The 49,740-nt window shown below is 61.8% G+C and carries 55 protein-coding genes and 1 tRNA gene (1 of these 56 cut by a window edge); 12 read left to right on the top strand and 44 right to left on the bottom strand.

Annotated elements, in window-relative coordinates; genetic code table 11:
- Positions 1–13: 13 nt before the first annotated feature.
- From G505_RS0107285 to fliD, 20 genes are all read right to left on the bottom strand, one after another.
- A tRNA-Lys gene (locus G505_RS0107285) sits at positions 14–89 on the bottom strand.
- A gap of 155 nt (positions 90–244) precedes the next feature.
- Positions 245–1,021, bottom strand: a complete 777-nt coding sequence (gene ybgF / locus G505_RS0107280) for a tol-pal system protein YbgF (RefSeq protein WP_028108978.1) — start codon at positions 1,019–1,021, stop codon at positions 245–247.
- Positions 1,022–1,037: 16 nt separating this feature from the next.
- On the bottom strand, positions 1,038–1,568 hold the full coding sequence (gene pal / locus G505_RS0107275; protein ID WP_028108977.1) for a peptidoglycan-associated lipoprotein Pal: 531 nt from the start codon (positions 1,566–1,568) through the stop codon (positions 1,038–1,040).
- Positions 1,569–1,601: 33 nt separating this feature from the next.
- Positions 1,602–2,933 carry a Tol-Pal system beta propeller repeat protein TolB gene (gene tolB / locus G505_RS0107270; protein WP_425402171.1) on the bottom strand — a complete coding sequence of 444 codons (1,332 nt, stop codon included), beginning with the start codon at positions 2,931–2,933 and terminating at the stop codon, positions 1,602–1,604.
- Between the two features lie 34 nt (positions 2,934–2,967).
- Positions 2,968–3,900, bottom strand: a complete 933-nt coding sequence (gene tolA / locus G505_RS0107265) for a cell envelope integrity protein TolA (RefSeq protein ID WP_028108975.1) — start codon at positions 3,898–3,900, stop codon at positions 2,968–2,970.
- A 3-nt stretch (positions 3,901–3,903) separates the two neighbouring features.
- Positions 3,904–4,338, bottom strand: coding sequence for a protein TolR (gene tolR, locus G505_RS0107260; protein ID WP_028108974.1), 435 nt, complete (start codon positions 4,336–4,338; stop codon positions 3,904–3,906).
- Positions 4,335–5,021 carry a protein TolQ gene (gene tolQ, locus G505_RS0107255; protein ID WP_028108973.1) on the bottom strand — a complete coding sequence of 229 codons (687 nt, stop codon included), beginning with the start codon at positions 5,019–5,021 and terminating at the stop codon, positions 4,335–4,337. Before tolQ ends, tolR begins: the two co-directional genes overlap by 4 nt.
- On the bottom strand, positions 5,011–5,412 hold the full coding sequence (gene ybgC / locus G505_RS0107250; protein ID WP_035385155.1) for a tol-pal system-associated acyl-CoA thioesterase: 402 nt from the start codon (positions 5,410–5,412) through the stop codon (positions 5,011–5,013). Before ybgC ends, tolQ begins: the two co-directional genes overlap by 11 nt.
- A gap of 161 nt (positions 5,413–5,573) precedes the next feature.
- Entirely contained in the window at positions 5,574–7,706 is a 2,133-nt protein-coding gene (locus tag G505_RS0107245; RefSeq protein ID WP_051215956.1) for a prolyl oligopeptidase family serine peptidase, read from the bottom strand.
- Positions 7,707–8,202: 496 nt separating this feature from the next.
- The gene (locus G505_RS0107240; RefSeq protein ID WP_028108970.1) at positions 8,203–8,868 is read right to left on the bottom strand and encodes a TorF family putative porin; all 666 of its coding nucleotides are present in this window, start codon (positions 8,866–8,868) and stop codon (positions 8,203–8,205) included.
- A 19-nt stretch (positions 8,869–8,887) separates the two neighbouring features.
- Positions 8,888–10,252 (bottom strand): hypothetical protein, encoded by a 1,365-nt coding sequence (locus G505_RS0107235; protein ID WP_028108969.1) that lies wholly within the window; start codon positions 10,250–10,252, stop codon positions 8,888–8,890.
- A 375-nt stretch (positions 10,253–10,627) separates the two neighbouring features.
- Entirely contained in the window at positions 10,628–10,936 is a 309-nt protein-coding gene (locus G505_RS0107230) for a hypothetical protein (protein ID WP_028108968.1), read from the bottom strand.
- A complete protein-coding gene (locus G505_RS0107225) occupies positions 10,929–11,882 on the bottom strand; it encodes a flagellar motor protein MotB (protein ID WP_245568342.1) in 954 nt (317 codons plus the stop codon). The genes G505_RS0107230 and G505_RS0107225 overlap by 8 nt, the downstream gene beginning before the upstream one ends.
- 20 nt (positions 11,883–11,902) lie before the next feature.
- A complete protein-coding gene (gene motA, locus G505_RS0107220; RefSeq protein WP_028108966.1) occupies positions 11,903–12,760 on the bottom strand; it encodes a flagellar motor stator protein MotA in 858 nt (285 codons plus the stop codon).
- Positions 12,757–13,485, bottom strand: coding sequence for an RNA polymerase sigma factor FliA (locus G505_RS20810; protein ID WP_035385153.1), 729 nt, complete (start codon positions 13,483–13,485; stop codon positions 12,757–12,759). Before G505_RS20810 ends, motA begins: the two co-directional genes overlap by 4 nt.
- Positions 13,486–13,493: 8 nt before the next feature.
- Positions 13,494–13,949 carry a flagellar basal body-associated FliL family protein gene (locus G505_RS0107210; protein WP_169628194.1) on the bottom strand — a complete coding sequence of 152 codons (456 nt, stop codon included), beginning with the start codon at positions 13,947–13,949 and terminating at the stop codon, positions 13,494–13,496.
- Positions 13,950–13,971: 22 nt separating this feature from the next.
- A complete protein-coding gene (locus G505_RS22370; RefSeq protein WP_157509093.1) occupies positions 13,972–15,147 on the bottom strand; it encodes a flagellar hook-length control protein FliK in 1,176 nt (391 codons plus the stop codon).
- The gene (locus G505_RS0107200; protein WP_035385152.1) at positions 15,128–15,448 is read right to left on the bottom strand and encodes a hypothetical protein; all 321 of its coding nucleotides are present in this window, start codon (positions 15,446–15,448) and stop codon (positions 15,128–15,130) included. Before G505_RS0107200 ends, G505_RS22370 begins: the two co-directional genes overlap by 20 nt.
- A complete protein-coding gene (fliS, locus tag G505_RS0107195; protein WP_028108963.1) occupies positions 15,423–15,803 on the bottom strand; it encodes a flagellar export chaperone FliS in 381 nt (126 codons plus the stop codon). The genes G505_RS0107200 and fliS overlap by 26 nt, the downstream gene beginning before the upstream one ends.
- 11 nt (positions 15,804–15,814) lie before the next feature.
- Complete coding sequence (fliD, locus tag G505_RS0107190) at positions 15,815–17,167, bottom strand: flagellar filament capping protein FliD (protein WP_028108962.1); 1,353 nt, start codon at positions 17,165–17,167, stop codon at positions 15,815–15,817.
- Between the two features lie 383 nt (positions 17,168–17,550).
- Between fliD and G505_RS0107185 the strand changes: the two genes are divergently transcribed.
- Positions 17,551–17,745, top strand: coding sequence for a hypothetical protein (locus G505_RS0107185; protein WP_028108961.1), 195 nt, complete (start codon positions 17,551–17,553; stop codon positions 17,743–17,745).
- Here G505_RS0107185 and G505_RS0107180 read toward each other — a convergent pair.
- Genes G505_RS0107180 through G505_RS0107125 form a run of 12 tightly spaced genes read right to left on the bottom strand, consistent with a single transcriptional unit; the run spans position 17,739 to position 27,434 of the window.
- On the bottom strand, positions 17,739–18,758 hold the full coding sequence (locus G505_RS0107180; RefSeq protein WP_028108960.1) for a hypothetical protein: 1,020 nt from the start codon (positions 18,756–18,758) through the stop codon (positions 17,739–17,741). The two genes, G505_RS0107185 and G505_RS0107180, sit on opposite strands and share 7 nt — an antisense overlap.
- Before the next feature lie 3 nt (positions 18,759–18,761).
- Positions 18,762–19,679, bottom strand: coding sequence for a flagellar hook-associated protein FlgL (gene flgL / locus G505_RS0107175; RefSeq protein WP_028108959.1), 918 nt, complete (start codon positions 19,677–19,679; stop codon positions 18,762–18,764).
- A gap of 9 nt (positions 19,680–19,688) precedes the next feature.
- Complete coding sequence (gene flgK / locus G505_RS0107170) at positions 19,689–21,059, bottom strand: flagellar hook-associated protein FlgK (protein ID WP_028108958.1); 1,371 nt, start codon at positions 21,057–21,059, stop codon at positions 19,689–19,691.
- Positions 21,056–21,460, bottom strand: coding sequence for a rod-binding protein (locus G505_RS0107165; protein ID WP_028108957.1), 405 nt, complete (start codon positions 21,458–21,460; stop codon positions 21,056–21,058). Before G505_RS0107165 ends, flgK begins: the two co-directional genes overlap by 4 nt.
- Positions 21,460–22,566 (bottom strand): flagellar basal body P-ring protein FlgI, encoded by a 1,107-nt coding sequence (locus tag G505_RS0107160; protein ID WP_035385151.1) that lies wholly within the window; start codon positions 22,564–22,566, stop codon positions 21,460–21,462. Before G505_RS0107160 ends, G505_RS0107165 begins: the two co-directional genes overlap by 1 nt.
- Before the next feature lie 8 nt (positions 22,567–22,574).
- Entirely contained in the window at positions 22,575–23,240 is a 666-nt protein-coding gene (gene flgH / locus G505_RS0107155) for a flagellar basal body L-ring protein FlgH (RefSeq protein WP_028108955.1), read from the bottom strand.
- A gap of 10 nt (positions 23,241–23,250) precedes the next feature.
- Positions 23,251–24,036, bottom strand: a complete 786-nt coding sequence (gene flgG, locus G505_RS0107150) for a flagellar basal-body rod protein FlgG (RefSeq protein ID WP_028108954.1) — start codon at positions 24,034–24,036, stop codon at positions 23,251–23,253.
- Between the two features lie 14 nt (positions 24,037–24,050).
- The gene (locus G505_RS0107145) at positions 24,051–24,767 is read right to left on the bottom strand and encodes a flagellar basal body rod protein FlgF (protein ID WP_028108953.1); all 717 of its coding nucleotides are present in this window, start codon (positions 24,765–24,767) and stop codon (positions 24,051–24,053) included.
- Positions 24,768–24,774: 7 nt separating this feature from the next.
- The gene (gene flgE / locus G505_RS0107140) at positions 24,775–25,968 is read right to left on the bottom strand and encodes a flagellar hook protein FlgE (RefSeq protein ID WP_028108952.1); all 1,194 of its coding nucleotides are present in this window, start codon (positions 25,966–25,968) and stop codon (positions 24,775–24,777) included.
- Positions 25,969–25,984: 16 nt separating this feature from the next.
- A complete protein-coding gene (locus G505_RS0107135) occupies positions 25,985–26,665 on the bottom strand; it encodes a flagellar hook assembly protein FlgD (RefSeq protein WP_035385150.1) in 681 nt (226 codons plus the stop codon).
- A gap of 2 nt (positions 26,666–26,667) precedes the next feature.
- Positions 26,668–27,081: a flagellar basal body rod protein FlgC gene (gene flgC, locus G505_RS0107130; RefSeq protein WP_028108950.1), complete on the bottom strand. Its 414-nt coding sequence runs from the start codon at positions 27,079–27,081 to the stop codon at positions 26,668–26,670.
- Positions 27,082–27,083: 2 nt separating this feature from the next.
- Positions 27,084–27,434, bottom strand: a complete 351-nt coding sequence (locus G505_RS0107125) for a flagellar basal body protein (protein WP_028108949.1) — start codon at positions 27,432–27,434, stop codon at positions 27,084–27,086.
- A gap of 94 nt (positions 27,435–27,528) precedes the next feature.
- Here G505_RS0107125 and flgA point away from each other — a divergent pair, with 94 nt between their 5' ends.
- From flgA to G505_RS0107110, 3 genes are read left to right on the top strand one after another with little or no spacing between them, the layout of a single operon-like run.
- Positions 27,529–28,257, top strand: coding sequence for a flagellar basal body P-ring formation chaperone FlgA (gene flgA / locus G505_RS0107120; RefSeq protein ID WP_028108948.1), 729 nt, complete (start codon positions 27,529–27,531; stop codon positions 28,255–28,257).
- A gap of 59 nt (positions 28,258–28,316) precedes the next feature.
- Positions 28,317–28,598 carry a flagellar biosynthesis anti-sigma factor FlgM gene (gene flgM / locus G505_RS0107115; RefSeq protein ID WP_028108947.1) on the top strand — a complete coding sequence of 94 codons (282 nt, stop codon included), beginning with the start codon at positions 28,317–28,319 and terminating at the stop codon, positions 28,596–28,598.
- Positions 28,595–29,041: a flagellar protein FlgN gene (locus tag G505_RS0107110; protein WP_028108946.1), complete on the top strand. Its 447-nt coding sequence runs from the start codon at positions 28,595–28,597 to the stop codon at positions 29,039–29,041. The genes flgM and G505_RS0107110 overlap by 4 nt, the downstream gene beginning before the upstream one ends.
- Positions 29,042–29,108: 67 nt before the next feature.
- Here the strand turns inward: G505_RS0107110 and G505_RS20800 are convergent, their stop codons facing one another.
- From G505_RS20800 to G505_RS20795, 8 genes are read right to left on the bottom strand one after another with little or no spacing between them, the layout of a single operon-like run.
- Entirely contained in the window at positions 29,109–29,540 is a 432-nt protein-coding gene (locus tag G505_RS20800; protein ID WP_051215953.1) for a flagellar FliJ family protein, read from the bottom strand.
- Entirely contained in the window at positions 29,530–30,858 is a 1,329-nt protein-coding gene (locus G505_RS0107100) for a FliI/YscN family ATPase (RefSeq protein WP_028108945.1), read from the bottom strand. Before G505_RS0107100 ends, G505_RS20800 begins: the two co-directional genes overlap by 11 nt.
- A complete protein-coding gene (gene fliH, locus G505_RS0107095; protein ID WP_028108944.1) occupies positions 30,842–31,546 on the bottom strand; it encodes a flagellar assembly protein FliH in 705 nt (234 codons plus the stop codon). Before fliH ends, G505_RS0107100 begins: the two co-directional genes overlap by 17 nt.
- Positions 31,546–32,532 carry a flagellar motor switch protein FliG gene (locus tag G505_RS0107090; protein ID WP_051215958.1) on the bottom strand — a complete coding sequence of 329 codons (987 nt, stop codon included), beginning with the start codon at positions 32,530–32,532 and terminating at the stop codon, positions 31,546–31,548. Before G505_RS0107090 ends, fliH begins: the two co-directional genes overlap by 1 nt.
- Before the next feature lie 19 nt (positions 32,533–32,551).
- Positions 32,552–34,195 (bottom strand): flagellar basal-body MS-ring/collar protein FliF, encoded by a 1,644-nt coding sequence (gene fliF, locus G505_RS0107085; protein ID WP_028108942.1) that lies wholly within the window; start codon positions 34,193–34,195, stop codon positions 32,552–32,554.
- A gap of 9 nt (positions 34,196–34,204) precedes the next feature.
- Positions 34,205–34,522, bottom strand: coding sequence for a flagellar hook-basal body complex protein FliE (gene fliE / locus G505_RS0107080; protein WP_028108941.1), 318 nt, complete (start codon positions 34,520–34,522; stop codon positions 34,205–34,207).
- A gap of 16 nt (positions 34,523–34,538) precedes the next feature.
- Positions 34,539–35,846, bottom strand: a complete 1,308-nt coding sequence (locus G505_RS0107075; protein ID WP_028108940.1) for a sigma-54 interaction domain-containing protein — start codon at positions 35,844–35,846, stop codon at positions 34,539–34,541.
- Entirely contained in the window at positions 35,843–36,757 is a 915-nt protein-coding gene (locus G505_RS20795) for a MotY family protein (protein ID WP_051215952.1), read from the bottom strand. Before G505_RS20795 ends, G505_RS0107075 begins: the two co-directional genes overlap by 4 nt.
- Positions 36,758–37,225: 468 nt before the next feature.
- Between G505_RS20795 and G505_RS0107065 the strand changes: the two genes are divergently transcribed.
- From G505_RS0107065 to G505_RS0107030, 8 genes are all read left to right on the top strand, one after another.
- A complete protein-coding gene (locus tag G505_RS0107065) occupies positions 37,226–38,032 on the top strand; it encodes a FliM/FliN family flagellar motor switch protein (protein WP_051215951.1) in 807 nt (268 codons plus the stop codon).
- 1 nt (position 38,033) lies between these two features.
- Positions 38,034–38,396 carry a FliM/FliN family flagellar motor switch protein gene (locus G505_RS0107060; RefSeq protein WP_028108938.1) on the top strand — a complete coding sequence of 121 codons (363 nt, stop codon included), beginning with the start codon at positions 38,034–38,036 and terminating at the stop codon, positions 38,394–38,396.
- Positions 38,389–39,123: a flagellar type III secretion system pore protein FliP gene (gene fliP, locus G505_RS0107055; protein WP_028108937.1), complete on the top strand. Its 735-nt coding sequence runs from the start codon at positions 38,389–38,391 to the stop codon at positions 39,121–39,123. Before G505_RS0107060 ends, fliP begins: the two co-directional genes overlap by 8 nt.
- Before the next feature lie 4 nt (positions 39,124–39,127).
- The gene (locus G505_RS0107050; RefSeq protein ID WP_028108936.1) at positions 39,128–39,397 is read left to right on the top strand and encodes a flagellar biosynthetic protein FliQ; all 270 of its coding nucleotides are present in this window, start codon (positions 39,128–39,130) and stop codon (positions 39,395–39,397) included.
- Positions 39,398–39,400: 3 nt separating this feature from the next.
- Positions 39,401–40,180, top strand: coding sequence for a flagellar biosynthetic protein FliR (gene fliR, locus G505_RS0107045; protein WP_028108935.1), 780 nt, complete (start codon positions 39,401–39,403; stop codon positions 40,178–40,180).
- Positions 40,177–41,307 carry a flagellar type III secretion system protein FlhB gene (gene flhB, locus G505_RS0107040; RefSeq protein WP_028108934.1) on the top strand — a complete coding sequence of 377 codons (1,131 nt, stop codon included), beginning with the start codon at positions 40,177–40,179 and terminating at the stop codon, positions 41,305–41,307. The genes fliR and flhB overlap by 4 nt, the downstream gene beginning before the upstream one ends.
- Before the next feature lie 9 nt (positions 41,308–41,316).
- A complete protein-coding gene (gene flhA / locus G505_RS0107035; RefSeq protein ID WP_028108933.1) occupies positions 41,317–43,401 on the top strand; it encodes a flagellar biosynthesis protein FlhA in 2,085 nt (694 codons plus the stop codon).
- Positions 43,402–43,508: 107 nt separating this feature from the next.
- Positions 43,509–44,042, top strand: a complete 534-nt coding sequence (locus G505_RS0107030; RefSeq protein ID WP_028108932.1) for an NUDIX hydrolase — start codon at positions 43,509–43,511, stop codon at positions 44,040–44,042.
- 48 nt (positions 44,043–44,090) lie between these two features.
- Here the strand turns inward: G505_RS0107030 and G505_RS0107025 are convergent, their stop codons facing one another.
- The 4 genes in view from G505_RS0107025 to G505_RS0107010 are tightly spaced (at most 27 nt apart) and all read right to left on the bottom strand, a layout consistent with a single transcriptional unit that may run on beyond the window.
- Positions 44,091–45,260, bottom strand: a complete 1,170-nt coding sequence (locus tag G505_RS0107025; protein ID WP_028108931.1) for a CaiB/BaiF CoA transferase family protein — start codon at positions 45,258–45,260, stop codon at positions 44,091–44,093.
- Positions 45,257–46,405, bottom strand: coding sequence for an acyl-CoA dehydrogenase family protein (locus G505_RS0107020; protein ID WP_028108930.1), 1,149 nt, complete (start codon positions 46,403–46,405; stop codon positions 45,257–45,259). Before G505_RS0107020 ends, G505_RS0107025 begins: the two co-directional genes overlap by 4 nt.
- A 27-nt stretch (positions 46,406–46,432) precedes the next feature.
- Positions 46,433–48,565 carry a 3-hydroxyacyl-CoA dehydrogenase NAD-binding domain-containing protein gene (locus G505_RS0107015; RefSeq protein WP_028108929.1) on the bottom strand — a complete coding sequence of 711 codons (2,133 nt, stop codon included), beginning with the start codon at positions 48,563–48,565 and terminating at the stop codon, positions 46,433–46,435.
- 11 nt (positions 48,566–48,576) lie between these two features.
- Positions 48,577–49,740: the 3' portion of an acetyl-CoA C-acetyltransferase gene (locus G505_RS0107010; protein ID WP_028108928.1), read on the bottom strand. It continues 45 nt past the right edge of the window; only the last 1,164 of its 1,209 coding nucleotides appear in the window; its start codon lies off the right edge, out of view — the gene reads right to left on this strand; the stop codon is at positions 48,577–48,579.

Below are 49,740 nucleotides of genomic sequence, written 5' to 3'. Positions count from 1 at the left end.
ACGGAGAAGAAAGTGGTGGGTCGTGAAGGATTCGAACCTTCGACCAATTGGTTAAAAGCCAACTGCTCTACCAGCTGAGCTAACGACCCACTTTTGTCTTCCGAGGACTCCCTCATCCGACGGGCGGCTATAATACCAATTTCGCCTTGGTGTGCAACTGGAAATCTGTCTTTTTTGGCCTTTTGCGCACAAAAGCAACTAAGCGGACAAAAAAGCGATTCCAGGGCCGGACAAAACGGCTAACTTAGCCTTTTGACAACTCTTTTTTCGCCAGCTGAGCGGCGTTGGAGTTGCCATATTCTTTCACTACCCGGTTGAAGAAACCTTTGGCCCCCGCCGTGTCGCCGGCGTCTGACGCGATCATCCCCAGCTTCAGCAGAGAATCGGCCCGCTTGGCGGAATCGGGGTAGCTGTTCACCACAGTCTCAAACGCGGTTTTGGCCTGGGCCATCTCACCCTTGTTATACAGCAACTGACCCAACCAGTAGTGGGAGTTGGCAGTATAGGTGGACTGAGGGTAGTTTTCGATGAACTGGCGGAACGCGGGGATCGCTTCATCGTACTTGCGCTGCTTCAGCACCAGGTCCACCGCCTGCTGGTAGGCATCGGCCTCAGACAGAGAGAGGTTGGGCACCACAGCAGGCGTCTGGCTGCCCGCTTGAGGCGCAGCGGTCTGCGGCTGAGCGAGAGCACCGTTTTTGAACTGTTCCTCGATTCGGCTCAGTTCCTGGTACATCTGACGCTGACGCTCCACCATCTGCTGTACTTGGTACTGCTGACTCTCCACCTGACCACGCAGCTGGGACACTTCCATCTGCAGTTGATCAAACATCTGCTGCATGTGCAGCTGAGCCTGGTTGCGCGCCTTCATCAGCCGCTCCAGGCGGGTGACTCGGGAGTTGATATCGTCCCCGGAGAGGGACTGGGGGGCATTTTCAGCTGCTTCTATAACGGGAGCGGGCGCAGCCTGAAGCTGCGCCCCCATGAATAGAAGAGCTGTTGCAATAACAGCTTTCTTCATAGATTAACCGTTTCGCTTAGTAAACCAGTACGGCACGACGGTTCTTGGCGTGAGCCGCGTCGGTGGCGGAGCCGTCCAGAGGCTTCTCTTCACCGTAGGACACTACGGAGATTTGAGAGGACAGCACACCCAGGCCCTGCAGGTAACGGGATACGGCCTTGGCACGACGCTCGCCCAGGGCGATGTTGTACTCAGGGGTACCGCGCTCATCGGCGTGACCTTCGATCAGCACCTTAACACCTGGGTTTTCGATCAGGTAGTTGGCGTGGGCTTCCAGCAGCTCGCCGTACTTGCCTTGGATGTCGCTGCGGTCAAATTCGAAGTACAGGATGTGCTCTTTACGCAGTTCCTGGTACTTCAGACGCTGCTGCTCGGCAGGAGTCAGTACGGGCTCAACGGCACCGGTCTGAACGCCGCTTTGCGCTTGTTCGTTGGTGGTGTTGCCGGTCTGGGACTGGCTGTCGCTGTCGGAGGTACTGGAACAGGCTGTCAGCGCCAGAGCGGGTACAGCAATCAGCATACCTTTGAGGAGGCTATTGAGCTTCATCTATCTTTTCCTTTTAATTCGTTACTTTTCCAATCAAAGATAAGGCGACCAAGAAGGCGCTTTCACACTGCCCACCTGAGTCGGAATTCGGGCCTTAAAGCGGCCATCCACCGAAACGGCTGCCAACACCTGGCGGCCATTGTGGCTTGTCCCATAAATGATCATTGTGCCATTCGGGGCGACACTTGGTGATTCATCCAGGTAGGTTTCCGTCAACACATCCATAAAGCCGGTGTCCAGCTCCATGCGCGCGATGTGGAACCTGTTGTTGGTCCTGTTAACCATCACCAAGTAACGACCATCCGGAGTCACGGAACCGCCGAGGTTCCACTCACCCTGGAAGGTCAGACGCTGGATCCTTCCGGAGTCCAAATATACTCGATAAATCTGCGGTCTACCACCCCGCTCCGAAGTGAAAACCAGGGATTTGCCATCAGGATGCCAGCTGGGCTCAGTATCGATGGCGTAGTGATTGGTGATGCGCTTCATCTGCTTGGTGGCGATGTCCATCACGTAGATCTCTGGGTTGCCGTCTTTAGAGAGGCTCATGGCCATCTTGGTGCCGTCGGGCGACCAGTTGGGCGATCCGTTGATCCCTTCGAAGCTGGTGAGTCTGTCGCGCTTCTGGGTGTAGAGGTCCTGAATGTAGATCTCGGAACGACCATTCTCGAAGGAGACGTAAGCCAGCTTACGGCCATCGGGCGACCAGGAGGGCGACATCAGCGGCTCTTTGGAGCGCAGCAGCACCTTCTCGTTGTAACCATCATAGTCGGCCACACGCAGCTGAAACTTGAATGGGTCATTGTCTGCCACGGTCACATAGGCGATGCGGGTCAGGAAGGCCCCCTTAATGCCAGTCAGGGCCTCGTACACCAGATCGGAGATGCGATGGCCGTACTGACGGAACTGGCTGCCGCGAATCACGGTATCCCGACCATCCAGGATGTGATCCTGGGTCTGCACCAGCTCACCATTCTGCAGGCCACGGCTCTCGCCGCCGGTCATCTGAGCGCGCACCAGATCCACCAGCTCGAAGCTGACCTGATACTGGTCTGGGCCAAACTCGCTGACCTTGCCCACCACCACGGCTTCGGCGCCGGTGGCGATCCAGGCCTTAAGATCCAGCTCGGAGGCCTTGGCCACCTGACCGGGCATCATGCCCCGGGCAATGGGGTTGAAGGTACCGGAACGGCGCAGGTCGGAAGAGACCACATCGGCGATCTGGGCGGGCATCTCGCCCTGCCCTTGCCAAACAAAGGGCACCACGGCGATGGGCCGGGCGGCGTCGATCCCCTCAGTAATCACGATCTCCAGGGTGGCTTTCGCCGGCATGCTTACCATGGCCATCAGGGCCAGCCATGCCATTGTCAGTGTTTTTATCAGTCTCATCAGCCTGTCACTATTGCTCTGGTTGTACTGTTAGGTTGATATCTTTCAGCTTGGCGTAGACATCCGGCTCTTTGGATACGGGCAACTTACCCGCGGCGTTGATGGCCGCCTGGGTTACCCGACACAGGTTGGCGTCCCCACCCAGTGTCTTACTGGAGATGACAAAGCCATCCGGCGCCAGTCGAATGTTCACCCGGCACTCCTTGCCGCGCATGCTGGTGTCGGTGCGCAAGTTACGTTGAATCGTCTGACGAATCAACACGGTGTACCTGTCCACCTCGGAGAGCACCTTCTTGCTGCGTGCGGCCTCAATCTGGGCCTGCTCCGCCGCCAACTGCTCCGCCAGGTCCGCCTCGCGGGCTTTACGTGCGGCCTCCTCGGCGGCCTTACGCTTGCGCTCCTCCTCCTTGCGCTTACGCTCCGCTTCCTCCTTACGCTTGCGCTCATCCTCTTTGCGTTTGCGCTCGGCGGCTTCGGCCTTGGCTTTATCCTCGGCAGCTTTGCGTTCCCGCTCCGCCTTGGCCTTGGCCTGCTCCTCTTTTTTGCGCTGGTCAGCCAGCTTGCGGGCCTGATCCTGCTCCTGCTTCTGTTTGAGCTTGGCCTGCTTCGCCGCCTCTTCCGCCTTCTTGATCTCGGCCTCTTTGCGCTTGCGCTCCAGTTCCAGCTTTTTCAGCTTCTCCTGGGCGGCCCTGGCTTTCTTGTCCTCCTCGGCGCGTCGCTTGCGCTCCGCTTCCGCCTCGGCGGCTTTGGCCTGTTTGATCCGCTCCACCTGCTCCTGCACCTTGGCCTGATCCACCACCACAGCCTGCACCACAGGGGCGGAGGGCTGAGGGGCAACCGGTTTGGGCTTGCTGGAGAAGTCCACACCAAGGGCCAACAGGGCAACCAGGCCAACGTGCGCCAGCAGAGAAACCACAAAGGGGAGTGTCATTTTCTGCTGCATCAATTACTGCTCCGGCGTCTCGGTCATCAGCCCCACAGAGGGCACACCAGCCCGCTGCAGACTCACCATGAGTTGAATCACTTCGTCATAGGAAACGCTTCTGTCCCCTTTGACCACCACCGGACGTTGCGGGTCCAGTTGCAGTTCGGCCGCCACCAGGGCAGCCAGTTCATCGAGCATCAGCGGCCGGTCATCCTGAACACTGCCATTGTCGAGGAAGTACTGGCCTTCGCTGGTGACCGAGGCCACCAGCGGCGGCCGCGAGTCCTTCTTCAGCGGCTCGGCCTCACCCTGAGGCAAGTCCACCTTCACCCCCTGGGAGATGATCGGGGCGGTCGCCATAAAGATGATCAGCAGCACCAGCATCACGTCGATGTAGGGCACCACGTTGATCTCCGCCACCTTGCGGCGTCGTTTACGCTGGTACCCCTGCATCAGCGCGCTTCCTTATCGTGGAACGCCTGACGGTGCAGGATGCTGGAGAACTCCTCAATGAAGTTGATGTAGGTGTTCTCCAGCTTCTCCACCTTGGTGGAGTAGCGGTTGAAGAACAGCACCGCGGGAATCGCGGCAAACAGACCCATGGCGGTAGCGATCAGCGCCTCGGCGATGCCCGGGGCCACCATGTTGAGGGTGGCATTCTGCACCTGGCCCAGGGCGATAAAGGCGTTCATGATCCCCCATACGGTACCAAACAGACCGATGTAAGGGCTGGTGGAACCGATGGAGGCCAGCAGCGAGAGGTTGGACTCCAGCTTATCCACTTCCCGGGACAGTGCCACTCGCATCGCCCTGTGGGTGCCGTCCATGATGGCGCCGCCGCTGCTGGCGGTCTGGGACAGGCGCATGTACTCCTTGAAGCCGGCGCTGAACAGCAGCTCCATGCCGGAGTTGCGGTCGCCGCGGGTGCTGAGTTCCTGATAGAGGCGGGTCAGATCCACCCCGGACCAGAATCGGTCCTCGAACTTACGCGCGTGGGTCGAGGCCTGCTTGATGACGTTATGACGTTGCAGGATCACCGCCCACCCGGTCACGGAGAGCATCAGTAGCAGCAGCATCACCAGCTTGACCAACAAACTGGCTTCAAGGAAAAGATTGATAAAGGACATCTCAGCTGACACGCGCTAACTCCTGCTTAATGTGTGACGGGATCGGCCTGGGTTTGAAGGCCTCACTGTCGATGCAAACCACGGTGACCTGGGCCCGGCAGTAGCAACTGCCTTCATCATCTTCGAGGGACTGACTAAACACCATGGAGGCGCCGGCCAGCTTGGTTACCTCGGTCACCACGGTCAGGGCCTGATTAAATCTGGCGGGGCGGACAAAGTCGATACTCATGTTACGCACCACGAACAGTACGCCGGACTGGGCCAGCTCATCCTGCTCGAAGCCTTTTTCCCGCAACATCTCAGACCGGGCATGCTCGAAGAAGTTCAGGTAATTGGCGTGGTAGACCACCCCGCCAGCGTCAGTATCGGAATAGTAAACCCGAACGGGCCAGTGAAACGCCATCTCCCTGCCTGTGCCTTGCATCTGGTAATTGGAATGACTGGCTACTATACCCCATGGCCCCTGGGGATGGGAGGGTGAAGGGTTGAAGATTGGGTTTCAAAATGCGTCTTGGCGCAAAAAAGGGGAGCCAAGCTCCCCTTTTGATTAGATATCAGTCAGGGTTACTGAATCTTCTCGGGCAGTTCCAGACCGAAGTTATGCCACAGGAAGGCATAGATGTCGCGGAACTCGGCGATGCGCATGGCGGTCGGCTTACCGGCACCGTGACCCGCCTTGGTTTCGATGCGGGCGATCACCGGGGCGTCCCCGGTCTGCTGGTGCTGCACCTCGGCGGCAAACTTGAAGCTGTGGGAGGGCACCACACGATCATCGTGGTCGGCGGTCATCACCATGGTGGCGGGATAGTCCCCCTTGGCCACGTTGTGCAGCGGCGAGTAGGCCAGCAGGTAAGGGAAGTCCTCGGCGTTGTCGGCACTGCCGTACTCTGAGGTCCAGGCCCAACCGATGGTGAACTTCTGGAAGCGCAGCATATCCAGCACACCCACCGCAGGCAGGATGGCGGCGAACAGATCGGGACGCTGAGTCAGGGCGGCGCCCATCAGCAAGCCGCCGTTACTGCGGCCATAGGCGCCCATCTTGCTGGCGTTGGTGTAGTTCTGGGCAATCAGGTACTCACCGGCGGCGTAGTAGTCATCAAACACATTCTGCTTGCGCTCTTTCATGCCGCCCTGGTGCCAGTCTTCGCCATACTCGGCGCCACCACGCAGGTTGGGCACGGCATAGATGCCGCCCATGTCCATCCAGGCGATGTTGGCGGGGGAGAAGCGCGGTGTCAGGGAGATGTTGAACCCGCCGTAGGCGTACAGCAGGGTCGGGTTGTTGCCATCCTTTTTCAGCCCCTGCTTGTAGGAGATGATCATCGGCACCCGGGTGCCATCCTTGCTGGTGTAGAACACCTGCTCAGACACGTAGTCCTCTGGGTTGAACGCCACCTTGGGCACCTGGTGGGCGGCGACTTTGCCGCCATCGAAGTCATAACGATAGACGCCGGTGGGGTGGATGTAGGAGTTGAACAGGAAGTAGAACTGCTTATCCTTGCGACCACCGCTGATGCCGGTAACGCGGCCGGCGCCGGGCAAGTCCAGGGTCGCCTGCTCCTGGCCATCCAAACCATAAACCTTGACCTCGGCCAGCACATCCTTGAGGTAGCTCACCACAAAGGTGTTGTTGACGATGGAGGCGCTGTAGATGGTGTTGTCGGTTTCCGCCACCAGCTCCTTCCAGTTGGCCTTGGCGGGCTTGTTCAGGTCAACCGCAATGATGCGGCCCTTGGGTGCCTGGTAGTCGGTCTTGAAGTAGAAGGTGTCGCCGTCGTTGCCCAGGAACAGGTACTCCGCTTCCAGCTCAGGCATCAGCTCCACGGTCTTGCCGGTGGCCATCTCCTGATAGAAGAAGCGATTGCGCGGATCCGTGCCCTGGGACACGGTGATCGCCAGGTAGTGACCCTCATCGGACAGTTCGGCGGAGAAGCCCCAGTCCTTCTGATCAGGACGGTGGTAGACCAATGTGTCCTGTGACTGGTCGGTGCCCAGCTTGTGGTAATAGACCTTCTGGAAGTAGTTGGCCTGCTCCATCTTATCGGCGCCGGCCTCTGGGGCGTCATAACGGGAGTACCAGACCCCCTGCCCCTGCTTATCCCAGGCGGCGGAGGAGAACTTGATCCACTCCAGCTTGTCGGTCAGTGCCTTGCCGGTCTCAATATCGACAAACTGCCACTGTTGCCAGTCGGAGCCGGATTGGGAGGTGCCGTAGGCCAGCATCTTGCCATCTTTGCTGATGCTGACGCCGGACAGGGCCACGGTGCCATCACTGGAGAAGCCATTGGGATCCAGCAGTACTTGAGGGTTTTTGCCCTGCTTGTCCGCCCGGTAGAGCACGGACTGGCTCTGCAGGCCGTCGTTGCGATAGAAGAACTGATTGTCACCCTTGATGGAGGGGGCGGACAGCTTTTCGTAGTTCCACAGTTCGGTGATGCGCGCCTCTACGGACTGACGATTGGGGATGGCGGCCAGGTAGTCGTCGCCATAGGCCTTCTGGTTCATCACCCAGTCGTGGGTCTCCTGGCTGTCCAGATCTTCCAGCCAGCGATAGGGGTCGGCCACCTGGGTACCGTGGATCTCCTCAATCAGATCCATGCGGCGGGTATCCGGGGCCTGAGCCTGCTCCTTGCTATCAAAGGACTGGCAGCCGCCAACAAGTGACAAGGCAACCAGTGAAAATGCCAAATTACGCATTGTTATTCCTTTTTCATGTTTTTGTATCCGGACACACTATATCTGCCGGCGAGGGGGAAGACCAAGAGACGGGACAGGTAAGATTAATTTTGCTTACAGTTTCGCAACGTTGTGACCGAGCGCACAACTTTGGTGCACACCTCGGCCAAACCCGTTACTGCACGGGGATTTTCCCGAAGTGGCCGGATAAAAAGCGACGTATATACGAGGATTGTTAAATTAGATTTTTTTATGCGAAAAAGCAATTTTTCTTGGTTGTGGTAAGTTTTGGTGCACCATAGAATAGCAACCATTGAGGAGATAGAGACTCTCCGAGTCAAGATTTCCGGTCGTTGTGGCTCTAAGCAGGCCAGAGCGATTTAAAGGTTCTTTTGCTTAACTTCCTTCTTTTTTGTTGATTGCTATTCTGCCCGCTGAATCTCAGCGGGCTTTTTTTTGCCTGCATACAAAAAAAGCTCCGGAACCAACGCTCCGGAGCCCTGTACATCAAGCCCGGTTAGAACCAGTAAGCGACACCGACCATGTAGTGGTCCTTGTCATACTCCTGATAGCTGGCCTCGAGCAGCAGGCTGAGGTTCTCCAGCACCGGGTAGTCGTAACGCAGCGCCACATCATAGAAGCTGTCATCGGGATTGTTCTCATCGCCATAGCCGTAGTTTTCGGCATCGAAGAACATGCCGGCATGCAGCTCCAGGGTGGAGTCGTGGAACAACCCCAGGCCGTAGTTAAGATCGGTGTACCAGGCTTTAACGTCTTCATCGTAATTGACGGTCATTCCCAGGCTCTGGTAGTCCAGCGACAGGGTGTACTCCACGGTGTCACCGCCATCGCCATAAGTGTATTTCATCGCCATCAGGCCAATTCCCAGATCATCGGTGAGCATCTGGTAGTAACCGCCGTAGTAGTCGATCTCGTAATCCTTGACCTCTTCACCGACCTCCCCTTCATAGCGGTAGGTCTCATAAGAGACCCCGGCATAGAAGCCGCTGTCGTGCTCCACCATCAGGTCCGACTGCAGAGAGGGGTTGTCCAGGCTGATGGTCTGGCCACGCCACAGGTAGTTGCTCAGTCCCATGGTGTATCCGGAGAAGGATACCGGGGCGTCGTTGGCCAGGGCCTGGCTGCTGATCAGGGCCAGGGCAAGTGCTGTCATCTTTTTCATGTTGTTTTACTCCAGGGGGTTAATGCTTGGGCAGACGCGACTGGGGAACGATCCACTGCTTCTCGGAAACAGGGTCGGTAACGCCCAGCTGTACGTCGCTCTCTTTGAGGAAGATGTCGTTGTCTGTGTTGTGGCAGTTTTCACACATCCGTTTACTGGTGCGCGCTTCCGGGGTGGCCAGGGGGTTCTTGGCCACGAAGTGAGCGGCAAAGGGCACCCAGAAGGACTTGGTGTCAGGGTTGTTCAGGTCCACCACCGCCTTGCTGTCGGAACTGACGCCACCGGAGTGGCTCAGGGGAACCAGCTTGCTGTGGGGATCGCCGGCAATGCTCAGGCCAAGCTTGATGTTCTCATCCTCACCAACCTGGCCCAGGGCCCCCTTGGCCACCCGCTTCAGTTGCTCCCAGGTACCTACCGACTCCGGAGCATCCTCATGACAGCCAAAGCAGTTGGTGTAGGGCTGGGTATGACAGGCGGTGCACTTGAGGCTGGCGTTGTGGTTCACCAGAGCCTTCTTGCCACTGAGAAGTTCGGTATGATCCGCCAATTTATCCTGATGGCAGTCCTCACATTTCACCTGAACAATCTCTTTTTTCTGAGTCTGTTCAAACGGACCAGTTTTGGACACCTTGGGGCCATCACCGAAATAACGCCCTTGGGGAATATCATTAATATCCCGCCCGTGGAATTCCACTAGATCGGTATGGCAATCCAGACAGGTCATGCCATATTTTGTTGCGTGCGCATCGACCTCTTTATGGGTTTCTGCATTTTCGTAGTGACAGGTCTCACAGGTTTTTTCAGTCTGTGGTTCTTTTTGGAACTGGTGGTTATTCAACAGACCGCCACCGGCATAATTGGGCTGGCTGACATGGCACTGACCACAGGTGGCGTGGCAGGCGGCACACCCCTCACCGGTGTCGGTGTGCATCTCTTCAAACAGCTCCTGGGCATTGGGCGTCTGGGCCAGGCGCTCGGTCAGCCCCTTGGCGATGCCATTGACGGTATAGTGAAGGGAGTGGCGGAAGTTGGTCACCATCTCCTCCCCGTGACAGTCGCCGCAGACGCTGCCGCCATCGGCGGAGGGATCCAGCTGCACCGCCGGGTGCCAGCCTGTGTGTCCGTCCGCCAGGGGCGCATGACAATCTGCGCACGCCATCTCTCCATGGCTGCCCATGGCGTCAAGGTTGACCTCAAGCTGGGCGACGCGCTCAGAGACAGAGAGCTCGCCCAGCTCCACCTGCTTCTTCACCAGCATCCGCTCCAGCATCTTGGGCTTGGCGTGGCAACTGACGCATCCCCCCTGGGCCTGGGCCAGGCCGGGCAGAAGCGCCCCCGCCATCAGGGCGACACTCACCCCACGGCATAGGTTGGTTAATTTCATCATCTTTTCCCTAATTATTCTGATTTGAAAGCGTACTCATCATTGCTTCAAACCAAATATTCAGCCCTCGGAAGAGGCTTTTGAGAAAAGCGAGGGGCAGCTCCTTCTGCCTATCCATTATTCCCCGCAAATAAACACTCAGAAGATAAAGTAATAAATCGCACCATTACTTATCTGGGTTTATTTTTGCTTTAGCCGCTCTGAGGCAACAGTGACAGTGGTCACAGGTGAGAAAGGGGAAATCAACAAACTGTTAGCTGAAGCTGAATATGAACAATCCGCAAAATGCGTTTTTCATCTTTCAGAAATGGGAGAAAGAGTAAGTCGAAAGAAAAAAATGACCCGGCACCCAAAAGACGTTGTGCCGGGCCAGTCTCAGTAAAGGAAGAAAAACCCGATAAGCAGCGTTACGATCAGCAGGGTACTGATCACCACCGGATAGAGGAGATAGCCGTCACCGGCACGGCGAGCCCGCATCAGGGAGAGCTTGAGCAGCAGGAACTGCAGCATCACAATGCCACTGCCCGCCAGCATCCCGGCCAGGAAGCTGAGCTCCTCCAACTTGAGCAGCAGCAATCCCGCCACCAGCCAGTTCACCAGAATCAGGTAGAGGAACACCTTCTGCAGCCGGTCCGGACCATGGCGGACAAACCCCGCCTGTTGGGTGTCGAGAGGATCAGTCATTGTATCTCAGCCTGGGTTGATTCTGCTCGGCACGGAACCTGGCCTGCTGCAAACTGGCTTCACTCAGGCCATGCTGCTGCTCCAGCTCCTCGGTGCCCTGCTCACTCAAGATGAACAGCTCGATGCGGCGATTGGAAGCGGACATGGGGTCATCGGGCACCAGGGGCATCTGATCGGCGTATCCGGCCACCTGCAACACCCGCTCGGGTGCCACCCCCCCTATGGTCAGTGCCCGCCGAGCCTCCAGTGCCCGCAACGCCGACAGCTCCCAGTTGGTGGTGCGGCTGCCGGCAAAGGGAGCCGCATCGGTATGACCACTGATGATGAATCGGTTCTTCACCGGCGCCAGCAGTTCGGCCATCGCCAGCATCAGATCCTCGAAATAGGGCTCCATCTGGGTGCGTCCCCGCTTGAACATGAAGCGGTCCGAGGCGTCTCGGATCAGGATGCGCAACCCATCCGGAGTCATCTCCACGTCCACATGGCGGGACAGATCCCCCTGCTTGAGCAGCTGCTTGACCTGCAGGGCCAGGGTTTCCAGGGGCACCTGGGCATTGGTCTCTCCGGGGATCATGGCATTGAGCTCCTTGCCCTGACCCGCCTCGGCGTCCTCCTGCCCTTCGGGGATGTTGTTGAACATTGCCAGCCCGGCCTGTTCCGGCCCGGTACCTGTGGCGGGGATGCCCGCCTGATCGATGCTGGGACGCCCCTCAAAATCGATGATGGAACTGTTGATGCTGGTGGCCAGGGGATTGGCCCCCTGCTCGATGGGGGGGCCATTCAGCTGCTGCACGATGGCGCGGCGCTCGTTGACGTCGGCCACCTGCATCAGCCACATCACCATGAAAAAGCACATCATCGCCAAAGTGAAGTCCGCAAAGGCCACCTTCCAGGCGCCTCCGTGACTCCCCCCATGTTTGTGTTTCTTTCCCTTCTTGATGATCACCGGCGATCTCCCATGCTGACTCACAGCTGTTGGGCCTCCAGCCAACGCTCCACCTCGATGAAGCTGGGCCGGTTCTCCTGCTGAATCTTACGACGGCCTGCATCGATGGCCAGCAACGGCGGTTTGCCCTTGGCGTGCATCACCAGGATCGCCGCCATGCAGCGCAGCCTGGCGGTCTGTCTGTCCACCTGATGCTCCAGGGCGGTGGCCAGGGGGTCGAACATGCAGTAGCAGGCGAAGATACCGATAAAGGTCCCCACCAACGCGGCCGCCACCTTGACCCCAATCATGGTCAGCGGACCGTCGATGCTGCCCATGGTGATGATGATCCCCATCACCGCCGCCAGAATGCCAAAGCCTGGCATCGCCTCTGCCACCTTGGACAGCGCTTCAGAGGGTCGCAGATGATCCTCGTGGAGCCTCTCTATCTCCTCCTCCAGCAACGCCTCGAGATCGTGGGGCGCCACCTTGGCCATGGACTGCATCCGCAGGTTATCCACGGTGAATTGCAGCAGCTCGGGCTGTTTGAGCACCGCGGGGTACATCAGGAACATGGAGCTCTCATGGGGCGCTTCGATGTGCTCATCCAGTACCTTCATCCCCTGGGACTGCAGCTGACTCAGGAGCACATGCATCAGGCCGAATAGCTGAGGATAGAGCTCAGGATCCTCCTTCTCCTGATTCCACATCTCCTTGAGCTGGTGAATCATGTCGCGGATCACATCGGTGGGGTTGGCGATAAACAGGGCACCGAAGCCGGCACCGAAGATGATCACCATCTCTGCGGGTTGCCACAGGTTGCCCAGGTTACCGCCGTGGGAGGCGTATCCACCAAACACGGCCAGGAGCAGGCCGACAAAACCGATCATCTTCTTCATGGGCGCTGCCTCTCCATCTGAGTCTGCCAGGTCATCAAAACTTCCCGGAGCTGTTTGACTGCGGCCTTATGCAACTGGCACACCCGGGATTCGGTCAGGTTGAGAGTCAGGGCGATCTCCTTGAGGTTGAGTTCATGCTGGTAGTAGAGGCCCAGCACCAGCTGCTCCCTCTTGTTCAATTTGCCCAGGGCTTTCACCAGGGTGCGTTTGTCGATAAAGCGCTTCTGTCCATCCGGGCTGCCATCGGGCTCCACCCCGTTCTGGAACAGCTCATCCAGGCTCTGCATCGACTCTGCCTGACTGGCGTAGAGCCGCTCTCTGAGCTGGGCCGGCGTCAGCTCCATCGCTTCGGCCACTTCGCTGTCCCTGGGGGGGCGCCCCAGCTCCCGGGAGAGGCGACGAACCACATCGTTAAACTCATGGGCCTGCTGACGAACCGGGCGCGGGCGCCAGTCCAGCCGCCTGAGTTCATCCAGGATGGCGCCGCGAATCCGCTTGGAGGCAAAGTTGATGAAACCGCCGTCCAGCTCCCCCGGATAGCGGCGCAGGGAGTCCAGCAGCGCCATCATCCCTATCTGTTCCATGTCCTGAGGTTCCAGCTGGCTGCCACAATGGCTGCGCAGCTGGTTGACCGCCCGCTTAACCAGGGGCAGGAACTGGCTGAGCTGGGCCGATTCGCTGCCTTCTCGGGCGTCGGTCTGATAACTGTGCGCTTGTGCCAACATACCCCCTCCTACTGAACCACCAGACGGGTAAAGAGCACCGCATCCAGCTGAATGTCGAAACCGTGGTTGGTCAGCACCTCCTGCAGCGCCACCTTGGCTTCACCTTGCAGCTTCTCCATGTTGGAGGTGCTGTTCAGTTCATCCAGTTTCTTGTTGCCCATCAGCTTGATCATGGTGTTCTTGAGCAGCGGATCGCTGGCGATCAGCTTGCTCTCAATCTCCTGGCTGGGGCTTTGCAACGCCATCTCCAGCAGCAGGTACCTGGGGTAGCGCTCCCCGGGCAGGGAGATCACCAGCTTGTCCAGGGGATAGAACTTATCCGGCTCCGGCGCCGCCACGCCCAGGCCAAAGGGCAGTTCGAGATCGTCGGTTTTGCCGATCCCCACTACACCCACGATGACCATGGCCCCGGACCACACCAGCAGCACGCACACTTGAAGTAACCGTTTAACTCCGGTCGACATCGCCATTACGTTACCCCTACCTTTAAGCCAACATATCGATGAGATCCCGCTCGGTAGCGGGTTGCTCCACCGCCGGGTCCAGGGCGGCCATCATGGGCGCACTCCTTCCCGGATACTCTGGTTGTTGTTTCTCTTGCGGGGCGCCCTGCCCCACATCCACCTGAACCTCTCCCCCCAGCCCCTGGGCCATCTCGCTGCGCAGGCGCTCCGCGCCCAGGGCGAGGGCCTCTCGCACTGCCGGGTTGGCGGCGGTCAGCTGGACGGTCACTCGGTCTCCTTCGTGGCGCACGCTGAGGTCGATGCGCCCCAGCTCAGGCGGGTCAAGCCTGACTTCGGCCTTGGTGATGCCATGGTCCACGCTGAATCGCAGTTGCTCCTTCAACGGGGCCAGCATCTGCCTGCCCAGGCTGTCGGTGCCTGCCGAGACATCCAGAGAGACCGGCCCCCACTGGCTGCCTCTGCCGCTGGACACCTGTGCGAAGGCCGGGGCGGGAACCTCAGCCGTTCGCTTCTCCCCTTCGGCAAGCGGAAAAGCCAGCTCGGTGGCCGACACCTGGGTAACGGCACGGCCGGTGAGAGGCCGCCAGGCCCCCAGGTTGTCCTCCAAAGAGGCGCCCACCGAGGCTGTGGCGGCCTGCCCCTGCACCGCTGCTGTGTTCATCTTTTGGGCCGGAAAAGAGACGGGCTCCGGCGCGAACGTCGGCGCCGACTGAGGAACTGCCTGCCCCAAGGATTGGCTGTTATGACCGGACGGCCCCGGCCGAATCGCAGCAGTCAGAGTGCTGACCAGGGGGGCTGAGCCGTCCTGCTGACCATCGCCAGGCCAGGTTTGGGTGGCGTAGAGCTGCCACTTTGCGCTCGCGCCCGGCTGGGGCAGCGCCCGATGGCCAGCCAGCGCACCCTGACTCTGGCTGGCCTGCGCGGCCGCCAACGGGTCGACGTCGGTGGCCTCCTCGGTGTCCGGGCCGTCCCCCTGACGCTGCTGGTCAGGCGAAAACGGGCTCGCCTCCACCCGCTGACCGTAGAGGGTGGCCACTGCTCCGGTTTGGCCATCGCCGGGCGCGCCGAGCTGAGACCCCGGCTCTGCATAGGCAGGCCACAAGGTGGCAAAGCTGGGGAGGTCGCCGACGCCACCGCCCTGGGAGGGAGCCCCCAGGGCTGGTGAGATGCCCGGCAAGCTAGTGATTATCGGGTTCAACACTTAACTCCGTTCTGCGGTAGGCATTGATGCCCTCCCGCTGCTGTTGAAATCTGTCCATCTCCTCGGCCAGGAGATCCCTGGCGGAGATCAGCTGCCCCAGTACCTGATGGTGAATCTGAGCCAGCGCCTTGCGAGCCTGGAGCTCCTCCTCATCGGAGGGCTTGCCCTGGGCTCTGAGCCGTTGCTGCATCTTGCTGTCTATCTGAGCCACACGGGCCCAGTCCTGCTCTGCGGCGAACTTCTGCAGGGCCAGACCAAAGCGATGCCACTGCTCAGTTGAGGTTTTCCCAGCCTTCACGTATCTCTCCAACCACCTTCACCACAGGTACCAGCAGCTCTGCGTCGTTGCGGATGCTGGTGGTCAGCAGCTGCCTGCTGCAGAAGTCATAGAGCTGATGCAGGTTCATGGCCACCTCACCCCCGCTCTCCAGATCCAGCATGGAGTCCAGCCCCTGGACGATGTTGATGCATCGCTGCACCGAGTGACCCTTCTTCTCGATCTGACGGGCGTGGATGTGGCCTTCGGCCCGGGAGAGCTCCTCCAGCAGGCCATCGAGCAGCATACGCACCATCTCGTGCTGATTGGCGGCCGCTGCCCGGGCATCTAGGGAGGTCTGCTTGTAGGCGTTGAATGGGTCCTGTTCCTGTAACATGTGATCTTCCGTTAGTAGAACAATCCGGCGCTGGCGTTCATGGAGTTGATGTACTGCTCCATGGCGGTGAACTGCGCCAGATAACGTTGATAGGCTTGCTGCATCTGATAATCGTGCCGCGTCATGTCGTCTTCGAGCCGCTCCACCCGCGAGTCCAGGTTGTCCTGTTTGGTGTCGATGAAACCGTTGCGTTCGGTGAAGGGATCGATGATGCCGTCCAGTCGGTTTACGTAACCGTTGTTGGAGGTGAACATCTCCTGCACCTTGGCGGAGTCGCCCTTGAGCGCCTGCTCCAGCTTCTCCTCGTCCAGCTTCATCTTGCCGTTACGGTCCAGTTCGATGCCGATGTCGGAGAGGCGCATGCCGTTGTCTGTCGCGGGAAACAGCGCGTTGTTGAGGCGGTTTTTCAGCATGCGGATGCTGGAATCGCCCTTGAGCACCCCCAGCTGGTCCTCCTCAAGTCTCTTGACCTCCTCCTTGTCCTCCTCATCGTCCTTGCCGATGTCGGATTCCACCTCGGAGCCGGCCCCCAGGCTCTGGGTCAGTCCGGTGATCTCGCTCATCAGCTTGTTGTAGGAGGAGACAAACTCCTTCACAGAGTCCAGGGTCTTGTCGGTGTCATACCCCACACTGATGGTGCTGGACTCACCGGCCTTATGGGCCTCGGTCAATTCGAGGTCAACGCCGTCTATCACCTCCTCCACGTAATTGGTGGAACTGGTGATGGCCACGCCATTGAGTTCGAACTGGGCATCCTGGGCGGCCACCAGGTCGTTGAAGCCGAAACCACCATCGTCCTGGTTGATCTGTATCTGGTTGGCGGTGCCGCTCTCCTTGGAGGTCAGCAGCAGTTCGACGCTGCCATCCCCTTTGCGCATCAGGGACGCCTGTACACCGAGGCTGGCCGCGTTGTCGTTGATGTAATCCCTCAGGCCGGACACGGTGCCGGTACCGGAGGGGTTGATCACCGAAAAATCGATGGTCAGCACCTCGCCATCCACCTCGATCTCGAAAATCCCGGTGGTGGGGATCAATGCCTCCTCTGAGGCAAAACTGGCGGATTTCTGGTTGGCCTGGGCCAACTGGTTGACCTTGAGGTTGTAATTTCCCGCCGGGGCATCGGGCGCCACGGTCACCTTGGCGATGCTCTCATCACTGATGGTTCCGCTCTTGGCGTTAAAGGCATCATCGCTCAGGGCATCCAGATCGGCCGTCATCTGCTTCAGCGACGACTCCAGCAGCTTGTAGGCATCAAGCTCGGCCTGGTAGTCGCTCTTTCTGGTGCTGTAGAGCTGATCTTTGCCGCTGCGCTCCACGGCCACCAACTGCTCGGCCCACTGTGCCGCCGACATTCCGGAAATCATGCGCGTCTCCTCAAGATTGAACCCACTGGCATGCTAGTTTCATGCCACTGCATATTTTCCCTACGTTTCTGACAGTTATGTTAATAGCGGCGGAAATTCTCTCCCCGCTGCCCTCAGGGACGACGGCGGAAGGGAAGCGACTCTTCCGCCCTGCCTCCTGCCGGGTCTGCCTGATTCAAAGGGCGACCCGGACACCGGCAAACTTAAACCGTCACAGGGGAAAATCCTGGATGATCCCGGATCCTCCCCAGGGATCAGAAATGATCATCGAGATCGAGCTTAGGCAATGAATTTAAAGAGTTTTTTGATTGATTTACTGGGGGGCAACGTGAGAGAATGCGCAAAGTTTCGACGCCGTAGAACCGCTAAAGAGAGTGACACCCATGACCACCATAGTGATACTGCTGTTGGCTGCCCTTGGGGGCGGACTGCTCTATCGTCATCTCAAACTGGGCAAGGGGCTGGCCCCACTGACCGAAGAGCATCTGCACAGGCTGGAGAGCCACCTCGAGCAACTGAAAAGCAGTGGCATGGTCAGTCAACAGGAGTGCGACGAGTTTCGCCGCCAGTTTCAGTAAAGCAGTGCCTGAGTCTGGTTACGGCTGGTGTTGGCCTGAGCCATCAGGTTCTGCATTCTGCGGCCAAATCCCTGGGGCTGAAGCAGTTGGCTCAGGGAGTCCAGTTGCTCGGACAACTCCTGAAGCTGCAAGCCGCCCCTCTCCCCCAACAGCCGTTCTGACGCCAGCTCCAGAGCATGGCGCATCTGCTTAAGCAGACGAGCCAGTTTGGCCACCACCCCCTGAACCCTGGGAAGAGAGTCCTTTATCCCCTGCAGGTCATTGAGTATCCACCCTCGGGGATCCTGCCAATGGTGTAACTCCACCAGCTTGATTCCACGCAGCTCACCCGCGGGCAGCCTCTGCCCCTGGCCTCGCATCCACCAGTGACCGTCGAGGCGCTGCCAGAGTACGTCTGGCAGGGCAAACTGCAACTGCCCCTCCACTGAGCTGGCTTCGATGCCGCACTGGGACAACGCTCGCTGTACCACCGCCAACTGCTTCTGCGGCGTGCCATCCGCAGGCAGTGGCAACTGCAACCAGAGGTCACCGATGCGAAGATCAATGGCCTCGGCCCTGTCCTTGGCGCTGAGCAGGTCCACAGATTTGAGCTGACACAACCTGGGTGAGGAGGCCCCCCGTTCGGCCACCGGCTCCAGCCTGTGGTCCAGAAGCGCTTTGCCGGCAAAACTGCCCCGGCGACCCAGCATCTGCCGCCTGAGCCGCTCCATCTCCGCGGCCTGAGCCAGGGAGCCCTGTGACAGGGCCTGGCTCATCATCTGCTGCAGCTTACGGCCTCGGCGCCACTGCTGCATCAGGGTCTCCTCCGCCGCCTGGGCGTAGAGCACCTGATGATGGCCGCGGCTGATCCGCTCCCAACGGTCGTAGCACAGCAACCTGTGTTTGGAGAGCGGCGTGGCGGGCACCGGCCGGCTCTGGGCACTGGCATTGACCGTCGGCGCACTGCCCAGGCCATTGAGCCTGGGCTGGTGAGACAGGGGGGAGATCTGGGTATCGCGGATGGCAGAGAGCATGGGTTACATCTCGTTGAACAGGGAAAGCTGGCTGATCTTGACGAAGCTCTCCTGGGTCACCTGCAACGCCACCAGGGAACTCTGGTAACGGCTCTGGGCCTCGGCATAGTCCAGCCCCTCCACCTCGCCCACCAGTTGTTTGTTGAACAGCATCATGTCCTGATGAGAGGTTTCGATCAGGCTGAGGCTGTTCTGACGCCCGCCTATGGTGGTCACCGCGGCACTGATGCTGGTCAGGGCCTGATCCAGAGATCCCATGATGGCGTCCTGCTCCCCGTCAAATCCCGGATTCCCCGGGGAGAGCGTGGGATCCCTGAGCACCTCGACGTAATCGTCCAGGGCGTTGAAGATATCCTTGCCGCCGCCGGAAAAGAACAGGTCCTCCCCATGGTTGTTGGCGGTGACCCAGGTGGAGTCCGACACCTGCACCTCACGGGTCTTGTTATCGCCCCTGTAGACATAATCTCCGGCGCCATCGAGCTGAATCGGCGCGGTAGTGGTGCTGTTGCCGGCAAACAGGAAGTTGCCCTTGTCATCCTTGGCGTTGGCCAGGTCCACCAAGGCGTCTTTCAGGGTCTCCAGCTCATCGGCATAGGCCTCCCTGTCCTCGGGGGAGAGGGTGCCGTTACCGGCGGCGGTGACGATCTGCCGCATGCGGTTTTGCAGATCGATCATCGACGTCAGATAACTTTCGTTGCGGTCCAGGCTGTCGCTCAGGGCACCGATGTTGTCGACAAACTGGCTGGTGGCGGCCTGGTCCCGCTGCACCGTCAGCACCTGGACCGCGCCAATGGGATCATCGGAGGGGCGCTGAATGCGCTTGCCGTTGGACATCTTCTGCAGAAGGTCCCCCAGCTCGGCGGCCCCGTTCTGCATGCTGTGCAGGTTGTTGTTGTACAGCAGTTGGGTGGAGATGCGCATCAGGGCTCCTTAGAAGGCTTGCAGCACGGTCTGAAACAGTTGATCGGCGGTGGAGATCACCTTGGCATTGGCCTGGTAGGCCTGCTGATAGAGGATGAGGTTCGCCCCCTCCTCATCCAGGTTGACGCCGCTGACCCCGGCCCACTCCCCCTGAGCGCGGCGCTGAGCCTGCAAGGAGGAGTCGGCATCCAGCTTGGCCTGCTGACTGCGGGAACCCAGCTCCCCCAGCTTGGAGGCAAATGCGTCTCCCAGGGTCGCGTCCATCCCCAGGGAACCGAAGGTGAGGGTTTTGTCTGCCAGGGCCACCAGCTCCTTGAGGTTGCTGTTGTCCCCCGGCGTACCATCCTGGCCGAACGCCAGCTTGTCGGCGGTAAACCCCGGGGTCACCCGCAGGGTACCGGCCGGGTTCAGGGGGTCGTAGCTGAACAGATCCTGGGTCGGCGCGGCGCCATTCAGGTCGGTGCCCGCCGAGAGCACCGTATTCATCTCATCGGCCACCTGGGCGGCCAGATCATCGATAAACGCCTTGGAGTCCACCAGGCTGTTGTCCCGGTAATCCAGCAAACCGCCGATGCTGCCGCCCACGGACTCGTCGATGGCGAACTCTGCCCCCTCCAGCGCCACGCTCAAACGGCCAAACTCCGGCTTGGCCGGGTCCGGAGCCATGGACAGCTTGGCGGCATGGCTGCCCACCACCAGCGGCTGGCCCTGGGTGAGGGCCAGATTCAGGGTGCCATCGTGGTTCTCGGACACCGTCAGGTCCAGCTGCTTGGCCAGTTCGGCGATCACCGCATCACGCTCATCCAACAGCTCCGGCGGCGCCTCGGCGATGCCGCCATGGCCTTTCACCTCGGCATTGAGGCGGGCCACCTCATGGAGCTGCACATTCGACTGCTCCACCGACGCGCGCAACTGACTCTCCACCTGATCGAACTGGCTCTGCAGGCCGTCGTTGATGGCGTTGAATCTCAGGGAGAGTCCCTTGGCCTCATTGACTACGGATTGGCGGGTCGCCAGGTCATTGGGGGAGAGCAGGTTGGCGTTCAGGGCGGCAAACAGCTGGTCCAGCCCGGTGGAGATGTTGGACCCTTCGGAGCCGAACACCTGCTCGACCTGGCTGAAGTAGCTGGACTGGGTCTGCTGGAAACTGGCGCTGGTGGTGGTGTTCCACACCTGGTCCACCAGGTACTGGTCGGCGATGCGTCGCACCCCCTCTACCGCCACTCCGCGGCCATAGACGCCGCCCTCGACGGTGCCCAGCATCACCTGCTGGCGGGAGTAGCCGGCCACCGTGGCATTGGCGATATTGTTGGAGGTCACGGACAGGGCCGCCTGGCTGGCAATCAGCCCGGACAGGCCGGTGTTTAACATGGTTGTCATCGGGCTTCCTTAGCAACGAAGGGCAGGATCACCGCCTGCTGCATGGCAGCGGTAACCACAGGTTGCTTATCCACAGCGACCGGCGCCGTCTCGGACTTAAACTCCCCACCCAGCTGACGGGTCAGGGCCTGAACCAGGCCGGTGCCAGCCCGTCCGCTCAACGTCAGCGACAGCTCGGCATCGTGAAGATCACGGTAGATGGCGTTGTTTTTGGAGGAGAGTGGGCTCTCCTCGTCCGCCAGAACATCCGCCGCCGCCCGCATGTGCTTGAGCACCGTCTGCAGGAACTGGGCTTCAAACTGCTGGCTCACCGCCTGGATGGCGCCGTTGTGGCCGTGCTGAGAGATCAGCTGGCCGGCATCCAGTCGATTCAGGTATCCACCATTGGAACTTATCTGCATCAGATCACCACCAGCTCTGCGTCCAGTGCCCCGGCCTCATCCAGGGCCTGGAGAATGGCCATCAGGTCCGCCGGCGCAGCGCCCAGGGAGTTGACCGCCTTGACGATGGTGTCCAGCGAGGTGCCCTCGGGCCAGACAAACATGGCGGCGTCGCCCTGATCGATGTTGATGTTGCTGTTGTTGGTCACCGCGGTGTTGCCACCGGAGAAGGCGCCAGGCTGGCTGACCGCTGTCTGCTCGGTGATCGCCACCGTCAGATTGCCGTGACTGACCGCCGCCTTGTGCACCCGCACATCTGAGCCCATCACCACGGTGCCGGTGCGGCTGTTGAACACCACCCGGGCGGGTCGACGCCCCGGCTGCACCTGAAGCTCCTCCAGCATCGACATGAAGGTGACCCGCTGGCGAGGATCGTCTGGGGCATGAACCCGCACCTTGGCGTTGCTCTGGGCCCGGGCCACATCGGGGCCGAAGGTGTCGTTGATGGCCCGCTCGATGTTGCGGGCGGTCTTGAAACTCTGATGCTTGAGGTTGAGGACGATGTCGCCGCCGCTCTGGAAGCTGCTGGGGATGGAGGCTTCCAGCAGGGCCCCATTGGGGATGGTCCCCACGGTAGGCACATTGATGGTCACCGAGGTGCCGTCACGGCCTTCGGCGGTGACCCCGCCCACCACCAGGTTGCCCTGGGCCACGGCGTACACCTCACCATCGACCCCTCGCAGCGGGGTCATCAGCAGCGAGCCACCACGCAGGCTCTTGGCATCACCGATGGAGGAAACGGTCACATCCAGGCTCTGGCCCGGGCTGGCCAGGGGCGGCACCGAGGCGTGGATGGCCACCGCGGCCACGTTCTTCAGCTTGGGGTCCGAGGTGCCGTCGATCTGCACCCCGAACTGCTTGAGCATGTTGACCACGGACTGGGCGGTGAATTTCACCTGGCTCTTGTCGCCGGTGCCGGTCAGACCCACCACCAGGCCATAGCCCACCAGCTGGTTGTCACGAATCCCCTGCACATCCACCAGGTCCATCATCTGACGGGTCTGAGACGCGGCCACCAGAGGCAGGGGCAGCGACAGGATGAGCAGAAGAATAAACAGGATTCTCATAGACCTTCCTACATGGGGAACCAGGGGCTGTTGAAGTAGCGGGAAGCCCAGCCCATGCTGTTGCTGTCGGCAATGGCGCCCTTGCCACCGTAGATGATGCGGGCGTCGGCGATGCGTTGTGATGAGAGGGTATTGCCGTTGTCGATGTCGTCGGTGCGCACCAGACCCACCAGGCGCAGGTACTCATCCCCCTGATTCAGACGAAGCCACTTCTCGCCGCGGATCAGCAGCACACCGTTAGGCAGCACCTTGGCCACGGTGACCGTGATGGAGCCGGTCAGCTGGTTCTGCTGACTGCTGGAGCCGTTGCCGCTGTACTGATGGCCTGTACCCAGAGAACCGCTGGTGGCGTAGCTGTTGCCGTTAGAGAGTGCCAGGTCGCCCTGGCCGCTGAGGTTGGTGCTCTTGCGGGTGGAGGTGTCCGCCTTTTTGCTGGCCTGGGTGCGCTCATCCAGGTTCACCGTCAGGATGTCCCCCTCTCGAAAGGCGCGCTTGTCCTTGAACAGGGTCAACATATAGCCGGGGCGGTAGAGGCTGCCGTCCTTGGCGGCGGGCAGGCTGTAATCCACCGTGGGCGGCGCCCAGGTCGGGGTATCCGGCACCGGCGCCGGCGCCGGGAAATGGGAGGCACAGCCCCCGAGAAACAGGACAAACAGGGCGATCCAGGCTTTCATCTCTCTCTCCTTACACCGTCTGGTTGAGGAACTGCATCATTTCATCGGACGCGGTCAGCACCTTGGCATTCATCTCGTAGGCGCGCTGGGTAGAGATCATCTCCACCATCTCCTCCACCACGTTGACGTTGGCGGACTCCAGGGCGCCCTGGCGCAGGGTCCCCATCCCCTGCTCGCCGGCGGTGCCTTCAACGGGCACCCCGGACGCGGCGGTTTCCGCGTAGAGGTTGTCGCCCCGGGACTCCAGGCCGGTGGGGTTGATGAAGTTCACCAGGGTGATCTGCCCCAGCTCCTCGGCGTCTGCCTGGCCGGCCATCTGGGCGGTCACCCGGCCATCGGAACCTATGGTGACGGTCAGGGCCTCCTCGGGGATGGTGATTCCCGGCACCAGAGGCAGGCCGCCGGCGGTCACCATCTCGCCGTCGGCGTTACGGTAGAACTGACCATCTCTGGTGTAGCCCAGGTCGCCGTTGGGCTGCTGCACCTGGAAGAACCCCTGCCCTTCGATGCCCAGATCCAGTTGCTGGCTGGTGGTCACCAGATTGCCGGTGGTGAACACCTTCTGGGTTCCCGCCACCCGCACCCCGGTCCCCAGTTGCAAGCCGGAAGGGAGATCATTGACCTCGTCCACCTGGCCGCCGGGCTGGCGCTGCACCTGGTAGAAGAGATCATTGAAAGCCACCCGGTCCCGCTTGAAGCCGGTGGTGTTGACGTTGGCCAGGTTGTTGGCGATGGCCGTCATCTTGGTGTCTTGGGCCGTCAGGCCGGTCTTGGAGATCCACAGTGCTGAACTCATGGCGTTGTTCCCTGTTATACGTCGTTAAGCAGGCGGTTACCGGACTTGGCCAGGCTTTCCGCACTCTTCATCAATTTGATCTGGATTTCGAACTGGCGGCTGAGATCCATGGAGGCCACCAATTCCTGAACCGCGTCTACGTTGCTCCCCTCGAGGAAACCGCTGACCACCCTGACCTGGTCATCGGCGGCCAGAGGAGCCCCGTCTGCCGGACGCAGCAGCCCATCCAGGCTCTTGCGCATCTGGGCCATGTCCGGGTTGACCAGCTTCAGCCGCCCCACCTCCTCGATCACCCCGCCCTCGGCCGGGGTGACGCTGATGGTGCCGTCGTCACCGACGAAGATCTCCCTGTACTCCGGCAGCACGATGGGCCCGTCCAGGCCCGCCAGCGGCAGCCCCGCCTGGGTCAGCTGACCCAGGGCGTCGAGCTCCAGGTGACCGGCCCGGCTGTAAGCCTCTCCCTGAGGCGTCAGCAGGGTAAACATCCCCTGGTCCTCGATGGCCAGATCCAGGGTACGGCCGGTGGGGGCCAGTTCCCCGGCCTTGCGGCTGACCCCGGCACTGCCCAGCTGGGACAGCACCCGGGTGTCGGAGACCGCCAGCGCCTGAACCCGCTCCAGATCGGCGCGGAAGCCGTTGGTGTCGACGTTGGCCAGGTTGTTGGCCTTCAGAGCCTGGGCCGCCATCACCCGGTTGGCGCCGCTGACGGCGGTGTAGAGCAACTTATCCATGGGTCACCTAGATGGCGTTAAGCAGGGACTGGTTCATGGTGTCCGCCGCGGTCAGCACCTTGGCGTTGGACTGGTAGTTGCGCTGGGCGGTCATCAGGTTGACCATCTCGGCGGTCAGATCCACGTTGGAGCCTTCGATGTAACCTGCGGAGACGCCCGCCAGGGTGCCACTGCCCGGCGCACCGACGGCCGGATCACCGGCTTCCTGATTGGCAATCCAGGCGGTGTTGTTCACCGCTTCCAGGCCATTGGGGTTGGTGAAGTTGGCCAGCACCACCTGGCCCTGCAACCGCTCCTCGCCGTTGGTGTAGGTGGAGTACACCTTGCCGTCTTCGGCCACCCGCACCCCTTTCATCTCGCCCGAGGTGTTGCCGTTCTGATCAATCTTGGAGGTGATGTAATCGGCGCCGTACTGGGTGGTGTTGTTCCACGCCAGATCCAGGGTCAGATCCGCAGAGCCGGTACCCAGGGTGGCCGCGCTGATGGTCAGGGCGTCGGTGCCGCCGGCGGTGAGGTTGCCGGAGGTGTCGAAGCTCATGGTGTTGGTGTCCGCCAGGGTGGTGCCATCCACGGCGTAGTGCACCGTCCAGTTGTTGGCGCCGGTCTTGACGTAGTACTGGGTCAGGGCGTGCTTGTTGCCCTGGGAGTCATAGACAGAGACGGTGTTGGAGCTGTGATAGGTGTTGACGTCGGTGGCATCGAAGGGGGCGGTGATGGCGTTGACCCTGGCGTCCAGATTGGCGGTCATGTTCACCTCGGTGGTGGCCCGGGCAGGAATGGAGCCCGCCTGCACCTGCAGGTCGCCCACAGAGCCGGTCAAGATGGTGCCGCCACTGCTCACCGGGTAGCCCTGGAGGCGGTTACCATAGGGGTCCACCACATAACCGTCGGCGTTCTGGTTGAACATGCCCGCGCGGCTGTAGAGGGTGGTGCCGTCGTCGGCGCCCAACACGAAGAAGCCGTTGCCCTGGATCCCCAGGTCCAATGAGCGGCCGGTGTAGTTCATGGTGCCGTTGAGGGAGAAGTTCTGGCTGGCGCCGGTCATGGAGACGCCTCCGGCCTGTCCGCCGTTGTAGATGGCGGCAAATTCACTGCGGGCCCCGCGGAAACCGGCGGTGGAGACGTTGGCGATGTTGTTGCTGATGGTGTTCAGCTCCTGGCTGGTGGAGCGCAGGCCACTCATGGCGATGTTGTAAGACATAGTATCCTCAGTATCCTTATTGCACTGCGCTGTCAGTGGCGCTGACTTCGCTGATGTTGAGCACCGAAATGGTGCCCAGGCCATTGCCCATCTCCGCCATCATCATTCCTGAGGCGCTGGCAAAGTGAATCTTCTCGATGGGGGCGCGAACAAAGGTGTTCACCGGCAGTTCGCTGTCCCCTGCGGTGGCGGTCACCTTGAGACGGTACTCTCCGTCCACCAGGCCGAGCTTCTGCGGGTCCACGGCAAAGGGCACATCCCCCTTGCCCTGACTGCCCAGATCCAGGGTGGCGGCCACCTCACCCTTGTCGTCGATCAGCTGCACCTGCACCGACTCGGCGCTGTTCTCCAGATAGAGTTTGCCGCCCACCGCCTCACCGCTGAGGGTGAAACCGTCCGCGGGCACCATCGCCTGCTTGCCCAGCAGCGAGGCGGACTGAACGATGGCGGCGTTCTCCATCATGGTCATCTGGGCAGACTGGTTCTGGCGGATGTACTCCAGGCTCTCCACCTGGGAGAACTGGGCCAGCTGGGCCACGTACTCATTGGCGTCCAGAGGGTCGGTGGGATCCTGATTTTCAATCTGGGCGATCATCAGGGTCATGAATTCATTCTTCAGGTCCGCCGCAGAGTTGGGCTGAATCTGACTGCTGTCACCGCCACTCTGAGTGGCGCTGTTGATGGCATTCACCGCCATGGTTATTTACTCCCCAGTTGCAGCAGGCCCTGCTGCATGGAGCGGGCCCGGTTCATGATGTTGACGCTGGCTTCGAAGCTCTGAGTGGCCGACATCATGTCCGCCATCTCCGCCACGGTATCCACGTTGGAGTAGGCCACAAAGCCCTCCTCGTTGGCGTAGGGGTGGTTCGGCTCAAAGCGCATCTCCACCGGCGCATCGGTCTGCACCACGGCCGCCACCTCTACCTTGGCGGAAGGGGCGCCATTGAACTGGTCATAGATGGCGCGAAACACGGGCTTTACCGCCCGGTAGGCCTGGTCGACATCCGCGGCGGCGGCATCGGCATTGGCCAGGTTGCTGGCCACGGTATTCAGCCGCTGGGTTTGCGCCGCCAGGGAGCTGCCTGCGATGTCGTAGATTCGGTTGAACGACATGGTTATTGACCCTCGATGGCAGTGCGAATGCCGTTGATCTTCATATTCAGGAAGGTGAGGCTGGTCTGGAAATCCATGGAGTTGGCGGCAAATCGCGCCTGCTCCTGCTCCAGCTCCACCGTGTTGCCGTCGGCGGCGATCTGGTGGGGCACCCGGTAGTCCAACTGATACTCCCGCTGCAGCTGACCACTGCTCTGATAGCCCTGCATCACCTTGGAGAAATCGATGTCTCTGGCCAGGTAGCCGGGGGTCTCCGCATTGGCCAGATTGGCGGCCAGAATCTTGGTGCGCTCCACCCTCAGATCCAACCCCTGGGCATGCAGTCCCAGTGCCGATTCCAGGTTGATAGCCATGGCAACTCCTAGTAACGTGTTAATACAGTCCTGGTCACTGGAATCCAAAATCCGTGCCAGGTTTTTATTTTCATATTTAACAAAGAGATATGCTTTGAAAGCCTGGTTTAACGGAAGCGGAAGTTCCCTGTTCCCCCTGCTGGTGCTGTTGGGGTTTCCGCTGTCCTCGACCGCCGAGGACGCCTCAAAGCAGATCCGCTCCGCGGTTAATGACGCCCTTAGTGAAGAGGTGCGCCTGTGGCAACAGCAACATCCGGGCCAGTGGCTGAACAGTGAGGTGCGTATCCAACTCCCTTCGGGGACCGCTGCCCTGCCCCCCTGCACTCAGCCACTGCTGTTGGAAGGAGAGCGAGGGCGCTTTCCTGTGGGCCGACAACACAGGCGGGTCACCTGCCCCACCCCCAAATGGTCCCTGCTGGTTCGTGGCACCCTCTCTGTTGAGGCCCGGGTGCCCGTCACCCGGGCAAAGCTGATGGCGGGTCATCTGATCCAACCGACGCAGCTGCGGTGGCAGCAACGCACACTGACGCCCTCCGACGGGGATCTGCTGATGTCCATGGAATCCATTGCCGGCCAGCGAGCCCGCCGGGGCATTCGCGCCGGCTCCCCCATCAAGGCCCAGCAGTTGATGCCGCCGCTGATGGTGGAACGTGGCCAGCAGGTGGTGATGGTGGCCCAAGGTGACAGCTTTGCCGCCAGCACATCCGGCATCGCCCTCAAGGGGGGCAGTCAAGGTGAGGTGATCAGGGTGAAGAACAGCCGATCCGGCAAAATTGTTTCCGCCCGGATCGTGGCAACAGCAAAAGTAGAAACAATTTTTTAAGTTCTGGCTGCCAGCTGCCGCCCTCCATAGACAAAGGCAACATCGATTGAGAGAACACCATGGAAATTACTCCGGTATCCCAGCAGCTGGTCTCCCTGCAAAACCAGGAGGCCAACACCAGCAATGCCCCGGTGAGTAAACACCAGAGCGAGAACCAGTCCCAGTCCGTCAGCCAGCAGTGGCAACAGCTGAACCAGGCCAGCAAGGAGCTGGATGAGCTGGACAGCGTCGACCGAAACAAGGTCGCCGCCCTGCAGGCGGAACTGTCCACCGAAGGGTACCCCATCGACCTGAATCGGATCGCGGAAGCGATGCTGGAACAGCACGGGTCCAAACGGTGACCCGAGCCGAACAGGTCCGTCAACTGGTCAAGGGGATTCAGCTGGACGTTAAGCAGTATGAGCAGCTCAAGAGTCTGATCCGTCATCAGCACGATCTGCTGGAACGCCGCGACACCGAAGCCCTGTCCAGGCACAACAGCCGTCAGGACGAGCTGTGCCAGGTGCTGCGCCAGCGAGCCCAGGGTCGCTGTGATCAGCTGGCCGCCCTCGGGCTTCCCGGTGACGATAAGGGGATGAACCGGCTGCTGTCCGCCATCCCCGGCGACAGCGGCAAGAAGATCGGCCTGTTGTGGCAGCAGCTGCAGCAGCTGGTGCATCAGTGCAAGGCCCAGAACGACATCAATGGCCGCCTGCTCAATACCCAGCAGCGCTCCCTCAATAGGCTGGTCGATCCCCAGAAAGCCCAGGCCCTGGAAAACGACTATGGGCAGCTGCACCCCTGAGTACAGCGGGCAAAAGAGGCATTAAAAAAGGACCCTGAGGGTCCTTTTTTAATGCCATATTCTCATCCTAGCGCCGGACTCCTCGAGCCGAGCAGGCCATCCTGCCGCCCGCCTCATCCTGCTGACGCTGCTCGGTGCGGCTGCGCCGCGCCAAACCCTGCTGATGGCGCTGCTCCTCGAGCCAGGCCAGCCCCTGGCGACGGGCCAGGGCATGCTGCCAGAGCCGGCTGATCCGCCCCTGCTCCTGCTCCGCCAGCCCTTGCTCCAGGGCGAGCTTCTGGGTCGCAGGAATCAGCTGCCCACGGTAATGGCTGCGGTTCTGCCAGCTCAGGACGTTGCCCCCCTCAGGGGCCACACCGCTGGCGGCCAGGGCCTGCTCCAGCCCCTGACGGCGGCGCTCCAGTTGCGCCAGCCGAAGCTGGCTGCGCTGTTTCTGCTGCCCCAGCTGGGCCATCTGCTGCTCCTGCTTCTCCCGCAGCAGCTGTATCTTACGCACCATATTGGCCTATCTCCTCCAGCATTGTCTCCAGGGTCGCCTCACTTTGCGCCAGGGTGACCCGTTCGTCTCGGTCTTGCTGCAAGAAGCCCGCCAATGTGGGATAACTGCGCACCGCCAGATCCAGCTCTGCATCCTGACCAGGCTGATATCCCCCCAGGGGCAGCAGTTCGCGCACCTCCTGGTAGCGCCCCAGCAAGCGGCGAACCCGGGCCGACGCCTGAAGTTGCCCCTTGCTGTGCAACTGGTCTGCGACCCGACTGGCCGAGGCGTTGATGTCGATGGCGGGGAAATGGCCCTGCTGGGCCAGGGCGCGGCTGAGGACGATGTGACCGTCCAGAATCGCCCGCGCGGCGTCGGCCACCGGATCCTGCTGGTCGTCTCCCTCCGCCAGCACCGTATAGAGGGCGCTCAGGCTGCCACTGGGGTGCTCACCATTGCCCGCCATCTCCACCAGCGAGGGCAGAGTGGAAAAGGCCGAAGGCGGATACCCCCGGGTCGCCGGCGGCTCACCCAGGCTGAGGCCAATCTCCCTCTGGGCCTGGGCGTAACGGGTCAGGGAGTCCATCAGCAGCAGCACATCCTGTCCCTGATCGCGGAATCCGGTGGCGACCTGGTGGCACAGGCGGGCGGCCCGAAGGCGCATCAGCGGCGTGGTGTCTGCCGGCGCGGCGATCACCACCGCACGGCGACGGCCCGCCTCACCCAGGGCATGGTCGAGAAACTCGCGAACTTCCCGGCCCCGCTCACCGATGAGGCCCACCACCACCACATCCGCCTGGGTGTAGCGGGTCATCATCCCCAGGAGTACCGACTTGCCCACGCCGGAGCCGGCAAAGAGGCCCAGACGCTGGCCTTTGCCGATGGGCAACAGGCTGTTGAGGGCGCGAACCCCCACATCCAGCTGGCCGGCGATGGGGCGGCGCAGCAGGGGGTTGGGCACGTTAAGATGGGTGGGCTGAGCAGTGCAGTGACGCAGGGGACCCTGGCCGTCGATGGGGTTGCCGCTGCCATCGAGTACCCGTCCCAGCAAGCCTGGGCCCACGGGGACGGTAGCGGGGCCGGAGAGTGGCCGCACCCGGGCCCCCGGCATCAAGCCGGAAGTGGGGTGCAGCGGCATCAGCAGCAGGGTGGCGCCCTCGAAGCCCACCACCTCGGCTTCCACCTCACTGCCATCGCGACAGCCCAGCAGACAGCGATCGCCGGTACCCAGCTGGCAACCAACCGCTTCCAGCATCAGTCCGTTGACCCGAATCAGTCTGCCATAGATGGTGGCAACCGGTACCTTGGGGTGACAGGCGAGGTTAAGCACCCTGGCCATGGTCATCCACCAGGTGCTTGGCCACCTGCTCCATGCAGGCATCCAGTCGGGTGGCGGTGGAGGCGTCCGCCTCACACTCGTTGGTCACCACCCGGACATCGCCGATGCCCAGGGTGGGGTCTGCCTTGAGCTGCCACTGTGCCACCTGATCTGCCGCCACCTCGGTGAGGGTAGAGAGCACACCGGGTTCCAGGTGGATCACCGGGTTGGTGCGGCCATCGGGCAGGGCGGCTAGGGTCTCATCGATGAGACTCATGATCTGCTGAGGGTGCAGAGTCAGTTCGCAGCGTACCACCTGCTCGGCCACCCGCTTGACCAGCTCCAGGATCAGCTCCTGCTGCCCCCTAAGTTGCTGCTCGTGGCCTTCGCGCAGCAGCTGCTGCAGCGCCGTCAGCGGGGCTATCATTGGGGCCAGGCGCTGCTCCATCTCCTGGTGGGCCTGAGCCTGGCCCTGGGTACGGCCCTCTTCCACACCCTGGGAAACGCCATGCTGGCGCCCTGCCTCCAGGCCCTCCTGGTAACCGGCCTCGCGGCCCTGCTCCATCCCCTCCTGATACCCCTGCTCCACCGCACGCTGATAATCGGCGCCCGTTGGGGTTGGGGCACTGTCTCCCCCCTGGGAACCCAGGGGCGGAAAATGGTAAAGGCGTACCCGACTGGATGGGGTGTTCCAATGCTGTTGACTCATTATTCCACCACCGGCTCTTCGAAGAGTTGCAGTTCCAGCTCCTTGGCTTCCATCATGCTCTTAGCTTTCTCCATCACCTCGGCGCGGGCCAGGTCTGCCCTGGAGAGGGCCACGGCGCCGATCGCTTCCATCCGGGTCTCAATGGAGGAGGACATCCGCTTGGGCAGGGCACCGAGCACCGCCTTTTTGAGATTGGAGTCCACCCCTTTGAGGGAGATGGCCAGGGTTTCCGGATCCACTTCGGCCAGCAGTTTCTGCAGGGTGTCGTCCTTCTGGCGACCCAGGATGATGAAGTCGAACATGTTGTCCTCCACCTGGGTAGCCAGGGTCTGATCGTGCAGTCTGAGCACCGACATCAGCTGTTCCCTGTCCCCCTCATAGCGATTGAGGATGTCCGCCACCTGCTTCACCCCGGCCACCTGGGTATGGCTCTTCTCCATGGCGATGGCCACGCAGCGCTCCACCAGCTGACGCAGCTCCTCCACCACGTCCCGGTCCAGCTCACCCAGGGCGGCAATACGAAGCAACACTTCATCGTGGCAGTGCCCCGGCAGGTGCTGCAGAACCAGGGAGGCGTTCTCTGCGGGCAGCAACCCCAGCAGCACCGCCTGAAGCTGGCTGTGTTCATGGGTGATCTCATGGGCCAGCAGTTTGGGATCCACCCATTCCAGGCGACGCACCAGGGTCTGGATCTCGTCACCATAGATGTTGTCGATGAGTCCCTTGGCCACCCGGTCACCCAGGGCGATGTCCAGGGTGCGCTGCAGATAACCGCGGGAAGCCCGGGCAATGCCGGACTGGTCCCGGTAGGCATCGAAGAAGCGGCTCAACACGCCGCCGGCCTCCTCATGGGAGATGTGGCTCAAACGGGCCATCTTGTGGCTGAGGCGCTGCACGTCGCTGCGGTCCAGGTGGGCCAGCACCTTGGCGGCCCCCTCCTCGCCCATGCTCAGCAGCAGCATGGCTGCCTGCTCCATATTGTCCATCTGGGACGATTTCAGGGCATTAGTCACGTTTCTCTGCTCCAATCCACTGGGAGATCACTTCGGCCACCCGGGCCGGTTCCTCCTTGGCCAGCATGCCAAGGTGCTCCAACTGTACGGTCAGGGGTGAGCCGGGTTCCGGCAGCCCCAGGGCGACGATGGCACTGCTCAGCCCCTGATGCTCAGGCTCGGCCTGCGGCGGCGGTGCCAGCTCTGGCGGGTTGTCGGCGACGGCAAGCGGCGGCGCCTCCTTGGGCATCCGCTCCACCTTGATCAGGTGACTCACCATGGGACGCAGCACGAAGAAGATCAGGCACAGACCCACTAAGCCGCCCACCAGATAGCGGAAATACTGCGCGTACTCAGGAAGTTGCCACCAGGGCATCGGTTCCACCGGCGTCTCGGTCACCACCGCAAAAGGGAACACCGACAGGGAAAACTGATCACCGCGATTGGCATCGAATCCGATGGCATCACGCACCATCTGGGCCATCTGGTCCTGCTGAGCCTGGGTCCAGGGCTGCTCCCCCTCGGATCGCTGATTCACCAGAACGGAGACGGACAGCTGCTTCAGTTGCGCCTGTTGATACTTGGTGTGGCGCACCGAGCGCCCCGCCTCGAAGTTGCGGCTGGACTCCTCACTCAGGGTACTGGACTGATTTGAGGGCTGCTCCCCCTGCTGGGCCGGAGGCTGATTCGAGAGTGCGCCGGGGATCCCCAGGGCCAGGGAGCCGTTGTTCTGGTTGCTGCGCACCTTCTCCTGCAGCAGCACCACACTGGGATCGACACTCTCCTGAGTCTCCTCCACCTGATCGAAGTTGATGTCGGCGGAGAGCTGCACCCGGTATTGCTGAGGGCCCAGTACCGGCAGCAGCATGCTTTCTGCCCGCTGGATCAGCTGCTGCTCCAGGGTTCGGCTGTACGCCACCTGCTGGGCGCTCAAGCCGCTGGCGTTGTGGCCCATGGCCTCATCCCCCGCCAGCAGTTCACCACGCTGATTCACCAGTTGCACCCGCTTGGGGCTGAGTCCGGGCACACTGCCCGCCACCAGGTTGACCACGGCGGCCACCTGACCCGGGCTCAGGGTTTTGCCCGGCTGCAGATCCACCATCACCGACGCCGAGGTCTGGGCATCCTGCTTACGCACAAACAGGGTGCGCTTGGGGATCGCCAGGTGAACCCGGGCGGCCTTTACCGGATCCATGGCCATGATGGTGCGAGCCATCTCCCCCTCCAGACCATGGCGGTATCTGGCCTGCTCCATAAACTGGCTGGTGGTCACGTCACTGTCGAGGTTGTCCAGGCCGCTGGGCAGCTGAGCCTGGATGCCGCGCGCCGCCAGCACCATGCGTACCGCCCCCACCTGATCGTGATCCACCAGCAATTGGCCGGTACCCCGGTCAATCTGGTAATCGATCCCTTCGGACTCCAGCACCTCGATGATCTGGGCACTGTCGTACCCCTCCTGGTTGCCGTACAGGGGGCGCAGGTTGCCCCCGGACTTCCACAGCACCAGGACGATGACGGTGGCGGCGATCACCGCCAGCACCGACACCAGCAACACCTGGCCCTGGCCGCCTTCTGAACGGATAAAGCGCCGCCAGACGCTGCGAACGCCTTCCAGAGACCCCAGGGGTTGAGCGGCTTGGGATAATACGGTCGACATAGTGCTCCCCTAGATAGGCATCTTCATGATCTCGTCCAGCGCGGCCACCAGACGGTTGCGAATCTGCACCATGGCGCTGAATGAGAGGCTGGCTTTCTGGGACGCCACCATGGCGCCCACCAGATCGTCGCTTTCCCCGGTTTCCACCGCAGCGGTGCGGGCGGACGACAGGTTCTGGTCGGCATTGACTGACACGACCTTCTGCTTCATCAGCTCAGAGAAGCTGGCGGCCTCGGCCTGATCCTCGGCCGGCCGGATGATGCCCGCCGCCTGGTCCTTCTGCAGGGCCAGGGTCGCCAGCATCGATTGCTCGGTATTAATGCTCATGATTGCTCAGCTTCCTCTATGCGGCACATTCGGCGCTTTTGATAATGGCATCGACGTCGATGCCCGCTTCCCGCATCTGCGCCATCTTGTAACGCAGCGCCCTGGTGGTCATCCCCAGGGTCTCGGCGCTGCGGCTACGATGGCCGCCGAACCGCTTCAGGGTGTCGATGATGTACTGGAACTCCGCCTGCTGCTTGGAGGCCTTCAACCCCTGGCCGGCGGCACAGCTCGCTGGCATCACCTGCTGCTGGGGCAACCCAAGCTCCAGGGCCTGCAGGGCGGTGCCACGGCGCATCACCAGCGCCCGCTGTACGCAGTTGTCCAGCTCTCGGACATTCCCCGGCCAGTCATGGGCCAGCAGCGCGGCGCGAGCGGCTTCGCTGAAGTAGCAGCTGTCATCCCCCGCAAGGTGGTTGTGGCGTTCCAGCAGGTGATCCGCCAGGGGCAGGATATCCTCGCGGCGGTCCCGCAAAGGGGGCAGGAGCAGAGGCAGTACATCCAGGCGGTAGAAGAGATCCTCACGGAAATTGCTCTCACTCACCTCTTTTCGAAGGTCCTTGTTGCTGGCGGCGATGATGCGGATATCCAGGTTGATGGGCTTGTGACACCCCAGGCGTTCCACCTCCCGCTCCTGCAACACCCTGAGCAGCTTGGCTTGCAGCATCAGCGGCATCTCACCAATCTCATCCAGAAGCAGGGTGCCGCCGTTGGCCAACTCGAACTTGCCCGCCTTGTCCGCATGGGCACCGGTAAAGGCGCCCTTGGCATGACCAAACAGCACCGACTCCAGCATCGATTCCGGAATGGCGGCGCAGTTGACCGCCACAAAGGGCTTGTCCGCCCGGGCTGAGTGGCGGTGAATGTAGCGAGCCAGTTGCTCCTTCCCGGTACCACTCTCCCCGGAGAGCAGCACACTGGCCTCGGTGGAGGCGGCGCGATGCGCCAGCATCAGCAGCTGGCGGCTGGCCGGAGCTTCCGCCACCAGATCCGCACGGCTGCTTTCGATGGTGATCAGCCGGCGAATCAGGCGGTGCAACTGCTCCAGATCCAGGGGGGCCAACAGATAGTCCTGGGCGCAGCAGCTCAGGGCCGCGCTGGCCACCTCACCGGCATCCGGATCGACCAGCACCACTTTCATGCTGCCGGCCACCTCGGCCATCTTCTGGCTGACCTGCTCGGGAGCGCATCCCTGCAAGCCGACCAGGGTCAGCCAGGCGGGTTTGCGGCTGTCGATATCCAGCAGGTTAAACCCTTGAAGATCCAACTGAGCCCGGTCGCACCCGCTGAGTTCGAACCCGGCGATTCGAATGGAATAATCGCTCATTCTCCGCTCTCCTGAGCATTGAGTGTTTTTGGCAGGGTGCTGCTCATGTCCGGCGCCTCCGCCTGCGAGGGCGGCAGGTCATCACCGGCCATCACCAGGCGAATGGTAACCCTGCGGTTCTTGGCGCGTCCGGTGGCACTGCCATTACTGACCAGGGGGAAACGCTCCCCATGGCCTCGAATCTCTATCTTTGCCGCAGGTACACCCGCCGCCACCAACCGGGCTGCGATCTCATCGGCCCGGGTGCGGCTCAGCACCAGGTTGGCCAGGCTGTCACCATCGCTGTCGCTGTGACCATCCACCAGCACCTTGCGGATGCGGCTGTCTGCCTGCACATAAGCGGCAGCGGCATCGATGCTGTCTGCGGCGCCGGAAGCCGGTTCCACAGCGCCGCTGGGATAAGGGATCTCCAGTCGTCTCACCTGCTCATAGGAGACGGGCAACAGTTGCTTCAGGCATTGGCGCATCGCCAGAGCGGCAGGCTGCCCCTGAACATTGGCACTGGACACCTGCCATTGCTGTCCCTGCGAGTCGCTCAGCACCACCTGCCAGTTCCAGCCCAGTTCCAGAGCCTGAAGGAAGGGCTCGCCCGCCCCAACCAGTCTGGCTTGGCTCTGTTGCCAATGGGCAGGATAGTGATGTCCGGCATCGGGAGAGGAGGGTTGCCAGCCCGGCTTCTGAAGACTGAATCTGGCATCGATGCCCTGCTCTGGGAGCCAATCTGATTCCAGCGCCAGAGAGAGTGAGTGACCGGCGTGACGGCTTAATACAAATCGGCCGAAATGATCGACTTCATGTATGAGGCGACACTGAAATTTGTCACCGTCAAATTTCCACCCAGCTCTTTCCAGCGGGGTATCAAATTTAACCACCGCAGCATTGGCCAGCGCCGGAAAAACGACAGCCGTCAAAAATACCTTATTTACAAAACTAGACATTATAGCCACTGGGCGAATTTTTAAGAATTGACAGACTATTATTTTTCCACCCAGAAAATCAAGTTTGGATTTATATTTTTCTTCCCGCCAATCAGTAAGATTCATTTTTCGCAAAATCCCATTGAACACCCCGCAAACCACTGATATGGTAGCCATCGCCGTGAATAACACGCATAACTTGAACAACGTATTTTTGACTTTGTCAGATAATTGACTGAGGTTCTAAATATCATTCAAGAGTGAAGAATTAAATTTAAACCGTGTCCACACGATAGATCGATATATTGCGCACCAATCATATTGGACAGCGTTTTACACCCAGGCCAGGTCTAGTGGCAGCAGGGTTTTACGAATTTAAGCTCAATTAAAGAACAGTTCATAATGAAGACAACAGCAAAAGCAAAACTATTCGCTGGTGACACTGATGCAACGGTAAGACCTGTGGTTTTGGTCCAGGAAAAACTGGCTCGCAGCCGCCTGCTTCGCCAGCTTGAGCTGGGTTACAGCCAGATGCTGGACGCCGTGCTGCAGATCTTCAAGCCCCTGATGCGCCTTGGTCAGGCCACCCCGATCCGGGTCCGGTTGGACGAGCAGCCCCTGCCCGCGGATCAGGGCAATGCCTGTTTTGTCCTCAGCCATGGGCGAACCGCCCTGGCCTGGCTGGCCATCGACCGCTGCACTCTGGATCAGTTGGCCAGCAGCTATTATGGCGGCGCCAGTCAACGACTGGTCAGCCCCCTGCGCCCCATCAGCCACTCCGAATTGCGTCTGGCTCACCGTATCGTCGAGACCAGCCTGGAGACACTGCCCAAGACCCGACTCTCCATGGAAGAGCTGGACCTGGAGGTGGTGCCCAGCCTGGATGGCATTCAGTCGCCCGCGTGCTGGCGCTTCGAGTGGCCCAGGAGCCACCCCTTCGAGCCCATCCGTTTCTATGTCAGTGAAGCCCTGCTCGGCTCCCTGTCTGAGCAGCGCACCGAGCACAAGGCCGATCCTGAGCTGATGTCCAAGGTCAAACAACGCATGACCCAGATCCCGGTACAGGCCCGGGTGGAACTGGCCCGCAAGGCGGTACCGGTCCAGACACTCAACGAATTAAAACAGGGCGATATTCTGCCCATCCATCTGCACGCCCGCTGCCCGGTCACCATAGGTGGCCGCACCCAGTTCTATGCCAGCGTGCATGCCCAAGACGGCAAACTGGTGGCCAAGCTCAACCAGGATGCCCATAAAGCCGAGGAGTACTAACGTGGTTGATGACAACCTGCTGGATGATGACCTGTTGTTGGATGATCTGCTGGAGGAGGAGGTGCCGACGGCGACCGCCTCTGCGGCCCCTCAATCCCGGTCCAAGAAAGACATGGGCTTCTTTCAGCAGTTGCCCGTCCAGGTCTCGTTGGAGCTGGCCAGTGCCGAGATGACCCTGGGAGAACTGACCACCCTGGGAGAGGGGGACGTGATCACCCTGGACCGCATGGTGGGTGAACCCCTGGATCTGCGCGTCAACGGCGCCCTGTTGGGGCGTGGTGAGGTGGTTGAAGTCAATGGCCGCTATGGCGTTCGCCTGCTGGAGGTGGAAAATACCAAGGTCTCCGGCGGCTACGATGGCTAAGCTGGCCCGCTTCTGGCCCCTGCTGCTGTTGCTCCTGCCCTTTGCCGCCAGTGCTGAGGGCCTGACCCTGCTGACGCTGGATGACGGTGACCAGTCCCAGGCAGTCAACATCAAGCTGGAGATCCTGGCGCTGATGACCGCCATCAGCCTGCTGCCGGCGCTGCTGCTGATGACCACCAGCTTCACCCGAATCATTGTGGTGCTGGCGGTACTTCGCCAGGCACTGGGCTTGCAACAGAGCCCCCCCAACAAGGTGCTGCTGGGGATCGCCCTGATCCTGACCCTGTTTATCATGCGACCGGTGGGCGAGCAGATCTACGCCGACGCGGTGCAGCCCTATGACGGCGGCGAGATCAATCTGGTGGAGGCCGCCAGCCGGGCCGAAGTACCGCTGCGCGCCTTCATGCTGGCCCAGACCCGGGAGTCGGACCTGGAACAGATGATGCGCATCTCCGGCGATTCTCTGGATCTGACCCCGGACCAGGTGCCCTTCCTGACCCTGATGCCCGCCTTCGTGCTCAGTGAGCTCAAGACCGCGTTCCAAATCGGCTTTCTGCTGTTTCTCCCCTTCCTGGTCATCGATCTGGTGGTCGCCAGTGTGCTGATGTCCATGGGGATGATGATGCTGTCGCCGCTGATCATCTCCCTGCCGTTCAAGCTGATGGTGTTTGTGCTGGTGGATGGCTGGAGCATGACGGTGGGCACCCTGGCCGCGAGTTTCGGATAGCCTCATGGATACTCAAGTACTCAGCACCCTGTTTGCCGACGCCGTATTACTGGTGGTCAATATGGTGGCGGTATTGATTCTCCCCGGCCTGGCCCTGGGGATCGTCATCGCGGTGTTTCAGGCCGCCACCCAGGTCAATGAACAGACCCTGAGCTTCCTGCCCAAGCTGATCATGACCCTGCTGATGGTGCTGTTTGCCGGCCACTGGTTGCTGCAACAGGTGATGGACCTGTTTCAGCGTCTGTTCAATGACATCCCCTACCTCATCGGCTAGCCCATGCTGACCCTGACCAGCGCCGAACTGGGCAGCCTACTGGGCCACATCTGGTGGCCCTTCTGCCGGCTGATGGGCGCCTTCAGCATGATGCCCATGTTCTCCAGCGCCCACATCACCATCCGCGCCAAAGTCCTGCTGGCCCTGGTGCTGTCTGTGGTGATGGCTCCCATGGTGCCCGCGCCGCCCCAAGTGGACGCCGCCTCGCTCACCGCGGTGCTGCTGGCCGCCGAGCAGATCCTCACCGGCATGCTGCTGGCGTTTCCCCTGCTGCTGCTGATCCATGTGCTCACCGTGCTCGGCTCTGTGGTCTCCATGCAGATGGGCCTCTCCATGGCAATCATGAATGATCCGGTCAACGGCATGAGCCAGGCCATCGTCAGCCAGTTGCTGATGCTCTACGGCATCCTGATGTTCCTGGCCCTGGAGGGACATCTGGTGGCCCTGGGCATCCTGGTGGACAGCTTCACCCTGTGGCCGGTGGGCAGCGGCATTTTCAACCTGCCCATGGAGATGCTGGCCCTGAGGTTTGGCTGGATCTTTGCTTCCGCCCTTACCCTGGCGGTACCGGCGGTCACCGCCATGCTGCTGGTCAACCTCACCTTTGGCGTCCTCAGCCGGGCCGCCCCCAGCCTCAACGTCTTCGCCCTGGGCTTTCCCATGTCGATGATGATGGGTCTGGTGTGCCTGCTGTTGGTGTTCACCGGCCTCCCCGGCCTGTACGCGCAGCTGACCAGTGATGCCTTGCGGGTCATGCTGCAAGCCATTGGGGGGACGCCATGAGCAATGAGCAGTCCGGCGACAAAACCGAACAACCCACGGCCAACCGGCTGCGAAAAGCCCGGGAGCAGGGCCAGGTTGCCCGATCCAAGGACTTTGCCAGCGCCGTGTTGCTGCTGGGGGCCGCCACCCTGCTGGACAGCGGCAGTGGTTACCTGGCCAGTTTCGTTCAGGGGGTGGGGGCCAACAACTTTTCCGTCAGCCGGGCCGCCCTGGCGGTGCCCGGCATGATGCAGCAGCACCTGGGGCTGACCCTGCTGATGCTGCTGCAGAGCCTGGTGCCGCTGTTGGCCGGTCTCTATCTGCTGACCGCGGCGGCGGCCTCCCTGCCCGAAGGCCCCCTGCTCAACCTGGGCAACGCCGGATTCAAACTCAGCCGCATCAGCCTGATCGCCGGCTTCGGCCGGCTGTTCTCGCTGAACGCCCTGGCAGAGCTGGGCAAGTCGATCCTCAAGGTGGCGCTGATCGCCGGCACCATGCTGATCTACCTGCGCCAGGTGTGGATCACCCTGCCCAAACTGGCCCAGCAGCCGCTGCCGCTGGCCCTGGAGCGGGCGTCCGACCTGCTGGTTACCGGCCTCTACTGGCTGGCGGGCGCCGTCGCCATCGTGGGGGTGATCGACCTGCCGTACCAGGCCTGGAGTCACAAGCGAAAACTGAAGATGAGCAAGCAGGAGATCAAGGATGAGCACAAGCAGCAGGAGGGCAAGCCGGAGGTCAAATCCCGCATCCGCCAGCTGCAACAGAAGATGGCCCGCAGCCGCGCCGAAGTGGCGCTGCCCCAGGCGGACGTGCTGCTGATAAACCCCAGCCACTATGCGGTGGCGCTCAAATATGAGCCGGAAAAGGCCGATGCCCCCTACGTGCTGGCCAAAGGGGTCGACGAGGTCGCCCTCTACATGCGCTCCCTGGCACCCAAATACGAGCTGGAGGTGGTCAGCGCGCCCCCTCTGACCCGGGCCATCTACCACTCTACCCAGGTGGAGCAGCAGATTCCGGCCCAGCTCTACCACGCCATTGCCCATGTACTCAGCTATGTGCTGCAGCTCAAGGCCCACCGACGTGGCAAGCAGGGGCGCCCCGCCCCCCTGCCCCAGTTCCACATTCCCCAACACCTGCGTCACGATTGAGGATAACCGATGACACGGCTGCTACAGTCCCTGACTAACAACAAAGGCTTTATGGGCATCCCGGTGATGCTGCTGGCGATCCTCGCCATGGTGATTCTGCCACTGCCCCCCTGGCTGCTGGACATCCTGTTCACCTTCAACATCATTCTGGCGATCCTGGTGCTGCTGGTGTCGGTCTCCATCCGCCGTCCCCTGGAGTTTTCGGTCTTCCCGACCCTGCTGCTGCTGGCGACCCTGATGCGGCTGACCCTGAACGTCGCCTCCACCCGGGTGGTGCTGCTCGAGGGCCACCAGGGTGGCGACGCCGCCGGTAAGGTGATCCAGGCCTTCGGTGAGGTGGTGATTGGCGGCAATTACGTGGTGGGTGCGGTGGTCTTCCTGATCCTGATGATCATCAACTTCGTGGTGATAACCAAGGGGGGGGAGCGTATCTCCGAGGTGTCCGCCCGTTTCACCCTGGATGCCCTGCCGGGCAAACAGATGGCCATCGACGCCGATCTCAACGCCGGCACCCTGACCCAGGAGCAGGCCAGAACCCGGCGCCAGGAGGTGGCCCGGGAGGCGGACTTCTACGGTGCGATGGACGGCGCCTCCAAGTTTGTCCGCGGTGACGCCATCGCCGGCATACTGATCCTGGCCATCAACATCATCGGCGGCATCTGCATCGGCATCTTCATGTACGACCTCGGCGCCGCCGACGCCTTCAAGACCTACGCCCTGCTCACCATCGGTGATGGCCTGGTGGCCCAGATCCCATCACTGCTGCTGGCCACCGCCGCCGCCATCATCGTTACCCGGGTGTCCGACGCGGAAGAGATGCCCAAGCAGCTCTCCCGCCAGCTGCTGGCCAACCCCAGGGTGCTGGGCACCGCCGCCGGCGTCATGGCGATCCTGGGGCTGGTTCCCGGCATGCCCGCCCTGGTGTTCCTCTCCTTTGCTGCCGTAATCGGCTTCGTCGCCTTCCGTCAGTCTCAGTTGGCCCCGGAAACGCCGCTGGAGGAGGTGCAGGAGAAAGCGCAAGAGCTGGTCAGCGAACCAACCCAGCCCAGCTGGGACGCCCTGCCCCACACCGACATCATCGAACTGGGTGTGGGCTATCGCCTGGTGCATCTGGTGGACCGCAGCCAGGGGGCGGAGTTGATCAAGCGGCTGACCGGCATCCGTCGTACCCTGTCAGAGCAGGCGGGCTTCCTGCTGCCGGAGGTTCGGGTCAGGGACAACCTTTCCCTGCCCCCCAATGGCTACCAGATCGCCATCCTCGGCACCCCGCTGGCCAGGGCGGAGCTGCAACCCGAGCGCTTGCTGGCGATCCAGAGCGGACAGGTGTACGGCAACATCGAGGGGATCATCACCAAGGACCCGGCCTACCAGATGGATGCCATCTGGATCGACAGCAACGACAAGGCCAAGGCGCTGAACCTGGGCTATTCGGTGGTGGATCACGCCACCATCATCGCCACCCACGTCAGCAAGCTGCTGCGGGAAGCGCTGCCAGAGATGCTACAACACGATGACATCAACGCCATCGGCGAACGACTGGCCATGGTGGCACCCAAGCTGTCGGAAGCGCTCTCCACCGCCCTGACCCCGGTACAACAGCTGAAAACCTTCAGGCTGCTGCTCAGGGAGCAGGTCTCCCTCAAGGACATTCGCACCGTGGCCACCACCCTGCTGGAGTCCAGTGACGCCACCCAGGATCCGGTGCTGCTGGCCGCCGATGTGCGCTGTGCCCTCAAACACAATCTGGTGCACCAGGTCGCCGGCGACAGTGGCAAGCTCAGCGTCATCACCCTGGCCCCTGAACTGGAGCAGCAGCTGCTGACCTCACTCAACCAGGCCCAGCAGGGTGGTCAGGTGGCCCTGGACTCCTTCCCGGTGGATCCCCAGTTGCTGGCCAGGCTGCAGCAGGCGATGCCCGAACAGCTGGCGGCGGCTCGCCAGCAGGGGCACCCCGCCATGCTGCTGGTGGCCCCTCAGCTCAGGCCGCTGCTGGGCCGCTACGCCCTGGCCTTCGCCCGTGGCCTCAATGTGCTCTCCTACAACGAGGTCCCCGAAACCCGGGAACTGGAGATCGCCGCCCAGCTCACGGCATAACCGCTTCTCCCAGCCACGGAACGGCTTTTCCGGCCCCGCATGCGGGGCCTCTTTTCACCCAGCTCCCCAGCGCGTACAATGGCGCGCTTTGATTGCCGGAGACCCAGATGCAGCCCCTGAACAGCACCACCCACCCAGACGCCATCCCCCAGGGCAGCGAAACCCTGCGCAAGGCGGTGCGGGCCGCCATCCTCGACGGCGATCAGATCCTGCTGCTCTATACCGAGCGTTATGAGGATTACAGCCTCCCGGGTGGCGGCGTCGATCAGGGGGAAAGCCTGGAGCAGGCGCTGCTGCGTGAAGTGGCCGAGGAGACCGGGGCCGCCAACCTGACCATTATCGAAGAGCTGGGCCTGTTCGAGGAGCTGCGCCCCTGGTACAAGGAGGACGCCGACAACCAGAGGATGCTCTCCTACTGCTACCTGTGCAGCGCCGACCGTGACCTGGGCGAAACCCGGCTGGAGCACTACGAGCAGCAGAACGGCATGCGTCCGCTGTGGGTCAACATCCACGACGCCATCGCCCACAATCACAAGACCATGGCCGCCAGCCCCAAGGCGGGCATGTCCATCCAGCGGGAAACCTGGCTGCTGGAGCACCTGGCGGCGCGCCTGGATGACTGCCAGGAGCGGGTGGCTTAACACCTACAAGAAAAAGGCGCCGATGGCGCCTTTTTTCATGAGCTTGATTTAGGCCACTGCCCCGCTGGCTTTCAGTTCGGCAACCTCCTCCTCCCCGTACCCCAGCTCCCTGAGCACCGCCTCGCTGTGCTCCCCCAGAGCCGCGCCGGGTTGGATTGGCCCCTGACGATTCAGCGGACAGGCCAGCTGTGTCAGGGGTTGCCCCTGATGGGTCAGCTTACGAATCATGCCTCGCTCCACAAACTGCGGATGAACCATCGCCTCCTTCAGGTTGAGCACCGGCTCCACACAGCAATCCAGCGGGGCAAACCTCTGTTGCCAGTGGGCCAGAGTCTGACCGGCCATCACCCCGGCGATCTCCCGCTTCAGTTCAGACTGCTGCCCCGGTGGCGCCAGGGCATGCGTTGCCCACTGGGGACGCTCGATGGCCTGAAAAAACGCCAGGACAAACTGGGGCTCCAGGGCCCCCACCGCCAGGTAACGGCCGTCGGCGGTGGCGTAGTAATCGTAGAGACTGCCGCCATTGAGCATTTCAGAGCCCGGGTGCGGCACCGGGGCCCCACAACCCACCGCCGCCGCAGCCATGGCGTTCAGCGCCAGGGCCCCCTCGACCATGGCGATATCCAGATGTTGCCCCAGACCACTGCTCTGGCGCTCAAACAGCGCCGCCAGGATGGCGATCACCGCCTGCTGGGAGCCCCCGGCCAGATCCGCCACCTGGGTGCCACTGAGCACAGGCTCAGAGCGGCCGCTGTAACTGGCCAGCCCGGACAACGCCAGGTAGTTGATGTCGTGACCCGCCCTGTGGGCCAGGGGACCGCTCTGACCGTAACCGGTGAGGGAGCAGTAGATAAGCCTCGGATTACACTCCCTCAGGCTGGGGTAATCCAGCCCCAGCCGAGCCATCACCCCGGGGCGGAACTGCTCCAGCAGGATGTCGTGCTCCGCCACCAGGCGGCGAACCACCTCGGTTGCCTGTGGCGCCTTGAGATCCAACGCCAGGCTGCGCTTGTTGCGGTTGATGGTCAGGTGCGCTGCCGACTCCCCACCCACACTGGGGCTGAGCTGCCTGAGCAGATCCGGTCTGGAGGGGGACTCGATGCGGGTCACCTGCGCCCCCATGTCCGCCAGCAGCTGACTGGCGAAGGGCCCCGGCAACAGGGTGGAGAAATCCAGCACCTTGAGGCCGCTCAGGGTACCCCTGGCTTCGGGGCTCATTGCTGCTCCAGCATCTTGCGGGCGATGATCAGCTTCATCACCTCGCTGGTGCCGGCGTAGATGCGCTGCACCCTGGCGTCGGCCCAGGCCCGGGCCACCGGGTACTCCCACATGTAGCCATAGCCGCCGTGCAGCTGCAGACACTCATCCAGCACCTCACCCTGAAGCTCGGTGGTGAGCAGTTTCACCTGGGCCGCCATGGCCGCATCCAGTTTGCCCTCCAGATGCAGTTCGATGCAGCGGTCGGTAAACACCCGGGCCGCATCCACCTTGGTGCGGCACTCCGCCAGCTTGAACTGGGTGTTCTGCAGCGCGGCGATGGGCTTGCCGAAGGCACGTCGCTCCGCCACATAGGCCAGGGTCTGCTCCAGAATCGACTCCGCATTGGCCACCGCGTTGCTGGCCACCGACAGTCGCTCCTGGGGCAACTCCCGCATCAGGTAGGCGAAGCCGGCCCCCTCCTCGCCCAGCAGGGCATCGGCGGGCAGGCGAACATTGTCGAAAAACAGCTCTGAGGTGTCCTGGGCCTTCATGCCGATCTTCTCCAGATTGGTGCCGCGGCTGAATCCGGCCATCCCCTCCTCCACCAGGAACAGGCTGAAGCCACGGGAGCCCGCCTGCGGGTCGGTGCGGGCCACTACGATCACCAGGTTGGCGTGCTGACCATTGGTGATGAAGGTCTTGGCGCCGCTGAGCAGCCAGCCGTCACCGTCACGCTGCGCCTTGGTCTTGATCCCCTGCAGATCCGAGCCGGTGCCGGGCTCGGTCATGGCGATGGCAGTCACCAGCTCACCGCTGATGCAGCCCGGCAGCAGCCGCTGCTTCTGGGCCTCGCTGCCGTAATGGAGGATGTAGGGCACGGCGATGTCCGAATGCAGGCCCCAGCCCAGGCCGGACGCGCCGACACGGGCGATCTCCTCGTTGATGATGACGTTGTAGCGAAAGTCCACCTCCACCCCACCATAAGCCTCGGGCAGAGTCGGGCAGAGGAAGCCCTGTTCCCCCGCTTTTAACCACAGGCCCCGATCGACGCAGCCCTCCTTCTCCCACTGGGCGTGGAAGGGCACCACCTCCGCCTCCAGGAAACGGCGGACGCTGTCGCGAAACAGTTGATGATCGCTGTCAAACAGAGTTCTTGGAAACATGATTTCCTCCTTGAGAATCGATTGGAATCAATAGCCCTGGCCTTTAGCAGCCCGCGCTCTGAGGCCATCGGGCACCCGGAAACGCTCGCCGCAGTTCTCGGCCAGTTGGTCCGCCCGGGCCACAAAGGCCTTGGGGCCCAGGTGGTCGATGAACTGGACGGCACCGCCGCTCCAGGCGGGGAAGCCGATGCCGAAGATGGAGCCCACGTCCGCATCCCGGCGATGGTTGAGCACCCCCTCCTCCATGCAGCGAATGGTTTCCACCGCCATGATGAACATCAGCCGCTCCTTAAGTTCCTGCACATCGGGCTGCACCTCAGCCTGGGGGAAATGCTGGGACAGGCCGCTCCAAAGCCGCTTTTTCTCCCCTTTGGGGTAGTCGTAGAAGCCGCAACCAACGGCCTTGCCGGCCCGCTCCAGCTCCAGCATGCGGTCAATTACCGGGTCCGCCTCCTTGGGCGATGCGGCGATCCCCTCCTCAGCCAGGTCCGCCACCGTCTGGTTGCGGATCTTCTTCATCAGGGTCAGGCTGACCTCATCGGAGACCGCCAGGGGCCCGACCGGGAATCCTGCCAGCCAGGCGGCGTTCTCGATGGCGGCCGGGGCCACCCCCTCTGCCAGCATGGCGATCCCCTCATTGGTGAAGGTGCCGAACACCCGGGAGGTAAAGAAGCCACGGCTGTCGTTGACGACAATGGGGGTCTTGCCCAGTTGCAACACAAAATCATAGGCCCGGGCCAGGGACTCGGCTGAGGTCTGCTGACCGCAGATGATCTCCACCAGAGGCATCTTGTCCACTGGTGAGAAGAAGTGCAGGCCGATGAAGCTCTCCGGTCGCCTGGAGGCCTGGGCCAGGCCGGTGATGGGCAGGGTCGAGGTGTTGGACGCAATCAGAGTCGTGTCCGCCAGCACCGCTTCCGCCTCCCGGGTCACCTTAGCCTTGAGGTCGCGGTTCTCGAACACCGCCTCTATCACCAGCTCACACCCGGCCAGTTCCGCCACCGATTCCGTCGGCACAATGCGTTTCAGCAACTGCTGGGCCTGAGCGTCGCTGCTGCGTCCCCGCTGGACCCGCTTCGCCATCAGGGCCTCACTGTAGGCTTTGCCCTTCTGTGCCTGCGCCAGGCTGATGTCCTTGAGCACCACCTCGATGCCCCTGGACGCGGCGGCATAGGCGATGCCCGCCCCCATCATTCCGGCGCCCAGCACCCCAATCCGGCTCACTTTAGAGGGTGAGAACTGCTGAGGACGCCCAGCTCCCCCCTTGATGGCATTGAGCTCAAACCAGAAGGTGTTGATCAGGTTTTTCGCCTGCTGGCTGCACACCAACTCGACAAAGTAGCGGGACTCGATGCGACAGGCGGTGTCAAAGTCCACCTGAGCCCCCTCCACCATGGCACAGAGTATCGCCTCAGGCGCCTGCATCACCCCCTTGGTTTTCTTACGCAACATGGCCGGGGCCACCGCCAGCATCTGCGCCACCTTGGGGGAGCCGGGGCTGCCACCGGGCAAGCGATAGCCCTTCACATCCCAGGGCTGGGCCATCTGGGGATGGGCCTGGATATAGGCCTTGGCCGCCTGCAACATCTCCTGCTCCGAGTCTGCCAATTGGTGCACCAGGCCGGCTTCCAACGCCTCGGCCGGGGAGAACTGCCGCCCCTCGGTCAGCAGAGGCAGCGCCTGCTGCAAACCGAACATGCGCACGGTGCGAGCCACGCCGCCCCCACCAGGCAACAGCCCCAGGGTGACCTCGGGCAGCCCGATTCTCACCCCCTTACTGTCCAGGGCGATACGATGGTGGCAGGCCAGGGCCAGTTCCCAGCCACCACCGAGGGCGGCGCCGCCGATGCAGGCCACCACGGGCCTGCCATCGGTCTCCAGGGCGCGCAGGCTGGCCTTGATTGACTCCACCATCTTGTAGAAAGGTTCGGCGCTCTCCCGGGTCACCTGGGCAATCTGGCCCAGATCGCCACCGGCAAAGAAGGTGCTCTTGGCCGAGCGCAGGACGATGCCTTTGTAGTCCATCTCCTGGATGGCTGAGACTGTATGAGCCAGGTCCTCGGCAAAGGCCTGGTCCATCAGGTTGGCGGAGGCGCCGGACCTGTCCAGCACCAGGTGGAGGATGCCATCGCTCTCCAGTTCGATTCTTATGCTGCTCATGATCTGCTCCCTCAGACTCGCTCGATGATGGTGGCAATGCCCATGCCACCGCCCACGCACAGGGTGGCCATGCCCCGCTTCAGATCCCTGGCCTCGAGCTCATCGAGCAGGGTACCGAGGATCATGGCACCGGTGGCCCCCAAGGGGTGACCCATGGCGATGGCGCCGCCATTGACGTTCACCTTATCCAAGGGCACATCCATCTCCTTGATAAAGCGCAGCACCACCGAGGCAAAGGCTTCGTTCACCTCATAGAGGTCGATGTCGTCTGCGCTCAGCCCGGCCAGGGCCAGCGCCTTGCGGGCCGCCGGAGCCGGCCCGGTGAGCGTGATGGTGGCATCGGTGCCCACCACGGCGGTGGCAATCACCCTGGCCCGGGGCGTCATATTGAACTGCTGACCGGCGGCTTCGCTGCCCACCAGCACCAGGGCGGCGCCATCGACGATGCCCGAGGCATTGCCCGGGGTGTGCAGGTGCTCGATGCGCTCCACCTGGGGATACTTGGCACGGGCCACCTCATCGAAGCCCATCTCCCCCAGCGCCTGGAAGGAGGGCTTGAGCCCCCCCAGGGTCTCCAGGGTGCAGTCCGGCCGCACCAGTTCGTCGTGATCCAGCAGGGTCAATCCGTTTTGGTCGGTCACCGGCAGCACGCTGTTGGCAAAGGCGCCCCGCGACCAGGCGGCCGCCGCATTGTGGTGAGAACGCTGGGCGAAACTGTCCAGCTGCTGCCTGGAATAGCCATCCAGAGTCGCAATCAGATCTGCACCGATGCCCTGGGGCATGAATCCGGTGGCCAGGTTGGTGGCAGGGTCATTGGCCCAGGCGCCGCCGTCGGAGCCCATGGGCACCCGGGACATGGACTCCACCCCGCCGGCCACCACCAGTTGCTCCCAGCCGGAGCGCACCTTCATCGCCGCCATGTTGACCGCCTCCAACCCGGAGGCGCAGAATCGGTTGAGGGTCACTCCGGCCACATCATCGTCCCAGCCCGCAGCCAGGGTGGCGGTCTTGGCGATGTCCGCCCCCTGATCCCCCACGGCAGACACGCAGCCGAGGACCACGTCGTCCACCGCGCTGGTGTCGAAGCCGTTACGCTGCTGCAGACTGGCAAGCAGTGAGGTAATCAGAGAGATGGGTTTGGCCTCGTGGAGGGCCCCGGTTGCCTTGCCCCGCCC

Source organism: Ferrimonas futtsuensis DSM 18154 (assembly GCF_000422645.1).
Lineage (GTDB): Bacteria > Pseudomonadota > Gammaproteobacteria > Enterobacterales > Shewanellaceae > Ferrimonas > Ferrimonas futtsuensis.
The sequence above is the reverse complement of the archived record's forward strand: the minus strand, read 5'-3'. Positions and strand labels throughout refer to the sequence as shown.

Excerpts from the sequence above, each read along its gene's own strand:
- ybgF (WP_028108978.1), bottom strand. The coding sequence starts at position 1,021 with ATGAAGAAAGCTGTTATTGCAACAGCTCTTCTATTCATGGGGGCGCAG.
- pal (WP_028108977.1), bottom strand. The coding sequence starts at position 1,568 with ATGAAGCTCAATAGCCTCCTCAAAGGTATGCTGATTGCTGTACCCGCT.
- tolB (WP_425402171.1), bottom strand. The coding sequence starts at position 2,933 with ATGGCATGGCTGGCCCTGATGGCCATGGTAAGCATGCCGGCGAAAGCC.
- tolA (WP_028108975.1), bottom strand. The coding sequence starts at position 3,900 with ATGCAGCAGAAAATGACACTCCCCTTTGTGGTTTCTCTGCTGGCGCAC.
- ybgC (WP_035385155.1), bottom strand. The coding sequence starts at position 5,412 with ATGGCGTTTCACTGGCCCGTTCGGGTTTACTATTCCGATACTGACGCT.
- G505_RS0107245 (WP_051215956.1), bottom strand. The coding sequence starts at position 7,706 with ATGCGTAATTTGGCATTTTCACTGGTTGCCTTGTCACTTGTTGGCGGC.
- G505_RS0107240 (WP_028108970.1), bottom strand. The coding sequence starts at position 8,868 with ATGAAAAAGATGACAGCACTTGCCCTGGCCCTGATCAGCAGCCAGGCC.
- G505_RS0107235 (WP_028108969.1), bottom strand. The coding sequence starts at position 10,252 with ATGAAATTAACCAACCTATGCCGTGGGGTGAGTGTCGCCCTGATGGCG.
- G505_RS0107230 (WP_028108968.1), bottom strand. The coding sequence starts at position 10,936 with ATGACTGATCCTCTCGACACCCAACAGGCGGGGTTTGTCCGCCATGGT.
- motA (WP_028108966.1), bottom strand. The coding sequence starts at position 12,760 with ATGAAGAAGATGATCGGTTTTGTCGGCCTGCTCCTGGCCGTGTTTGGT.
- G505_RS20810 (WP_035385153.1), bottom strand. The coding sequence starts at position 13,485 with ATGTTGGCACAAGCGCACAGTTATCAGACCGACGCCCGAGAAGGCAGC.
- G505_RS0107210 (WP_169628194.1), bottom strand. The coding sequence starts at position 13,949 with ATGTCGACCGGAGTTAAACGGTTACTTCAAGTGTGCGTGCTGCTGGTG.
- fliS (WP_028108963.1), bottom strand. The coding sequence starts at position 15,803 with ATGTTACAGGAACAGGACCCATTCAACGCCTACAAGCAGACCTCCCTA.
- fliD (WP_028108962.1), bottom strand. The coding sequence starts at position 17,167 with ATGATTTCCGGAATGTCGGCGGCACAGTGGGCCGAGCAGTTGGTGGCC.
- G505_RS0107185 (WP_028108961.1), top strand. The coding sequence starts at position 17,551 with ATGACCACCATAGTGATACTGCTGTTGGCTGCCCTTGGGGGCGGACTG.
- G505_RS0107180 (WP_028108960.1), bottom strand. The coding sequence starts at position 18,758 with ATGCTCTCTGCCATCCGCGATACCCAGATCTCCCCCCTGTCTCACCAG.
- flgL (WP_028108959.1), bottom strand. The coding sequence starts at position 19,679 with ATGCGCATCTCCACCCAACTGCTGTACAACAACAACCTGCACAGCATG.
- flgK (WP_028108958.1), bottom strand. The coding sequence starts at position 21,059 with ATGACAACCATGTTAAACACCGGCCTGTCCGGGCTGATTGCCAGCCAG.
- G505_RS0107165 (WP_028108957.1), bottom strand. The coding sequence starts at position 21,460 with ATGCAGATAAGTTCCAATGGTGGATACCTGAATCGACTGGATGCCGGC.
- G505_RS0107160 (WP_035385151.1), bottom strand. The coding sequence starts at position 22,566 with ATGAGAATCCTGTTTATTCTTCTGCTCATCCTGTCGCTGCCCCTGCCT.
- flgH (WP_028108955.1), bottom strand. The coding sequence starts at position 23,240 with ATGAAAGCCTGGATCGCCCTGTTTGTCCTGTTTCTCGGGGGCTGTGCC.
- flgG (WP_028108954.1), bottom strand. The coding sequence starts at position 24,036 with ATGAGTTCAGCACTGTGGATCTCCAAGACCGGCCTGACGGCCCAAGAC.
- G505_RS0107145 (WP_028108953.1), bottom strand. The coding sequence starts at position 24,767 with ATGGATAAGTTGCTCTACACCGCCGTCAGCGGCGCCAACCGGGTGATG.
- flgE (WP_028108952.1), bottom strand. The coding sequence starts at position 25,968 with ATGTCTTACAACATCGCCATGAGTGGCCTGCGCTCCACCAGCCAGGAG.
- G505_RS0107135 (WP_035385150.1), bottom strand. The coding sequence starts at position 26,665 with ATGGCGGTGAATGCCATCAACAGCGCCACTCAGAGTGGCGGTGACAGC.
- flgC (WP_028108950.1), bottom strand. The coding sequence starts at position 27,081 with ATGTCGTTCAACCGAATCTACGACATCGCAGGCAGCTCCCTGGCGGCG.
- G505_RS0107125 (WP_028108949.1), bottom strand. The coding sequence starts at position 27,434 with ATGGCTATCAACCTGGAATCGGCACTGGGACTGCATGCCCAGGGGTTG.
- flgM (WP_028108947.1), top strand. The coding sequence starts at position 28,317 with ATGGAAATTACTCCGGTATCCCAGCAGCTGGTCTCCCTGCAAAACCAG.
- G505_RS20800 (WP_051215953.1), bottom strand. The coding sequence starts at position 29,540 with ATGGTGCGTAAGATACAGCTGCTGCGGGAGAAGCAGGAGCAGCAGATG.
- G505_RS0107100 (WP_028108945.1), bottom strand. The coding sequence starts at position 30,858 with ATGGCCAGGGTGCTTAACCTCGCCTGTCACCCCAAGGTACCGGTTGCC.
- fliH (WP_028108944.1), bottom strand. The coding sequence starts at position 31,546 with ATGAGTCAACAGCATTGGAACACCCCATCCAGTCGGGTACGCCTTTAC.
- G505_RS0107090 (WP_051215958.1), bottom strand. The coding sequence starts at position 32,532 with ATGGACAATATGGAGCAGGCAGCCATGCTGCTGCTGAGCATGGGCGAG.
- fliF (WP_028108942.1), bottom strand. The coding sequence starts at position 34,195 with ATGTCGACCGTATTATCCCAAGCCGCTCAACCCCTGGGGTCTCTGGAA.
- fliE (WP_028108941.1), bottom strand. The coding sequence starts at position 34,522 with ATGAGCATTAATACCGAGCAATCGATGCTGGCGACCCTGGCCCTGCAG.
- G505_RS0107075 (WP_028108940.1), bottom strand. The coding sequence starts at position 35,846 with ATGAGCGATTATTCCATTCGAATCGCCGGGTTCGAACTCAGCGGGTGC.
- fliP (WP_028108937.1), top strand. The coding sequence starts at position 38,389 with ATGGCTAAGCTGGCCCGCTTCTGGCCCCTGCTGCTGTTGCTCCTGCCC.
- G505_RS0107050 (WP_028108936.1), top strand. The coding sequence starts at position 39,128 with ATGGATACTCAAGTACTCAGCACCCTGTTTGCCGACGCCGTATTACTG.
- fliR (WP_028108935.1), top strand. The coding sequence starts at position 39,401 with ATGCTGACCCTGACCAGCGCCGAACTGGGCAGCCTACTGGGCCACATC.
- flhB (WP_028108934.1), top strand. The coding sequence starts at position 40,177 with ATGAGCAATGAGCAGTCCGGCGACAAAACCGAACAACCCACGGCCAAC.
- flhA (WP_028108933.1), top strand. The coding sequence starts at position 41,317 with ATGACACGGCTGCTACAGTCCCTGACTAACAACAAAGGCTTTATGGGC.
- G505_RS0107030 (WP_028108932.1), top strand. The coding sequence starts at position 43,509 with ATGCAGCCCCTGAACAGCACCACCCACCCAGACGCCATCCCCCAGGGC.
- G505_RS0107025 (WP_028108931.1), bottom strand. The coding sequence starts at position 45,260 with ATGAGCCCCGAAGCCAGGGGTACCCTGAGCGGCCTCAAGGTGCTGGAT.
- G505_RS0107020 (WP_028108930.1), bottom strand. The coding sequence starts at position 46,405 with ATGTTTCCAAGAACTCTGTTTGACAGCGATCATCAACTGTTTCGCGAC.
- G505_RS0107015 (WP_028108929.1), bottom strand. The coding sequence starts at position 48,565 with ATGAGCAGCATAAGAATCGAACTGGAGAGCGATGGCATCCTCCACCTG.